The sequence below is a fragment of the Phytohabitans sp. LZ39 genome (assembly GCF_059359075.1).
In genome coordinates, this window is sequence record NZ_JCADBM010000042.1 from 1 (window position 1) to 44,388 (window position 44,388).

33 protein-coding genes are annotated in these 44,388 nt (G+C 73.4%); 16 read left to right on the plus strand and 17 right to left on the minus strand.

Going from position 1 to position 44,388, the window contains the following annotated elements; all coding sequences use genetic code 11:
* Positions 1–321: 321 nt before the first annotated feature.
* Positions 322–747, minus strand: a complete 426-nt coding sequence (locus AC5L36_RS43960; RefSeq protein WP_441224856.1) for a LysR family transcriptional regulator — start codon at positions 745–747, stop codon at positions 322–324.
* Between the two features lie 248 nt (positions 748–995).
* Between AC5L36_RS43960 and AC5L36_RS43965 the strand changes: the two genes are divergently transcribed.
* Positions 996–1,550: a dihydrofolate reductase family protein gene (locus AC5L36_RS43965; protein ID WP_441224858.1), complete on the plus strand. Its 555-nt coding sequence runs from the start codon at positions 996–998 to the stop codon at positions 1,548–1,550.
* Between the two features lie 651 nt (positions 1,551–2,201).
* Here the strand turns inward: AC5L36_RS43965 and AC5L36_RS43970 are convergent.
* From AC5L36_RS43970 to AC5L36_RS43985, 4 genes are all read right to left on the minus strand, one after another.
* Positions 2,202–3,311 (minus strand): endonuclease/exonuclease/phosphatase family protein, encoded by a 1,110-nt coding sequence (locus AC5L36_RS43970; protein WP_441224860.1) that lies wholly within the window; start codon positions 3,309–3,311, stop codon positions 2,202–2,204.
* 58 nt (positions 3,312–3,369) lie between these two features.
* Positions 3,370–4,689, minus strand: coding sequence for a vanadium-dependent haloperoxidase (locus tag AC5L36_RS43975; RefSeq protein WP_441224862.1), 1,320 nt, complete (start codon positions 4,687–4,689; stop codon positions 3,370–3,372).
* 152 nt (positions 4,690–4,841) lie between these two features.
* Positions 4,842–5,354 (minus strand): GyrI-like domain-containing protein, encoded by a 513-nt coding sequence (locus AC5L36_RS43980; protein ID WP_441224863.1) that lies wholly within the window; start codon positions 5,352–5,354, stop codon positions 4,842–4,844.
* Complete coding sequence (locus AC5L36_RS43985; protein WP_441224865.1) at positions 5,351–6,691, minus strand: GNAT family N-acetyltransferase; 1,341 nt, start codon at positions 6,689–6,691, stop codon at positions 5,351–5,353. The genes AC5L36_RS43980 and AC5L36_RS43985 overlap by 4 nt, the downstream gene beginning before the upstream one ends.
* Positions 6,692–6,955: 264 nt before the next feature.
* On the opposite strand from AC5L36_RS43985, the gene AC5L36_RS43990 reads away from it, so the two are divergent.
* Complete coding sequence (locus AC5L36_RS43990) at positions 6,956–8,203, plus strand: HNH endonuclease signature motif containing protein (protein ID WP_441224866.1); 1,248 nt, start codon at positions 6,956–6,958, stop codon at positions 8,201–8,203.
* Here AC5L36_RS43990 and AC5L36_RS43995 read toward each other — a convergent pair.
* From AC5L36_RS43995 to AC5L36_RS44005, 3 genes are all read right to left on the minus strand, one after another.
* Positions 8,193–8,594 (minus strand): NUDIX hydrolase, encoded by a 402-nt coding sequence (locus tag AC5L36_RS43995; protein WP_441224867.1) that lies wholly within the window; start codon positions 8,592–8,594, stop codon positions 8,193–8,195. The two genes, AC5L36_RS43990 and AC5L36_RS43995, sit on opposite strands and share 11 nt — an antisense overlap.
* 77 nt (positions 8,595–8,671) lie before the next feature.
* Positions 8,672–9,310 (minus strand): hypothetical protein, encoded by a 639-nt coding sequence (locus AC5L36_RS44000; RefSeq protein WP_441224869.1) that lies wholly within the window; start codon positions 9,308–9,310, stop codon positions 8,672–8,674.
* 206 nt (positions 9,311–9,516) lie between these two features.
* Positions 9,517–10,074 (minus strand): phosphatase PAP2 family protein, encoded by a 558-nt coding sequence (locus AC5L36_RS44005; protein WP_441224871.1) that lies wholly within the window; start codon positions 10,072–10,074, stop codon positions 9,517–9,519.
* 94 nt (positions 10,075–10,168) lie between these two features.
* Between AC5L36_RS44005 and AC5L36_RS44010 the strand changes: the two genes are divergently transcribed.
* Genes AC5L36_RS44010 through AC5L36_RS44025 form a run of 4 tightly spaced genes read left to right on the plus strand, consistent with a single transcriptional unit; the run spans position 10,169 to position 14,662 of the window.
* Positions 10,169–11,857, plus strand: a complete 1,689-nt coding sequence (locus AC5L36_RS44010; protein WP_441224873.1) for a LuxR C-terminal-related transcriptional regulator — start codon at positions 10,169–10,171, stop codon at positions 11,855–11,857.
* Positions 11,858–11,867: 10 nt separating this feature from the next.
* Positions 11,868–12,944: a flavin-containing monooxygenase gene (locus AC5L36_RS44015; protein WP_441224874.1), complete on the plus strand. Its 1,077-nt coding sequence runs from the start codon at positions 11,868–11,870 to the stop codon at positions 12,942–12,944.
* A 21-nt stretch (positions 12,945–12,965) separates the two neighbouring features.
* Complete coding sequence (locus AC5L36_RS44020; RefSeq protein ID WP_441224876.1) at positions 12,966–14,396, plus strand: MFS transporter; 1,431 nt, start codon at positions 12,966–12,968, stop codon at positions 14,394–14,396.
* Between the two features lie 53 nt (positions 14,397–14,449).
* Entirely contained in the window at positions 14,450–14,662 is a 213-nt protein-coding gene (locus AC5L36_RS44025) for a hypothetical protein (RefSeq protein WP_441224877.1), read from the plus strand.
* Positions 14,663–14,666: 4 nt separating this feature from the next.
* Here AC5L36_RS44025 and AC5L36_RS44030 read toward each other — a convergent pair whose 3' ends face one another.
* Positions 14,667–15,551 (minus strand): endo alpha-1,4 polygalactosaminidase, encoded by an 885-nt coding sequence (locus AC5L36_RS44030; protein ID WP_441224878.1) that lies wholly within the window; start codon positions 15,549–15,551, stop codon positions 14,667–14,669.
* 63 nt (positions 15,552–15,614) lie between these two features.
* Positions 15,615–17,120 (minus strand): MFS transporter, encoded by a 1,506-nt coding sequence (locus AC5L36_RS44035; RefSeq protein ID WP_441224879.1) that lies wholly within the window; start codon positions 17,118–17,120, stop codon positions 15,615–15,617.
* A gap of 248 nt (positions 17,121–17,368) precedes the next feature.
* Between AC5L36_RS44035 and AC5L36_RS44040 the strand changes: the two genes are divergently transcribed.
* Positions 17,369–17,614, plus strand: a complete 246-nt coding sequence (locus AC5L36_RS44040; RefSeq protein WP_441224880.1) for a hypothetical protein — start codon at positions 17,369–17,371, stop codon at positions 17,612–17,614.
* Here AC5L36_RS44040 and AC5L36_RS44045 read toward each other — a convergent pair.
* From AC5L36_RS44045 to AC5L36_RS44055, 3 genes are all read right to left on the minus strand, one after another.
* Positions 17,611–18,273, minus strand: coding sequence for an MOSC domain-containing protein (locus AC5L36_RS44045; protein ID WP_441224882.1), 663 nt, complete (start codon positions 18,271–18,273; stop codon positions 17,611–17,613). The two genes, AC5L36_RS44040 and AC5L36_RS44045, sit on opposite strands and share 4 nt — an antisense overlap.
* A gap of 67 nt (positions 18,274–18,340) precedes the next feature.
* Entirely contained in the window at positions 18,341–19,873 is a 1,533-nt protein-coding gene (locus tag AC5L36_RS44050; protein WP_441224883.1) for an MFS transporter, read from the minus strand.
* A gap of 50 nt (positions 19,874–19,923) precedes the next feature.
* A complete protein-coding gene (locus tag AC5L36_RS44055) occupies positions 19,924–21,111 on the minus strand; it encodes an RNA polymerase sigma factor (protein WP_441224902.1) in 1,188 nt (395 codons plus the stop codon).
* A gap of 77 nt (positions 21,112–21,188) precedes the next feature.
* On the opposite strand from AC5L36_RS44055, the gene AC5L36_RS44060 reads away from it, so the two are divergent.
* The 3 genes from AC5L36_RS44060 to AC5L36_RS44070 all read left to right on the plus strand — a co-directional run bounded on the left by AC5L36_RS44060 (position 21,189) and on the right by AC5L36_RS44070 (position 25,090).
* Positions 21,189–23,039: a translocation/assembly module TamB domain-containing protein gene (locus tag AC5L36_RS44060; RefSeq protein WP_441224885.1), complete on the plus strand. Its 1,851-nt coding sequence runs from the start codon at positions 21,189–21,191 to the stop codon at positions 23,037–23,039.
* A 56-nt stretch (positions 23,040–23,095) separates the two neighbouring features.
* Entirely contained in the window at positions 23,096–23,887 is a 792-nt protein-coding gene (locus tag AC5L36_RS44065; RefSeq protein WP_441224887.1) for a maleylpyruvate isomerase family mycothiol-dependent enzyme, read from the plus strand.
* 144 nt (positions 23,888–24,031) lie between these two features.
* On the plus strand, positions 24,032–25,090 hold the full coding sequence (locus tag AC5L36_RS44070; RefSeq protein WP_441224888.1) for a hypothetical protein: 1,059 nt from the start codon (positions 24,032–24,034) through the stop codon (positions 25,088–25,090).
* 20 nt (positions 25,091–25,110) lie between these two features.
* Here AC5L36_RS44070 and AC5L36_RS44075 read toward each other — a convergent pair whose 3' ends face one another.
* Both AC5L36_RS44075 and AC5L36_RS44080 read right to left on the minus strand, forming a co-directional pair.
* Positions 25,111–25,800 carry a response regulator gene (locus AC5L36_RS44075; protein WP_441224889.1) on the minus strand — a complete coding sequence of 230 codons (690 nt, stop codon included), beginning with the start codon at positions 25,798–25,800 and terminating at the stop codon, positions 25,111–25,113.
* An 8-nt stretch (positions 25,801–25,808) separates the two neighbouring features.
* Positions 25,809–26,453 carry an ion channel gene (locus AC5L36_RS44080; protein ID WP_441224890.1) on the minus strand — a complete coding sequence of 215 codons (645 nt, stop codon included), beginning with the start codon at positions 26,451–26,453 and terminating at the stop codon, positions 25,809–25,811.
* Positions 26,454–26,501: 48 nt separating this feature from the next.
* Between AC5L36_RS44080 and AC5L36_RS44085 the strand changes: the two genes are divergently transcribed.
* On the plus strand, positions 26,502–27,578 hold the full coding sequence (locus AC5L36_RS44085; protein ID WP_441224892.1) for an ATP-dependent DNA ligase: 1,077 nt from the start codon (positions 26,502–26,504) through the stop codon (positions 27,576–27,578).
* A 168-nt stretch (positions 27,579–27,746) separates the two neighbouring features.
* Here AC5L36_RS44085 and AC5L36_RS44090 read toward each other — a convergent pair whose 3' ends face one another.
* Entirely contained in the window at positions 27,747–28,565 is an 819-nt protein-coding gene (locus AC5L36_RS44090) for a universal stress protein (protein WP_441224893.1), read from the minus strand.
* Positions 28,566–28,956: 391 nt separating this feature from the next.
* Between AC5L36_RS44090 and AC5L36_RS44095 the strand changes: the two genes are divergently transcribed.
* Positions 28,957–31,836, plus strand: a complete 2,880-nt coding sequence (locus tag AC5L36_RS44095; RefSeq protein WP_441224895.1) for a M36 family metallopeptidase — start codon at positions 28,957–28,959, stop codon at positions 31,834–31,836.
* Between the two features lie 390 nt (positions 31,837–32,226).
* On the opposite strand, the gene AC5L36_RS44100 is transcribed toward AC5L36_RS44095, so the two are convergent.
* Positions 32,227–33,249 carry a Pecanex-like protein 1 gene (locus tag AC5L36_RS44100; RefSeq protein ID WP_441224896.1) on the minus strand — a complete coding sequence of 341 codons (1,023 nt, stop codon included), beginning with the start codon at positions 33,247–33,249 and terminating at the stop codon, positions 32,227–32,229.
* Positions 33,250–33,556: 307 nt separating this feature from the next.
* On the opposite strand from AC5L36_RS44100, the gene AC5L36_RS44105 reads away from it, so the two are divergent.
* From AC5L36_RS44105 to AC5L36_RS44120, 4 genes are all read left to right on the plus strand, one after another.
* On the plus strand, positions 33,557–34,936 hold the full coding sequence (locus AC5L36_RS44105; protein WP_441224898.1) for an AAA family ATPase: 1,380 nt from the start codon (positions 33,557–33,559) through the stop codon (positions 34,934–34,936).
* Between the two features lie 15 nt (positions 34,937–34,951).
* Positions 34,952–36,106 (plus strand): MFS transporter, encoded by a 1,155-nt coding sequence (locus AC5L36_RS44110; RefSeq protein WP_441224904.1) that lies wholly within the window; start codon positions 34,952–34,954, stop codon positions 36,104–36,106.
* A 25-nt stretch (positions 36,107–36,131) separates the two neighbouring features.
* Positions 36,132–41,156: an NACHT domain-containing protein gene (locus AC5L36_RS44115; RefSeq protein WP_441224900.1), complete on the plus strand. Its 5,025-nt coding sequence runs from the start codon at positions 36,132–36,134 to the stop codon at positions 41,154–41,156.
* A gap of 117 nt (positions 41,157–41,273) precedes the next feature.
* Entirely contained in the window at positions 41,274–43,562 is a 2,289-nt protein-coding gene (locus tag AC5L36_RS44120; protein ID WP_441224901.1) for a rhamnogalacturonan lyase, read from the plus strand.
* Positions 43,563–44,388: the final 826 nt, after the last annotated feature.

Sequence of the window (44,388 nt, forward strand, 5' to 3'; positions counted from 1 at the left end):
AAGACCCGAAGTCAGTCCGTCGTAGGGTCAGACCCCCGACGGGAGGTGCTCACAAACATCATCTCTGTCCGTCGTGGTCCGGACCGCTGCTCCCGCGGCCTCACCCGTCCGCCGTTGGTCGCGGTCACCCACCTGGGGAGTACCCGGCCGTCGAAGTTGTCGAGCTGAGCGCATCGATACGAAGGCCGGCGCGGCAGCGCCGGCACCGCTGCGCCGTACCGCCGCGGGTGTGCCGCAGCAGGCGGGTTCGCGACCAGGCCTCGGCTGGCTCGGGACAACTCGCGACACTGGGCCGCCCCCACCCGCGATGTGGAGTCATCCTCAGTATCGGTCCCTGAGCCGCTGTAGCTCCGGCGGCGGTTGCTCGCCCGAGGGGCGCGCCGTTCCGCGGCTACACGCTGGTCTGCTCGGCTTTGCGGCGGCCAGCACGAGCGCGGGCGTCAGCTTCTGCCCCACCACGTTGACGAACAACGGTGCTGTGCCCGCGCGCACCTCGCGCACGGTCTCGTCGTGCAGGGCGAGCAACTGGCGGGCGCGGGCCAGGAGCCGGACGCCGGCCGGGGTGAGCGTCACCTGCCTGGTGTCCCGGTCGGGCAGCCTCACGCCGAGCCGCTCCTCCAACCGCCGGATGTCGCGGCTGACTGCCTGCTGCGCGACGAACAGCCGCCGTGCCGCCCGGCTGAAGTGCAGCTCCTCCGCGACGACGACGAAGTACCGCAGCAGCCGGAACTCCAGCTCGTCCGCCATGGCCAGATCCTGCCAGACCCGGGAGGCGCCCACGGTCTACAACCAAACTGCGTGGATCTTCGTGTTTCAGGTGTTGGACCGGGCCCGGCACGCGGGGAGAGGGTGAAGTCGCCAAGAAGCTTGACAGTGTTAGGTCTGACAAGACCATGTGCTCGAGAGTGCCGGGGCACCGGTGGTCGTCCGAGGGTTCGGGATGTTTGTTCGGCGACCGTCGACCGGACGGGAACAAGATCGAGGAGAGATAGGTCATGCGAGACGTCATTCTGTACATGTCGATGTCGCTGGACGGGTTCGTTGACAGCGACCGTGAGCACCCCGGGGTCGCGATCCCCGAGGGCGCCGAGCTCAAGCAGTGGAAGCTCGATCGCATCAGCAAGGCCGGTGCCCACCTCATGGGCCGCGTCACGTACCAGCAGATGTCGTCGTACTGGCCGCAGTCGGACGACGAGTACGCGGCCCCGATGAACGACATCCCAAAGGTCGTGTTCTCCAAGACGCTCAGCGACGCCGAGGCGACCTGGCCGGTCACTCAGGTCGCGCGCGGTGACCTCGCGGCCGAGATTGCCGCGATCAAGGCCGAGCCTGGCCCGGACGTGATCGTGTGGGGCGGTGGACGGTTCGCCGGCGCTCTGGCTGCGGCGGACCTGATCGACGAGTACCGCCTCTTGGTCCAGCCGTTGGTGCTGGGCACAGGACGGGCATTGTTCGACCAGCTGCCGGACTCGCGGCACATGAGCCTCGTCGAAGCCGTGTCGTTTGCCAGCGGCATCGTGGTGCACGTCTACCGGCCGCAGCGCACCTGAGGAGGGAAGGCACCGTGGGCAAGGTGGTGGCGCAGGCGATCATGTCGCTCGACGGGTACGTCGCCAAGCAGGACAACACCATCGGCCGGTTGTTTCGACTGGCTGCAAAACGGCGAGATCGAGATCCCGACTCCCGCCGGCGACTTCGACGTCCACCTGACCCCGCCGAGCTCGGAGCACGGGCGGCGGTGGGTGTCCTCACTCGGCGCACCGGTTTGTGGCCGGACGCTGTTCGAGGTGGCGGAGGGCTGGCAGGGTCGCCACACACTGGACGTCCCCGTCGTCGTCGTGACGCACCGCGTCCCCATCGACTGGATCGATGCACAACCCGTCGGTCTGCGTTCAGATGGCGGAGGCAGGGGTCGGCGACCGCCGGCGAAAACCCCCTCGGGCTTGTCCCGCGGACCCGGCAGTGGACGGCCGGGGAATTCGGCTCGCCCTGGCGAGCCGCCGGCCGGGAGCGGTGCCCGCGGGAGCATACGGTCCGCAGCCGACGCGGACATGGGCAAATATGCCTCGAAGCAACGCCACGACGGTGCGGCGACCCTGACCCCGAAGGTCCCTGGAGACTGGTGGTGCCATCCCTTGGCGGTCGCTCTCGCCGGGGGTTGAGGGGGTAACCGGGACCGACGGCGGATGGGTGAAACCGCGCTAGAGGTCGATGTCGGCGTAGATGCAGGCGTGGTCGGAGCCGGCGTGTACCGCCTTGGTCATCGTGTCGTAGATGGGCCAGAGGACGCCGCGCTTGCCGCCCCAGACGCCCTTGCGGAAGATGCCGCCGCCGGTCGTGCGGGCCCACAGCGACGGGGAGAGCAGCACGTAGTCGATTTTGTTGCGGGCCGTGCAGTAGCCGTAGGTGCCCGGCCGGCCGCCGTCGTCGAAGGCCGGGTGGGTGGAGATGTCGCGCAGGTCGGTGCCCTGGAGCAGTGGCGCCAGCGGCTCGCTCTCCGGGGTGTCGTTGAGGTCGCCGACCACCGCCACGTCGGTGATGCCCTCGGCGAGCAGGTCGCGGTAGATGGCGGCGATGCGCGTGGCCTGGCGGCGGCGGGTGGCGTCGGAGGCCACCTTGCCGCCGTAGCCTTTGCTCTTCAGGTGGTTGACGAGCACGACCAGGCGGCCGCCGGCCGGGGTGGCGAAGTGGTACTCGGGGCAGTCGCGGCTGAAGATCCGCCCCACCTCGTCGGTGTCGTCGACGTGGCTGCGCTGGCCGACCAGGGGATAGGCGCCGGTCGCGAGCACGCCGACGTCGATGCCGCGCTCGTCGTTGCCGTCGACGACCATGACCTGCGGGTATCGGGGGGCGCCGCCGACCAGCAGGCCCGCGTCGGTGAAGCGCTTGAGCGCGATGCGGTTTTCCGCCTCGATCACGCCGAGGATGTCGGCGCCGACGTCGTGGATGACCCGCGCGGTGTTGAGCATGCCCTGCTCGTCGACGCGGTCGGTGGTCAGCTCGACCCAGCCGATCCAGTCGCCGCGGCCCTTCGCCACCACGAACACGCCGTCCTTGCGCGAGCGGCGGAGCAGGCGGCCGCGGTTTTGCCGCAGGCGGGCGAACTTCGCCGTGTCGCCGTTGAGCAGGTCGAGCTTGCGCAGCACGCGCAGGATGTCCGCCTGGATGTCCGGTGTGTACAGCGGCTCTTCGAGCAGCTCGCAGATCTGCTCGTACGCCTCGAGGGCCGGGCGCCCGGCCGACCAGGTGCGCTGGTCGAGGGCGCGGGCCCGGTTGAAGAGGTTTTCGACGTTGTAGGTGCCGATCCGCACGACCAGGAGCGTAGACGGCGGGAGGGCCGGACCGCGTGGCCCGGCCCTCCCGGTTTCTCTAGTAGTTCGGCCGGAAATAGCGGGGCACGATGTACGCCACCGTCGAGGTGCCGATCTTGACGCCTTGGACGTCGGCGGCGCGGAAGTGGACGCCGCCCCAGATCCGGGCCTCGACGACCTCCTTCAGGGCACCGGAGAAGCTGGTGAAGTAGCGGGTCGTGCCGGTGGCGGCGCTGGTGGCGCTGAAGGACATCCGGTCGGTCCCGTAGAAGTACGCCATCATGCCCATCGAGGCGGACGTGTAGCAGGTGTGTCCGGACGTGTACTCGGGGAACGGCGGCGTCACGAGCAGCGGCATCCAGGCCGGGTCGGGAGCCGTCTGCGGGTTGCCGTCGCTCGCCGCCTGCTGGATCGCCGTCACCGGGCGCCAGTAGTTCCACTTGTACTTCTCGTAGTAGCAGGCGATCAGCGAGTCCGTCTCGGCCATGTCGACCATCGCGAACATCCGCGCGGCCTGGAGGTTGGTCAGCCCGTTGTTGACCGCGAGCTGGCGCTTGATCTCCCACTCGGTCAGCTTGCGGTCGTGCCACCACCTGGCCGAGTCGGTCTGGTCGGCGGTGCGGGTAGTGCTGTTGACCGCGCCGATGGCCTTGACCTCGTTGAACTCCCGGGTGTACTGGGCGCTGGTCAGCTTCGGCGGGGCGGGGACGGGGAAGCTGGAGTTCTTGGGGATCAGGAACGGTTTGACGTCCATCGTCCAGGCCCCGTCCGAGCCGAACGTCGGCGGTGTCGGCCGCCACGCGCCGGGCGTGGTGCCGGTTACCCACTGGCGCGGGCCGAACGCGCCGTCGTTGGTGCGGGCCACGATCATCGCGGCCGCCGTCTTCTGGCCGATCGCCGCGCCGGCCGTCTTCGGCGTGCCGTTGGGGATGCCGGCCATGAAGTTGTCGTACTTCGCCTGGATCGCCGCCTGCTGGGCCGGGAAGAGCCACTCGAGTGTGCGGAACGCCGCGGTCGCCACGGCGGCGTCGACCGACTCGGTGCCCGTCGCCGCCGGGGCACCGAGATACGGCTGGTACGGCTTGCCCGCGATCGCGTTGACCGCGTCGTAGATGGCGCCGTGCACGATCGCGAAGCTGCGGCCCTGCGCGTTGGGCGGCTGCTGCGCGACGTCCCAGATGGACTCCTGGGCGAGGGCGTCCCAGGTGACGACGGCGTTGGGCGTGGGCGCCGCGTTGGTGGTGGGCGCGGCGTTGGTGGTGGGCCCGGCCACCGCCGGCGCGCCCGGTGAGCCGAGGAGGAGCGTCGACGCGAGCGCGACGGTCGCGGCGAGAGCCACTCGCAGCGCCGTGCGGCGCGTCCGACCTCTACGTGTCATGAGTTCTCCTTGCTGTGCCCGCATTGGTCATGGTCATTTTGCTCATGCGAGGGTCAGTGGAGATCGTCCTCAGGAAACGCACTCGCTGTCCGCCAAAAGCGACTCTCTGTGAGGCATGGCCGTTCGGCTGGGTGTTGCGCGCCGTACGGCGTTCAGGCCCGCCGTACCGGCTGGCGCAGCAACGTACGGGGCGCCGGGTCGTCGAAGGCGGTCAGGTACACCTCGTGGTGCGGGCCGTCGACGGTGAGGCCGTGCTCGGCCATGAACTCCTCCATCACCTTCAGCGACAGGTGTTCCTCGCTGAACGGCCCCTCGTGCAGCAGCTCCACGCACTCGCCCTCGGTGACGGTGGCCAGCCGCACCCGGTCGACGGCGCGGCACGCGGCGCGCGTGTTCGTCGCCGCGCGTTCGAGCGCACCCTCGTGCGGGGCGTCCGCCAGCGGGAGCAGCACGTGCCAGCGCCACTGGTCGCGGGGCACCTGGAGGCCTGGCCGCTCGTCCTCGACCCACCACTGGCCTTCCAGCGGGCCGGGCGTGACGCCGAGGGCGGCGGCCACCGTGTACAGGGCCTGGACGGCCGCGGCGTGCTCGCCGCCGCCCGGCTCGCCCAGCCCGGTGACGCTGAGGTACGTGGTGCGGCCGTAGGTCGTGACGGTCGGTGTCATGGTCGGTCCTCCAACGGGATCATCAGGTGGGTGACGAGCTGCTCTGGTGCGGTGACGGCGGGATCGGAGACGTAGACCTCACGGATCGGCCCGCGCAGGGGGTGCCCACGCTCGGCGCACCAGGCGAGGACGGCGTGGGCGGTGAGGGAGATCTGGTCGTACGGGCCGACGTGGGTGGCGGAGGCGAAGGTGCCGCCGGGGAGGGTTTCGCCCGCGTTCACGGCTAGCGCCGCGCGGACCTCGAAGCTGTCGGCAAGCTCGATCGGGAAGAGGCCGACCAGCCACGGCGGGCCGTCGAAGGGTGTGGTGGCGAGCAGGCGGGCGATCGCCGCCGAGGTGGCACGGGCGACGTCGGCCGGCCCGGCCGCGGTCTCCCGGACCATCACCACCGGCCTGGCCGGCTCGGTGACCACCCGCACCGGCGTGGCCGGCAAACCCTCGGCCATCACCCGCTCCAGCGCCGCGAGTGTGCGCCGCCGCCGCGCCAGCTCGGCGTCGAGCGTCTCGCGTACCCCTTCCAGCGCGCCCGTCGTGCCCGCGAGCACCTGGGCAACGACGGGCAGCGGTACGTCCAGCGAACGCAGCAACCCGATCGACAACGCCTCGCGGGCCTGGTCGCGCCGGTAGTAGCGGTAGCCGGAGTCGGCGTCCACGTGCGCCGGCACCAGCAGCCCGAGCTCGTCGTAGTGCCGCAGCTGCTTGACACTCAACCGGCTCAACCTGGCGAACTGCCCGATCGGCAGAAGATCTCCGTTCACGCGGCCAAGCATGGACCCTCCCACTGGGGAAGAGTCCAGGTTCGTGGGTCTCGCGCGCTCGTCGCAGGTTCGTTTACAGGTCTCGGCGCATGCAAACGCGGGGCCAGCGGTCCAGCCCGTGTGCGGCTTCGCGTCGACGGATGGCCCGCAGCCCGGGGTGAGGTCGCTGTCGTGCAGGGTGACGAAGCCGCACCTGGTGTAGTACGGCGCGTTCCACGGCACGTCGGCGAACGTGGTGAGGGTCAGGGCCGGCACGCCGGTGGCGGTGGCGTATGCGGCGAGGTGGTCGACGAGCCGTCGCCCGATGCCGCGGCGGGCGCGGCGGGGATGGACGGATACCTGTTCGATGTGGAGGTTGCCGTCGACGACGTCGGCGATGAGGTAGCCGACCGGAACGTCGGTGGGGTCGGTGGCGACCCAGGCCCGACCCGCCTGGTGGTAGGCGGCGAGCGTGGTGAGCGGTAGAGGGTCGTCGTCGGCTATCTGTGGCATGCCGATGTCGCGGAAGCCTTCCCCGGCGGCACGCTCGATGTCGCGCAGGAGAGGCAGCTCGGCCTGACGGACCGCTCGGATGCGCATCGCGCCATTGTGTCCGGCGGCGGACTCGGGTGTCCGGGTATTAAAGCGGGTCGCGGTGCGGGGGCCTAGGTGTCGCGTTCGCCGTGTCCGGCACGGCTCGCGGCGGTCTGGCGGCCGTCGCCGGCCCGGGACCGCGGAACGGGCGCGGCTTCGACCGGTGATCCGCTCAATTTATTAATGCCACGATATCGTGGCATTAATTGCTGTTGGCGGCGAGAGGACCTGGTGCTCTTGGTGGCGGGGCGCGACGATTAATGGGTGTTAGTGGATGCGTTAGCCCAGCTCGAAGGCCTCGCGGCTGAGTGCGCTGACGTATCGACGTGGTCGCTTTCCGATGCCGCGCTCGTCGATTGTTTGGACACCATTCACCGCGTCGCGCAGACTATCGCGGCGGCGCAGTTGCATGTGGTTCGGGAAATCGATGGTCGTGGTCTGCCCGTCGCTCAGCACGCGTCCAGCACCGCGGTGTGGTTGCGGGAGCATCTGCGGATCAGCGTCCATGCGGCCAAGCGGATGCTCGACCTGGCCGCGGAGCTGGAGCGGCGGCCGGCCCTCGACGCGGCGCTGGCCGCCGGTGCGGTCAACGTCGAGCAGGCCGCCGTCGTCGCGGCCGCGCTCCAGCAGCTGCCCGCCGACCTTGGTGCCGAGCTGGTCGACAAGGCCGAGGCGGTGTTGATCGGCCAGGCTGGGCAGTTCGAGCCGACGATCCTGGGTAAGGCCGGCCAGCGGATCCTCGCCCACGTGGCACCGGAGATCGCCGACGCGGCCGACGCCGCGGCGTTGCGGCGGATGGAAGAGCGGGCGCATCAGGGCCGCGCGTTTCACCTGACCCGGCAGGGTGATGGCCGGGTCCGGGTGACCGGGTGGCTGGACGAGGCCGGCGCCGCCACGGTCAACGCCGCCCTGGACCCGTTGTGCGCGCCCCGGCACGATCACGGCGAGCCGCGCACACCCGCGCAGCGGCGCGCGGACGCCCTGGTGGAGGTCTGCGGGCTGGCCATCCGGACCGAGCAGCTGCCGGACAGTGGCGGGCAGCGGCCGCACGTGGTGGTCACCGTGCCCTACGACGGGCTGCACGAAAAGCTCGGCATCGGCCTGTTGGACACCGGTGGCCGGCTCAGCGCCACCCAGGTCCGGCAGCTGGCCTGTGACGCGCAGCTGATCCCGGCCGTGCTGGGCAGCGACGGCCAGGTCTTAGACGTGGGGCGGGGGCGGCGGCTGTTCACCGGGGGGTTGCGGCAGGCGCTGGAGCTACGCGACCTCGGGTGTGCGTTCCCGGGTTGTGATCGGCCGCCGCGCTGGTGCGACGGGCACCACATCCGCCCCTGGGTGGACGGCTGGCCGACCAGCGTCGACAACGGCGTGCTGCTCTGCGGTCACCACCACCGCATCATCCACCGTGGACACTGGGTGGTGCGGCTCGGCGACGACGGGCTGCCGGAGTTCATCCCACCGGCCTATGTGGACCCACAGCGACAGCCCCGACGCAACCTCTACCACCTCAAGACGTGAGGCGGGCGGTGTCGCGCAGGTGGTCGAAGATGAGCTGGTCGACCGGAGATACGCGCGGGCGATCGCGGTGTGTCAGCCAGGCGATCTCCTCGATCTCGCTGCTCGCCCCCAGCACTCCGGCGTACTCGGCGGTGTAGCAGGTCATCCGCACGAGGGTGCCGGTGGCGTGTCCGTGTGCCTGGGCGTGGAAGGTGCCGAGGTGCTCGGAGCTCGAAACCGCGATGGCCACGTCGAGCTCCTCGCGGACCTCCCGGACCAGGGTGTCCATGTCGCTCTCGCCCGGCTCGCGTTTGCCGCCGGGCAGGTAGTACACGTCCTTGCCTTTCGAGCGGGTGCTCAGGACCGCGCCACCCGCCAGGTGGATCCACGCGATCTTGTCGATGACGGTCACGTGGACATCCTCGCGCCCCCGGGCGTCGGTCAGACCGGGGCCCCATGCCCCGAGCCGGGTCGACACCCGCGGACCTCTCACGTCATCGCGGTGGACAGCAGCGCTCCCGGGAGGATTACGCGGCTCGCTGGGAGGGGCGGCATGTCTCCGGGGTCGGCGGAGCCCGCGACCGCCCAAGCTCGCTCGACCGCCGCCACCAGCGGGCCGACCCGGTCGTAGGCGCGGGCACCGCGGGAGCGGCTCCGATCGAGGTCGTTGCGGCGCCAGGCGCCATCGGACGTGCGGCGTTCGGCGTTGGCGAGCGGGCGCAGCCGGCGTTGCAGGCCGTACTCCAGACCCAGCCCGACGTCCACTGGAGACATTTCGCCGATATCCGCGGCGGCGGGCAGCTCGGGCCAGGTCGTGACGACTACCCGATGCCACACCTCGGGTGGGAACGTGTTGGCCAGGTGGTGGCTGTCGCCGATCGGCAGGTCGTACAGCCTGCGTCTCGCGTCGAGAGTCTGGCCCAGGTAGACGAGGCCCCACTCCAGCCACACCCCGTACACGGCCGGTCCGGTCGCGGCGCCGGCGATCTCCCGGCCCAACCGGTGGCGGAAGGCGGACCTGGCGTAGCGCCACTCGCGGGCGGCGGCCTCGGTGCGGGTCAGGTGGATCAACGCCCGCCGCCATGCTTCGAAAGCCGTGCCGGCGTCGTGGGCGTCCGGTTGGTTCATGTGACGACCGTAGGCGGCGGCGCGTGGTCCCGCGCGGGCGCCCGGCGTGGCTCACGGGCCTCGATCAGCCCGGCCCAGCAGGGCGGTCAGTTGCTCGCGTTCGGCGCCGCTCCAGTCGGCAAGGACGCGGCCGTACAGGTTGGTGCGGGCGGTGGGCCCGGCGCACCCCGAAGAGGCGATCGGCGAGGCCCACTACGCCAACGAGACTAGGCGACCAGCACGTACACCGGTGGCGCCAGCACCACGCCCGCGATCGCGCCGGTGACCACCTGGGCGGGGGAGTGGTCGCCGAGGCGTACCCGGGACCAGGCGACCAGGGCGACCACGACGAACAGTGGCGTCATCCACTGGCCGAACGCGATCACCAGGGTCTCCGCCGACGCCGCCGCCACGGCCGCGTGGGCGCTGAGCCGCCAGGCTCGGTTGACGGCGGTGACCACCACGCCGGTCGTGAGGAGCACGACCACGACGGCGGTCAGCGGGCGAGGCGCGCCCAGCGCGGCCAGGGCGCCGATGCCGGCCAGGCAGGAGGCCAGGCCGAGCGGGAGGAAACCGCGGCCGCCGGCCCGGACGATCGCGTACGGCACGGCCGCGGTGAACAGTGCCGTGAGCAGCGCCCAGAGCACCCCGGCGCGCAGCGAGTCGGCGCTGCTCAGCGCGAAGCCCACCACCATCGCCGCCGCCAGCACGGCCGGCGCGAACGCCTCCGTGACCGTCCGCGCGAACCGGTGGTCCGCACCCACGGTGACGCCGTCCGCCGTCATGCCCGTACCTCCCGCACCCTAAAACGTTTCACCAGCACACCCCGTACGGATAGACGACACGTCGACACGGGGTCGACGGCATAGGCTCGACCACGTGGAGGTGTCCGCCGCGCTGGCCCGCGCCCGGGAGAGCCACCGCCGCCAGGCGTGGGCGGACACCTGCGCGCACTACGCCACTGCCGACGCCGGCGAGACCCTCGGCATCGACGACCTGGCCCGCTACGGCGAGGCCACCCAGCTGCTCGGCCGGGGCGAGGAGGCGGTGCGGCTGCTCCAGCGGGAGTACCGGGCGAGGGTCGAGGCGGGCGACGTCGCCGGCGCGCTGCGGTCGGTGTACTGGCTGCACGAGACGCTCGCGATGCGCGGCGAGTTCGCGTACGCGGGCGGCTGGCTCGCCCGCGCGACCCGCCTGGCCGACGGCGCGCCCGACTGTGCCCAGCGCGGCTACCTGCTGCTTCCCGAGGCCGAGGGGCGGCTGCGCGCGGGCGACCACGGCGGCGCGTTCGAGACCGCCACCGAGGTCCGCGAGCTGGCCGAGCGCTGCGGCGACCCCGACCTGCTCACCGCCGCCACCCACGTACAAGGGCTGGCCCGGGTGCGGCAGGAGCGGGTCGACGAGGGGCTGGCGCTGCTCGACGAGGCGATGGTGGCCGTCGCGTCCGGGGAGGTCAGCCCGCGGATCGCCGGGTCGATCTATTGCAGCTTCATCGCGATCTGCCATGACCTGCACGAGGTGCCGCGGGCGCGGGAGTGGACGATGGCGCTCAACGCCTGGGTCGACGGCAGCCCCCGCTTCACCGGCGGCTACTCGGGCATCTGCCTCATCCACCGTTCCGAGCTGCTCCAGCTCACCGGCGACTGGCCGGACGCGGCCCGCCAGGCGCGTACCGCCTGCGAGCGGCTCACCCAGGGCTTCGGCGAGATGCTGGCCGGCGCGGCGTTCTACCAGCTCGGTGAGATCCACCGGCTGCGGGGCGAGGTGGCCGCGGCCGAGGAGGCGTTCCGGCAGGCCAGCCGCTACGGCGCGGACGCGCAGCCCGGCCTCGCCCTGCTGCGGCTGGCCCAGGGCCGGCTCGACGCCGCCGCGGGCGCGATCCGCCGGGCGCTCGCCGAGACGCCCGACCGGTTGACGCGGGTGCGGCTGCTCCCGGCCGCCGTCGAGATCATGCTCGCTACCGGTGACGTGCCGGCGGCCCGCGAGTGCGCCGCCGAGCTCCACGAGATCGCCGAGGCGTTCGGGCGGCCGGCGCTGCACGCCCGTACCGGATGCGCCCGCGCGGCCGTCGCCCTCGCGGAGGGTGACGCGGAGACGGCGCTCGCGGCGGCCCGCCCGGCCTGGCGGATCTGGCGCGCCCTGGACGCGCCCTACGAGGCGGCCCGCGCCCGCGTGCTCGTCGCGCGGGCCTGCGGGGCGCTCGGCGACGACGACACCGCGGCGATGGAGCTGGAGGCGGCCCGCGAGGTGTTCGCGCGGCTCGGCGCCGAGCCGGACCGTGCCCGGGCGGCCGGGCGCCCGCACGCCGGGCTCAGCCCCCGCGAGATCGAGGTGCTCGGGCTCGTCGCCGCCGGCCTCAGCAACCACGCGATCGCGAGCGAGCTTGTGCTCAGCGAGAAGACCGTCGCCCGCCATATCAGCAACATCTTCACCAAGCTGGGCGTCGGCTCCCGCACGGCCGCCGCCGCGTACGCGTTCGCGCACGGGCTGGCGTACGCAGAAATACCCATGCCGGCCGCTCCCGGGTTGCGGAGTTCGCCCGAAGCGGGGGCGCCGCCGGCTCCATAGCGTTTCCGGTATGAACACCGAACGCATCGAAACCGTGATCATCGGGGGCGGCCAGGCGGGGCTGAGTACCGGCTACCACCTGGCGCGGCGGGGGCGGCCGTTCCTGATCCTCGACGGCAACGCCCGCGTCGGCGACAACTGGCGCGGCCACTGGGACTCGCTGCGCCTCTACAGCCCGGCCCGGTACGACGGCCTGCCCGGCATGCCGTTTCCCGCGCCGGCCTGGTCGTTCCCGACCAAGGACGAGGTGGCCGCCTACCTGGCCGCGTACGCCGCCGAGTTCGACCTGCCGGTGCGTACCGGCGTCCACGTCGACCGCCTGGTCCGCCACGGCGACCGCTACCTGGTGGTGGCCGGCGAGGAGCGGTACGAGGCGGACAACGTGGTCGTCGCGACCGGCACCTTCGGGCGGGCGCCGCGCGTGCCGGACTTCGCGGCCGGCCTCGCGCCGGAGATCCGCCAGCTGCATTCCAGCGAGTACCGCAACCCGGCCCAGCTCGCCGAGGGTCCGGTGCTCGTGGTGGGCGCCTCGCACTCGGGCGCGGACGTCGCCTACGAGGTCGCGGCCGCGCACCGCACGTACCTGTGCGGGCGGGACACCGGGCAGATCCCGTTCGCGATCGAGGGGCGGATGGCGCACGCGATCTTCCCGCTGCTGTGGCAGATGTGGACCCGCGTGCTCAACCTCCGCACCCCGGTCGGCCGCAAGATGCGCGGACACGTCCGCGCGCACGGCGGGCCGCTCCTGCGGGTCAAGCGCGCCGATCTCGCCGCCGCCGGCGTGGAGCGCGTCACCGATCGCATGACGGGGATACGGGACGGGAAGCCCGTCGTCGGTGACGGCCGGGTGCTCGACGTGGCGAACGTGGTGTGGTGCACCGGCTTCCGCCAGGACTTCAGCTGGATCGAGCTGCCGGTCGTGGGGGAGGACGGGTGGCCGCTCGACGAGCCGGGCGTGCCGGGCCTCTACTTCACCGGACTGGCGTTCCAGCGGGCGTTCAGCTCGATGCTGGTCGGTGGGGCGGGCCGGGACGCGGATCTCGTAGCGCGGAGTATCGCGGCCCGATCTGTGGTAGCCATGGTGTGATCCGTTCCCGGGGGAGGGCCCTTGACCCAGCCGCTGCCACACCGCTGGCGGGCCCTCTGGGTCACCCTCGTCGCCGGGTTCATGACGCTGCTCGACGTCAGCATCGTGGCGGTGGCGCTCCCCTCGATGCAGCGCGAGCTGGGCGCCTCACCCGCATCGGTGCAGTGGGTGGTCTCCGGGTACGCGCTCACCTTCGGTCTCACCCTCGTCGCGGCGGGGCGGCTCGGCGACGCGGTGGGGCGGCGGCGGATGTTCCTCGTCGCGCTCGCCGCGTTCATCCTGTGCAGCGCGGCCGCGGGAGCCGCGCCGTCGATCGAGCTGCTGGTGATCGCGCGGCTGGCGCAGGGCATCGCGTCGGGCAGCCTCGCCCCGCAGAACTCCGCGCTGATCCAGCAGATGTTCGGCGGCGCCGAGCGGGCCCGCGCGTTCGGCTTCTTCGGCGCCACCGTCGGCATCTCCACCGCCATCGGCCCAGTGGTCGGCGGCCTCATCCTGGCGGTGGCGAGCTGGCCGTGGATCTTCTTCGTCAACGTGCCGATCGGCCTGGCCGCGTTGATCCTCGCCGCCCGCCTGCTGCCCGGCTCCTCCCGCGCGGCCGCGGGGCGGGGGCATCTCGACCCGGTCGGCGTCCTGCTGCTCGGCGGCGGGGTGCTGGCCGCGATGCTGCCGCTGGTACAGGCCGAGGACGGCGGGCTGCGCACGCTCTGGTGGCTCTTCCCGGCCGCCGCGGCGCTGATCGCCTGCTTCGCGTGGTGGGAGGCCCGCGCGGTACGCCGCGGCCGCGAACCCCTGCTCGACCCGCGGCTGCTGACCGGCACGCCCGGGTACGCCGGCGGCATCGCGCTGGGCACGATGTACTTCGTCGGGTTCAGCGGCATCTGGCTGGTGCTCGCCCTCTACTTCCAGGAGGGGCTCGGCTGGTCACCGCTGCATTCCGGGCTGGCGGTGACCCCGTTCTCGGTCGGCTCGGCCGTGGCCGCGGTAGTCGCCGGCCGTCTTGTCGACCGCCTCGGGCGGCGGCTGACCGTTTTCGGACTCGTGACGGTAGCGGTAGGCCTCGTCGCCACGGCGTTCGTCCTCCGCTGGGCGCCCGCCTGGGCGGTCGCTCCCGCACTGCTCATCGGCGGCGTGGGCAGCGGCCTGGTCATCTCGCCCAACGTCACGATGACCCTCCGCAACGTGCCGGTGAGCATGGCCGGCGCCGCCGGTGGCGCCCTCCAGACCGGACAACGCGTGGGCGCCGCGGTCGGCACGGCGCTGCTGCCCGGCCTGTACTACGTCGTGCTCGCCGCCACCGGCGAGGACCACGTCGCGGTGATGGTCGCGGTGTGCGCGGCGGCCGGCGCCGTGATGGTGGCGCTGCTGATCGCGGGCGCGGAGTGGCGCGCCGACCACCGCCGCCCCGAGCCCGACACCCGCCCGGACACGCACGCCCACATCACGTCCGCCTGAGCGCCACAGGACGGACCGGACGAGGCGGGGCGGGGCGGCGATAGGCTGCGGGCGTGGAGAGGGTGACGGTCGACGGCCAGGACTTCGTCGTGCGGGCCCGCGCAGGCGAGCCGGGCGTCTACGACTTCGAGTGGCTGACCGGGCCGGCCGGATACGGCTTCACCGTGGCCAGCTCCGACCGCTCCGCCCTGGGCCTCCCGGAGGCGCGGGAGGCGATCCGCGACTTCCTCGCCCAGGTCGACCCCGCCACCGGCTACATCGAGTAGCGGGTCAGCAGTACTCGTAGTGGTAGGCGGCGTCGCCCGTCGGGGTGACGTCGCGGTCGCGCAGGATGACCGAGACGCGGGCGCCGTGGTCGGTGCAGGCCTCGCGGTAGGCGTCGGTGCCGTTGTCGGTGTACTCGATCTCGTAGAGCCGGTCGCCGTAGGCCGCGGTGTACGCGTCGCACTCGTCGTAGACGGCGCACTCCTCGGCGATCGCGAAGTCGAAGCCGATCCCGGCGTCGCCGAGCTCCGGGGTGTTCTTCTGCCCGATGGCCAGGCCGTGCGCGTGCGCCGCGCGGACCAGGAGGCGGGCGTAGGCCTCCGCGTCCGCCCGCGACAGCAGCCCGGCGGAGCGGGTCCAGGAGTCCAGGTTGTCCGGCTCGACGGCCTGGTATCCGCGGTCGGCGCAGTCGGCGAACCAGCCGCCCACGATCCCGGCCACCGCTTCGCGCCGCGCGGGGTCGGCGATGTCCAGCAGCCGCTCGCCGGGCCAGTCCGGGTCTTCGACGTGGCGGCCGCCCGCGTCCTTCAGCAGCAGCGTGGGATGGTGCGCCTGCCACCACGCGTTTTCGCCCGGCTGGGTCTGGAAGGCGTTCACGTAGCAGATGTTGTAGCGGCCGGGCACCGGCGCGGCCGCGCGGTCGCGGTCGACGACACCGACCGCGGCGGCGGGTGGGTACACGCCGCCGATCTGGTAGTCGAAGACCGCGTTGGCCGGCGGCGCCCGCCAGGCACCCGAAGACGGCAGCGCGGACGGGAGCGACGGCCGCACTGCCGCGGGCGACGGTTGCGCGGACGGGGCCGACGGGGACGGCGACGGAGCCGCGCCGGAGCAGCCGCCGAGCCCGCACATGGCCAGCACGGCGATCACTGGCACGCCGATCGGGCGCATGTCCTCACGCTAAACGAGGGGCGGGCCGAAGCCCGCCCACTCGCTCGTTTCGCTCGCTCGCGCTCAGCCCACGTGGACCGGGGCCAGCGCCGGCGCGTCGTCGGTGACGCCGTCCTTCGTCGTGTCATGCCGGGTGTTGCGGATCAGCAGGAACGTCACCAGCGTCGACGCCGCCAGCAGCACCGCGCTCACCGTGAACGCCACGTTGTAGCCGTGGACGGCGCCGAGCGCCGCGGACTCGGGGCCGTGGTCGGTGATGTAGCCGGTCACCGCGGTCGTGAAGACCGTGTTGAGCAGCGCCACACCGAGCGAGCCGCCGATCTGCTGGGTGGTGTTGACCATCGCGCTGGCCACGCCCGCGTCGTGGTTGTCGACGCCGGTGAGCGAGGTGTTGCCCAGCGGCACGAAGACCAGCGCCATGCCGACCGCCATGATGACCAGGGCGGGGAGCATCAGCGTCAGGTACGACGAGTCGATGCGCAGCTGGGTCAGCCAGATCATGCCGCCGGTGGCCAGCAGGCCGCCGACCGTCATCATCGCCCGCGGCCCCACTCTCGGCAGCAACGAGCTCGCCGCCATCGCGGTGACGATCAGTGCCAGCGAGAACGGCAGGTACGCGATGCCGCTGCGCACCGGCGAGTAGTGCAGGGTGCTCTGGAAGTAGTACGTCATGAACAGGAACATGCCCATCATGCCGGCGCCCAGGAGCACCGAGACAAGGAACGAGCCACCCCGGTTGCGGTGCAGCACCACGCGGAGCGGGAGCAGCGGGTTGCTCGTCCGCGACTCGAACACCACGAAGCCCACCAGCAGCACCGCGGCGATCGCGAAGAACACCAGCGTCACCGCCGACGACCAGCCGTCCTCGGCCGCCTTGGTGAACGCGTACACGAGTGCGACGAGGCCGCCGGTCGCCAGGATGGTGCCGGGGATGTCGTAGCGCGTGTTGCCGTGCGCCTTGCTCTCCCGCACGATCGGCACCGCCAGCGCGAACGCGATCAGCGCGATCGGGATGTTGACCAGCAGGGTCCAGCGCCAGCTCGTGTAGTCGGTGAGCACGCCGCCGAGGATCAGGCCGATGGTGGCGCCGACGCCGGAGATCGCGCCGAAGACGCCGAACGCCTTGGCCCGATCCTTCACGTCGGTGAACGTGACCGTGATCAGCGAGAGCGCCGCCGGTGCGAGCAGCGCGCCGAACACACCCTGGAGGGCGCGGGCGGCGAAGAGCGTGCCGGCGTTGGCGGCGATGCCGCCGAGTGCGGAGGCGCCGGCGAAGCCGATCAGGCCAATGAGGAAGATCTTGCGCCGGCCGACGTAGTCGGCGATCCGGCCGCCGAGCAGCAGCAGGCCGCCGAACGCCAGCGTGTAGGCGGTGACGATCCACTGCCGGTTGGCGTCGGAGATGCCGAGATCCGCCTGCGCCGACGGCATCGCGATGTTGACGATCGTGCCGTCGAGCACGACCATCAGCTGCGCGATGGCGATGACGAGCAGTGCGAGCCACCGCTTCGGATCGACCGCTTGGCCGCCGGCCGTTGCGTCCGCCCCCGTGGCGGTCTGTTGAGACATGTCGATACCCTTTCGGAGGGGTCGAGGCAGCGGTGTCGACTGCGTTTTCTGGGTGCCTTCGAGAGGCTAAAGATCGCCTCCGACAGATTCACTCCGTTTAGGCGCCAAAGGTGTTGACCATCACAGCGGCTGGCTCAGGGGAAACCCGGGGATGTAAGCCAAGGGATCGGTCTGGGAAAGCTCCGGATGTGCGTCAGCCGTGAACCACGGGAGTCTGTAACGCGTACCACAGAAAACATCCCGAGGCGGTGAGCACAGTGACCGAGAACATGCGGGCCGAGGCCCTGTTCGCCAGTGACCTCCAGCCCTCCGACCGGCCCACCGACGCCCAGGTGGCCCGGGCCATCCACACGAGCCTGCTGGTACGCGGCGGTGCGGCCGGATGCGCCGCGGCCATGGCCGCCGAGTACGGCGAGCACCCCGAGAGCGCGGCGCTGCGCATGCGGTGGGCGCTCACGGTGGCGTCGCGCGGCGCGCACGCGCTGGCCGCCTAGCCGGCCGCGGCCACCCGGCGCCGCGCCTTCGCGAGGACGCTCTCGGGGAGCGCGCCGGCGGCCAGGAGCCGCGGCAGCAGGTCCGGCTCCAGCGTCAGCGCCCGAAACGTCAGCCCGATCGTCACGTCGTGGTCCGGCCGCTCGACCACCTCGACCGGATCACCGGCCCGGATGTGGCCCGCCCGCAGCACCCGCAGGTAGGCACCCGGCGCCGCCCGCTCCGTGAACCGCTTGATCCAGCCGCGCTCGTCCATCCAGTGTGCGAACGTGTTGCACGGGATCCGCGGCAGTGACACCTCCAGCAGCACCTCCGGCCCGACCCGCCAGCGCTCGCCGATCAGCGCGCCGGTCACGTCGAGGCCGCGGGTGGTGAGGTTTTCCCCGAAGACGCCGCCGGCCAGCGCGCGGCCGAGTATGGCGCCCCACTCGTCGAGGTCTTCCCGGGCGTACGCGTAGAGCGCCTGGTCGTCGCCACCGTGGTGGCCGCCGTCGAGGATGCGGTCGCCGACCGCCCCACTGCCGAGCCCGGACCCCCTGGGCCCGGGCGCGCGCAGCTCCACCGGTCCGTCGACCGGACGCTTGTCGATCCCGGTCACGCCGATCCGCGTGGCCGGGCTCGACCGTGGGACACCGAGGTTGACCGAAAGCAGCTCCGCCACCCCCCGACTCTATGCGGAGCCGCCGCCGGCTTTATGCGTTGTACCGCCTGCGTCCCCACCACCGGCTTTATGCGTCGCCGCCAGCGGAGCCGCGCAGCCGCAGGGTGATCGCCGCCAGGACCAGGAAGACGACCGCGCCGGCCGCGCCCACGACGTTCACCCCGGAGGTGAACGCCACCTGCGCCGCGTGCAGCAGCTCGGCCGCGGGCACCGGGGGCAGGCCCGCCGCCACGCCGGCCGCGGCCGCCACGCTCTCGCGGGCCGTGTCGACCGCCTCGGCCGGTACGGCCGCCGGGGCGTGGAACCTGTCGCGGTAGACCGCGGTGCCGAGCGTGCCCAGCGTGGCGATGCCCATCGCGATGCCGAACTCGCCGCCGGTCTCCATGAGGGAGGCGGCCGAGCCGGCCTTCTCCGGCGGCGCCGAGCCGATGATCACGTTGGCCGCGAGGGCCATCGGCAGCGAGATGCCCAGCTGCGCGATCACCAGCCCGCCGATCAGCAGCGGGGTGCCGTCGCCCGGGTCGATCAGCAGGTGCAGCGAGAGGCCGAAGGCGGCGAACACGAGCCCGCCGGCCATCACGTAAGCGGGGCGGAAGCGGGCGCCCAGCCGCGGCGCGACGAGGAAGCCGGCGGCGATCGCCACGTTCTGCGGCACCAGCCACAGGCCGGCGTCCAATGCGGACAGTCCGAGCACCGCCTGGAGGTACATGCTGGACATCAGCGACACCGCGGCCATCACCACGCCGGTCAGCAGCATGACGCTCAGCGACGCGCGAAACGCGCGGTACCCGAACAGGCGCAGGTCGAGCAGCGGGTCGGCGAGGACGCGCTGGCGGCGCACGAAGGTGGCGCCGAAGGTGAGCCCGACCACGACGGCGCCGGCGGCGACCGGGTCCCACCCGCCGCGGGCCAGCTCCTTGAGCCCGTAGATCACGGGCAGGATCGCGGCCAGCGACAGGCCGACGCTGACCAGGTCGAGGCGGCCGGCGCCGGGCGTGCGGTACTCGGGCAGCAGGATCGGGCCGACCACCAGCAGCAGCGCCATGAACGGCACGCCGAGCAGGAACGCCGAACCCCACCAGAAGTGCTCCAGCAGCGCGCCGCCGACCAGCGGGCCGACCGCCATGCCGCCGACGAAGCAGGTGAACCAGACGCCGATCGCCGTGCCCATCTGCTGGGGATCGGGAAACATGTTGCGGATCAGCGCCATCGTCGACGGCATCAGCGTCGCGCCCGCCACGCCGAGCAGCGCGCGGGTGGCGATGAGCATCTCGGCGCTGGTCGAGTACGCGGCAACGACCGAGGCCACGCCGAACGCCGCCGCGCCGGCCAGCAGCAGCCGGCGCCGCCCGATCCGGTCGCCGAGCGTGCCCATCGTGACCAGGAAGCCGGCCAGCATGAACGAGTAGATGTCCAGGATCCACAGCTGCTGGGTGCCGTTCGCGCCGAGGTCGGCGGTGACCTGGGGGAGGGCGAGGTAGAGGACGCTCACGTCGAGCGAGAGCAGCAACGTGGGCAGGGCCAGCACGGCCAGCCCGATCCACTCGCGGCGCCCGGCGCGTGCCGGTGCCGGGGTCGAAGTGGCGGTCATGGTGTCCATCGGTGATGCTCCGTCCGTGTCGGGGTGCTCCTGACATCCCGACGGGCGGGTCACCGCGAATTCGACAGCTCGGCGAGACGAGTTTTGAGAAATTCGCGTTCGGCCTCGTTGTCGGCCAGCTCGAGGGCCGCCTCGTAGGCGACCGCCGCCTCGCCGGCGCGACCCAGGCGGCGCAGCAGGTCGGCCTTGGTGGCCGGCAGGTAGCGGTAGCCGGCCAGCCGCTCGTCGCCTTCCAGCGCGGCGAGGTCGGCGAGGGCGGCCTCCGGTCCCCGTACCATCGAGACCGCGATCGCCCGGTTGAGCGCGACGACGGGTGACGGCCAGGCGGCGAGCAGCGCGTCGTAGAGGGTGAGCACCTGCGGCCAGTCGGTCTCCGCGTAGCTCGGCGCGGTCGCGTGCAGCGCCGCGATCGCGGCCTGGAGCCCGAAGCGGCCGCCGCCCCCGCGCAGCGCCGCCACGACGAGGTGGTGGCCCTCCTCGATCGCGTCGCGGTCCCACCGCGAGCGGTCCTGGTCTTCCAGCCGCAGCAGCCGCCCCTCCGCGTCGACCCGGGTAGCCCGCCGCGCGTCGGTGACCAGCAGCAGCGCCAGCAGCCCCTTCACCTCGCGCTCGTCCGGCATCAGCGCGAGCAGCATGCGGCCCAGGTCGAGCGCGCGGGTGGCCAGGTCGGCGCGGGTGAGGCTCGCGCCGGTCGGCGCGGTGTGCGCGGTGGTGTAGAGCAGGTGGATCACCGTCAGCACCGCGTCCAGCCGCGCCGGCAGCTCGGCCGCCGCCGGTACCCGGTAAGGGATGGCCGCCGCGGCGATCTTCTTCTTCGCGCGGGTGATCCGCGCGGCCATCGTGGGCTCCGACACCAGGAACGCGCCGGCGATGTCCGGCGTGGCCACCCCGCACACCAGGCGCAGCGTGAGGGCCACCTGCGCCTCGCGGGCCAGCGCCGGGTGGCAGCAGGTGAAGACCAGGCGCAGGCGGTCGTCGGGGATCTCGCCGCCGGCCGGCTCGGCCTCCGTGCCTTCCGTGCCCTCCCTTTCGATCAAAAGCGGCATCTTGGTACGAAAGAGTTTGTCCCGCCGGAGCACATCCAGTGCCCGGTTTCGGGCGGCGGTGGTGAGCCAGGCACCGGGGTTGCGTGGGACTCCGTCCCGGCTCCACGTGTCGAGGGCGGTCACGTAGGCGTCCTGCACGCACTCCTCGGCGACGTCGAGGTCGCGGGTGACCCGCACCGTCGCCGCGAGCACGAACGCCCACTCCCGCCGGTGCGCCTCCGCGACGGCCCGCTCGGCTGCCTCTCGACCCACACCGCACAATGTAGGGCGTGCCGCCGCCCCCGGATCTCACCGACGTCGAGAAGGCCCTGTGGGACGGGTTCGCCACGGGCACGCTGGTCGATGCCGCCGGCGCCTCGGTGCGCGCCTCGGTCGTCGCCGACCTGCTGCGCGAGGAGGCGCCCGGCCGGGCCGCCGCCGTACACCTGCGCGGCGGTCGGGTCACCGGCCGGCTGCGGCTGGCGTTCGCCGAGGTCACCCACCCGCTGCTGCTCGAAGACTGCGACTTCGACGACGTGCCCGACCTGTACTGGGCGCGCATGTCGCACACCAGCTTCGCCGGGTCGCGGATGCCCGGGTTCCTCGGCTCCAACGTGCGCGTCGACGGGCACCTCCAGATGAGCCGCTGCACGGTGAGCGACGGGGTGCGGCTGCCCGGCGCGCAGATCACCGGCGGCCTGCTCGTCGCCGACGCGGTGCTGGGCGGCAGCGCCTCGGAGTGGGCGCTGTACGCCCGCCGCGCCACCATCGGCGGTGACCTCGTGCTGACCGGCACCAAGCTCGACGGCGGCCTGGCGCTCACCAACGCCCGGCTGGGCGGCACCGCCGACCTCGACCGCGTGCGCATCACCGCCGCGCCCGCCGCGCACGCCATGGACGCCGACAACCTCGCCGTCGAGGCCGCCTTCTACTGCCGGTGGGCCGAGATCCAGGGCGAGGTGACGCTGCGCCACGCGCGGGTGGCGGCCGCGCTCTCGTTCAGCCGCACGGTGCTGCGCAACCCCGGCGGTGTCGCCCTGCGGGCCAGCCGCGCGACCCTCGAGGGCGGCCTCTACCTGCACGACGGGTTCACCGCCGAGGGCCAGGTGCGGGTGCTGAGCGCCCGCGTCGTCCGCACGCTGCGGCTCGACGGCGCGTCGCTGCGCCACCCCGGCGGGATCGCGCTGCACGCCGACTTCGCCACGATCGAGGGCATGCTCGACGGCCGCGGCGGCCTCACGATCGACGGCGAGACGAGCCTGCTCGACGCCACCGTCACCGGGCCGGTCCACATGGAAGGCGCCCACCTGCGCAACCCCGGCGGCGCCGCGCTCACCGCGCACGGTGTGACGGTCGGCGCGCTGTTCAACCTCTGCCACGGCTTCGTGGCCGAGGGCCGGGTACGCCTCGCCGGCGCCAAGGTCGGCAGCCGCGTCTGCTTCGACGACGCGACCGTCCGCGCGCCGGGCGAGATCGCCGTCTCCTGCTGGCGGCTCGAGACGCCCGAGCTGGCCCTGCGCTGGGCCACCGCGCCGGAGGGCACGGTCGACCTGCGGTACGCGACGGTCGGCATCCTCCGCGACGACCCGCGGACCTGGTCGTCCACGATGGACCTCGACGGCCTGCGCTACGACGTGCTCGAACCGTCCGGCGACGACTCCCGCCTGCCCTGGCTGGCCCGCGGACCGAGCGGCTTCCGCCCCCAGCCGTACGAGCAGCTGGCCGCCGTCTACCAGGCCCTCGGCGACGGCCCGCGGGCCCGCACCGTGCTGCTGGCCAAGCAACGCCGGCAGAGCGCGGTCGGCGCCTGGTACGCCCGCGCGTGGGGCACCCTCCAGGACGTCACCGTCGGCTACGGCTACCGCCCCCTGCGCGCGGCCGGGTGGCTGCTCGCGCTGCTCGTGGTGGGCACGGTCCTGCACGCGAGCTTCCGCCCCGAGCCGGTGGAGGATCCCGCACCCTCCTTCCAGCCGGTGATCTACACGCTCGACCTGCTGCTGCCCATCGTCGACCTGGGCCAGGAGCGCGCCTTCCAGCCGTCGGGAGGCCAGCAGTGGCTCGCGTACCTGCTGATCGCCGCCGGCTGGTTGCTGGCCACCACCATCGCCGCGGGCCTGACCCGCTCGCTGCGCCGGGCGTAGACCCCGCTCGTCGACCCTCGCGCGCAAGCCCGCGCGTCAACCCTTTGGAGGAGAGCTTGAGCAACGCCGACACCGTCATCGCCGCACTCCGTACCGGCCACGACAGCCTCGCCGCGTTCACGTCCGGGCTGAGCGACGACGACCTGGCCGGTCCGTCGGGCGCCGCCGAGTGGGACGTCTCCGGAGTGCTCAGCCACCTCGGCAGCGGCGCGGAGATCGCCCTGGCCGTCCTCGAGGCCGCCCTGGCCGGCCGGCCAAGCCCCGGCGGCGACTTCAACCAGTCGGTCTGGGACCGCTGGAACGCGATGACCCGCCGCGAACGCGCGGACGGGTTCCTGCGCTCGAACGACGCCCTGACCGCCCGCTTCGAGTCGCTGGACGCCCGGACCCGCGAAGACCTCCGGATCGACTTCGGCTTTCTGCCCGCCCCGGCCGACGTCGCCACGGCGGCGCGGATGCGCCTCAACGAGGTGGCCCTGCACTCGTGGGACGTGCGGGTCGGCTTCGACGAGCACGCCGCGGTGGCGCCGGAGGCCACCGCGGTGCTGCTGCACGCGGCCCCCGAAACGCTCGCCTGGGCCAGCCGGCCGGAGGTGCTCGACGGCCACAAAGCCGTCCTGCGGGTGACGACGACGGAGCCCACGTCCGTCTTCGCGCTCCACCTGGTGGCGCCGATCAGCGTGGACCTCACCGCACCGGACTCACCCGACGGCGAGATCACCCTGCCCGCGGAGTCGTGGCTGCGCCTGGTCGCCGGCCGGCTCGCACCCGAGCACACCCCGGCCAGCGTCACCACCTCCGGCGCAGCCGACCTCGACCTGCTGCGCCGGCTGTTCCGCGGCTACTAGCCGATCGCCTTCCCGCGGCGCGGCCGACAGGCGTGAAGCCGTTACCAGCTGATCGCCGTTCCCGGGGCGCGGCCGACACGCGTGAACGGGAACATATCGGGCAACGCCCGACCGGAGCGCCCGCGGCGGTGTAGAAACCTAGGGGTGAGTTCTCCGTGGTGTGGCGCGTGTGACCCGCACTCGCGCATCGACCCGGAGGGGCAGCCCTGCGCCGCCTGCCACCCGTCCGCCGCCGTCTCGGTGGAGGAAGCGCGGCGGTGGTGTGGTGAGTGCCATCGCCGCACCCGGCTCACCGCCGATGGGCGGAGGTGCCAGCGGTGCAACCCGCTCGCCGGGCGCGACGACGACCCGTACCGCCGGCGCGCCTGGTGCGGGCGGTGTGACAAGCGCGACCGGATGGTGCGCGACACCGACGGCGTGCGCAAGTGCCGGGCCTGCCACCCGCTCGGCCGCCCGCCCGCGCAGTGGCCGATGCACGACGTCCCGGATGGGTACACCGAGCAGCTCATGGCCTGCGAGTGGCTCTGCTACGTCTCGCCGACGCTGCGCCGCGCGGGCAGCGACCGGCTGCGGGTGTTGCTCCAGCTGTGGTTCGAGGCGGGCTGGACGCCGCGCGACGTGCTCTACGCCCTCGACCACCTGCCGACCGGCGAGACGCAGCCGGGCGAGATCCCCACGGCGGCGGCCGACCCGAGGACGACCGAGGCGTACGTGAAGCGCCGGCTGCGCGGCTGGCTCGACGGTGACGACGGGCCGCTGCCGCCGGTCAACAGGCAGATCGCCGACAACAGGCGCAAGGTGGTCGCGGCGCAGGAGGCCGCCCGCGAGGAGTGGCTGCGGCGCAGCCGGGTGGCGGTGCCGCCCACCCTGTCCCGGGGCGCGGCGCAGGCGCGGCAGGTGGCCCGCGACGCGGCCGAGCGCAACAGGCGCCGCCGCCGCGCGGCCGACGACCGGGAGCTGCTGCGGCGGGGCGAGGAGCTGGCCGCGGGGCAGGAGGTGTCGGCGCGCTGGCGGGAGCTGCTGGCCCGCGAGGCGCAGCCGCACGTCGAGGAGCCGCCGCCGGGCGTGGTGCCACCCGCGCCGCCGGCCGGAAACGACCGGTTACGGGCCGCGCTCTCGGCGCCCACCCAGATGATCAGCCTCTCCACGCTCGGGGAGTCGCTGCGCGGGCGCCGTCCCAGCCCCAGCCCCCGCCCGCGATAACCCCGGCTGTCGCCCGCGGCTCAGGCGCCGGGCAGCAGGCGGTAGCCCATGCCGGGCTCGGTGAGCAGGTGCCGCGGGTGCGCGGGGTCGTCCTCCAGCTTGCGACGCAGCTGCGCCATGTACTGGCGCAGGTAGTTGGTCTCCCGCGTGTAGGTGGGACCCCAGACGCGTTCCAGCAGAAGTCGCTGGCTGACCAGCTTGCCGGGGTTGGCGGCGAGGATCTCGATCAGGTGCCACTCGGTCGGCGTGAGGCGGACCGGGCTGCCGTCCGCGGCGTTGACCACCCGGTCGGCCAGGTTGACCGTGTGCTGTCCGATGTGGACGGTGGGTGACCCGCCGCCGCCCGCGCCGACCCGGCGGGTGACCGCCCGGATGCGGGCCAGCAGCTCGTCGACGCCGAACGGCTTGGTGACGTAGTCGTCGGCGCCGGCGTCGAGCGCGGCCACCTTGTCGGTGCTGCCGGCGCGGCCGGAGAGCACGATGATCGGCGCCTCGGTCCAGCCGCGCAGGCCGCGGATCACCTCGACGCCCTCCATGTCGGGCAGGCCGAGGTCGAGCACGACGAGGTCGGGGTGGCGGCTGGCGGCGGCGTGCAGCGCGCTCGCCCCGTCGGCGGCGGTGTCCACCTCGTACTCCCGGGCGCGCAGGTTGATCCGCAGCGCGCGCACGATCTGCGGCTCGTCGTCGACGACCAGGATCCGGATGGGCACGCACCCCATCATGCCGGGGTGCGGGGCGTCCAGCGGGCCACCACGGCCGCGACGACCGACACGAGGTACAGCTGGCCGGTCAGCGCCTCGGCGACGACGACGGCGCGGGCGGCGTTCGAGGCGGGCACGATGTCGCCGAAGCCGACCGTGGTGAGCGTGACCACGCTGAAGTAGAGGAACGCCGAGGCGTCGTCGACCCGGTCCACACCGGTCAGGTAGGGGCCGCCGAGGATCGCGGCGACCATCTGGTGGAGGCTGGAGAAGAGCAGCGCGAGCAGCAGGTACGTGGCGAGCGCCCCGGCCACCGCCTGGATGTCGACGCGCCGGCGGCCGGCGACGGTGCGGGCCGTGGCGGCGATCGTCGCGCACACGAGCAGGAAGGTGGCGGCGCTGCTGAGGCCGGTGGCCAGCCGGGTGCCGCCGGCGGCGACCGCGACCGCGCTGACCGCGACCGCGCCGACCGCGCCGGCCAGCGCCGCCCGGGCCCAGCGCCGCGGGCCGGCCAGGCGCACCGCCAGCATCAGCGCCGCGCCGAGGACGAGGACCCGCAGGGGTACCGCCGCGGAGCTCCGCCCCACCGCGATGACCAGGATGTAGAGCAGGACGATCGCGGCCAGCAGTGCGCCGAAGCGGGGCGTCGCGGGACGATCCACGAGCAAAAGGGTACGGACCCGGGCCCGCGGACAGGCCAGAATGGGGTCATGCGACTCCCGATCATGCCGCCGGTCCCGCCGATGCTGGCCAAGGCGGTCAAGGGCCTGCCCGAGGGCGCGATGAGCTTCGAGCCGAAATGGGACGGCTTCCGTTCGATCATCTTCCGTGACGGCGCCGAGGTCGAGGTCGGCAGCCGCAACGAAAAGCCGATGACGCGTTACTTCCCGGAGCTCGTCGAGGCCGTGCTGGCCAACTTCCCGGAGCGCGCGGTCATCGACGGCGAGATCATCCTGGTCGGCGAGTCCGGCGACCGCCTCGACTTCGAGATGCTCCAGCAGCGCATCCACCCCGCCGCCAGCCGGGTCAAGATGCTCTCCGAGACCGTGCCGGTCCGCTTCGTCGCGTTCGACCTGCTCGCGCTCGGCGACACCGACTGGACGGGGCGCCCCTTCGCCGAGCGGCGGGCCGCGCTGGAGGAGGCGCTCGCGCCGGCCAAGTCGCCCATCCACACCACGCCGGTCACGACCGACCGCGAGGTGGCGGAGCGCTGGTTCCACCAGTTCGAGGGCGCGGGGCTCGACGGGGTGGTGGCCAAGCCGCTCGACGGGCTGTACGAGCCGGACAAGCGCGTCATGTTCAAGGTCAAGCACGAGCGCACGGCCGACTGCGTGGTGGCCGGCTACCGCCTGCACAAGAGCGGCCCGGACCGCATCGGCTCGCTGCTGCTCGGCCTCTACAACGACGACGGCGTCCTGGCCAGCGTGGGCGTGATCGGCGCGTTTCCGCTGGCCCGGCGGGCGGAGCTGTTCGAGGAGCTCCAGCCGCTGGTGACGACGTTCGACAACCACCCGTGGGACTGGGCGCGGCAGATGGAGGGCCACCGCACCCCGCGCAACTCCGAGGGCAGCCGGTGGGCCGCGGGCAAGGACCTGTCGTTCGTGCCGCTGCGGCCCGAGCGTGTGGTCGAGGTGCGGTACGAGCACATGGAGGGCGTCCGCTTCCGCCACACCGCCCAGTTCGTCCGCTGGCGCCCCGACCGCGAACCGCGGTCGTGCACCTACGAGCAGCTCGAAGAGCCGGTCAACTTCGACCTCGAAGACGTCCTGCGCGAGGGACGGGCATAAGCGACCGTTCGGAGTTAGGGCCGCCGCGGCCGCGAAGCCTTGGTTCAAAATCAGACTTGAGCTACCGCGGTGTCCCCGCGCGAGCTATGCGTGGGCAGGGGCGCCTACGCGGGCCGACGGCGGCGGCCCGCGATGCGGCCTGGGCGGGCGCGAAGCTCTCTGGGCGAGCTACGTCAGGGCCGGGCCTAGGCGGGCTGACGGGCGGCGGCCTGAGATGCGGGCCTGGGCGGGCACGTGCCGCTTGCGGGCCACCAGCACCGGGCAGTCCGCGTGCCGCAGCACCGCCTGGGTGACCGGGCCGAGCGGTGTCGGGCGGTCGCCCTGCGCGCCGACCACGACGAGCTGGGCGCCGCCGGAGGCTTCGATCAATGCCTGGCCGGCCGGGCCTTCGACGCGGCGGTGCTCGACCTTCAGGTCACTCGCGGTGAGGGTCTCCGCGCACGCGGTGCCCTCGGCGTGCAGCACCACCAGCCCGGCGTCGCGGCGCCGCGCCTCCTCGACGGCGGTCGCCAGGCCGACGGACGCGTCCGGTGAGCCGTCGACGCCGACCACCACCGGGCCGGAGGCCGTGTCGGAGCCGCGGGCGCAGAGCACCGGCCCGACGGCCCGCGCCGCCACCTGGAACGACACCGACTCGCTCGGGTCGGCCGGGCCGCCCGGGTCGTCGCTGCCGAGGACGAGCATCGAGGCGCGGGCCGCGGCGCGCAGCAGCACCTCGATCGTCTCGCCGTCGACCACCTCGGACGACACGACCAGCTCGCGGTGCCAGTCGCGGGCCTGCGCGGCCGCGTCGGCCACGATCCGCTCCGCCTGCTCGCGTTCCTCGCCGCTGCCGCCCGGGGGCAGCTCCAGCGGCCACATGAACGCGTGTACGACGTGTAACGGGCGGCCGGTGGCCGCCGCCTCCGAGGCGGCCATGCGCACGGCGGCCGCGTCCGTCACAAGATCTTTGACACCAACCGCAACAGGCGCATCTGTGCTCGCCATGGCCGCCACCTCCGCATTGAGGCTCGATCGCCCAAGAGTTCGGTTACCGAAGAAAATCCCGTAGGGAAAGCAGGTTCATACCCCTCTGCCTGCTCACCTAACCGCATGTGACGTCCCGGCGACAGGCTTGAGCGCGGATCGGGAGTTTTCCCACACATCATCCGAAGACTCGAACCCGATCAGGACGTGGGACGTTGCGGTCGCACCGGGACGAACACCGTTAAAGCCGGCGCCATCCATACCGCTTGATCTATACCACTCCGGGTGGCGCCGTCCTGACCTGCGTGAACGAGCCATCGAAAGGAGTATATGCGACGGCCTGCCCTTGCTCGGTCGCAGGTGGGCGAGTATCCACACATGCAAAGACTTGCATCGACCAAGGGGGGCCGTCGTGCGCAAAGTGGCCGCGGCATGGATCGCCGCCGTCGTCGTCATCGCTGGCACACCGACCTTTTCGACCGCGGCGACCGCGGCTCCCGCGGCACCCGCCGACCTCAGCCTGCCCGGGGAGAAGCACGTCTCCCGCGACCTCGACAACCGCGGCGGCGCGGTGGCACCGAACGCCGCGCAGCGCGCCCGCGCCAGATCGGTGGGCGCGGTCAGGTTCAACGCCCTGGGTACACCGAGCGCGCTCGGCAACGGCGCGAAGCCGCTCGCGACCGGCCTGCCCGCCGACGCGGAGGCGGCCGCCCGCGCGTACCTGGCCGGCAACAGCGACCTCTTCGGCCTGGACGACGCGGCCGTCGCGGCGCTGGAGCCGCTGCTGGTCCGCCCGATCGGCAGCGGCACCGTGGTTACCCTGCGGCAGCGCTTCGGCGACCTGCCCGCCGGCCACGACGGCCTGGTGACCGTGCTGGTCAGCGGCGGCAAGGCGGTGCGCGTGACGTCGTCGCTCTCCCGCGACACCAGCGCGCCCGAGCCGGCCACGCTCAGCGAGGCGGAGGCGGTCGCCGTCGCCCGCGCGGACGCCGGCCTGGGCGCGGGCGTCGGCACGAGCGCGGTCAAGCGGGTCGCGGTGCCCACCCCCGCCGACGGGCCGCGCGACGCGTACGCGGTGACGCTCACCGCCGCGGCCGGTGTCGCCGACCCGCTCGCCGTCACCACCTATGTGGACGGTCGCACCGGCGGGGTGCTGGTCCGCGAGGACCTTGTCGACTTCGACTCGGACAACCCGCGCTGGGCCGTATTCCAGACCACGCCGCCGGCCAGCGTCGTCGCCGGCCGCGACCCGCGCGTGCTGTGGTGCCTCCAGCCGTCGAGCCGGTGCGTGCGGGAGGTCCGCGACCCGAACACCGGCCAGGCCTGGGACGTCGACGTCGCCACCGGCCTGCCGACCTTCACCTCGCGCGGCAACGCCGCCGACAACACGCTCAGCCTCGGCGCCGGCACCCCGGCCGTACCGGCGACGCCGAGCCCGAACCGGGAGTACATCTACCCGTTCACCGACCAGTGGCGGCAGGCCCGCTGCAACCCGACGGTCTTCACCTCCGCGCAGCGCAACGACGCCGACGCGGCCATCGCCAACCTCTTCGCGATGCACAACCGGATGCACGACTTCGCGTTCCACCTCGGCTTCACCGAGTCGGCCTGGAACATGCAGCTGGTGAACGTCTCCGGCGAGGGCCTCGGCGCCGACCCGGAAACCGGCCGCGCCCAGTCGAACGCGCTCGGCGGCAGCCGCAACAACGCCAACCAGAACACCGGCCGCGACGGCCTCCCGCCGGTGACCAACATGTTCCTCTGGCAGCCGCAGGCCGGCGGCGCGTACCCGCCGTGCGTCGACGGCGACTACGACATGACGGTGATCGGCCACGAGTACACCCACGCGATCACCAACCGCATGATCGCCGGCCCGGACACCGGCATCGGCTCGGCGCAGGGTGGCGCGATGGGCGAGTCGTGGAGCGACCTGATCGCCGCCGAGTACCTGTACGAGTACGGCCTGCGCGCGCCCGGCGACAGCCCCTTCATCACCGGCGCGTACGTCACCGGCAACACCACCACCGGCATCCGCAACTACGACTCCACCCGCAGCCCGCTCAACTACTCCGACGTCGGGTACGACCTGGTCGGCCAGCAGGTGCACGCGGACGGCGAGATCTGGAGCGCCACCCAGGTGCGCCTGCGCGCGGCGCTGCTCGCCAAGTACGGCAACGGCACGCCGTCGCTCCAGGCCCGCTGCGCCGACGGCCTCGTCGAGGTCAGCTCCTGCCCGGGCAACCGGCGGTGGGCGCAGCTGCTGTTCGACTCGTTCCTGCTCCAGGCCGGCAGCCAGTTCAGCATGCTGGACATGCGCGACAACATGCTCGCCGCCGACCTGGTCCGCTTCGGCGGGGCCAACCAGGAGCTGATGTGGAACGCGTTCGCGCAGGCCGGCATGGGCCGGGACGCCACCAGCGGCCCGAGCGACGCCGACCCGGTGCCGAGCTTCGCCTCCCCGTACGCGGACAACGCCACCGTCACGCTCCGCCCGCTCGGCGACTCCGACGGTGCGCCGATCCGGCTGTACGTGGGCGACTACGAGGCGCGGGTGACCCCGGTCGCCGACACCGACCCGGAGACCGCCCTGCCCGACACGTTCGAGATCCTCGGCGGCAAGCAGTTCAACCTCGTCGCCGCCGGCCCCGGGTACGGCCACCGCAAGTTCACGACGCTCTTCCTGCCCGGCCGCGCCCAGGAGCTCAAGGTCAACCTGCCGCGCAACCTGGCCTCCGCGGCCGGCGGCGCCACGGTGAGCGGACCGGGCGTCAACGTGGACAAGCTGATCGACGAGACCGAGGGCACCAACTGGGCCTCGCTCGACGGCGTGGCCGGCCGCACCCTCACCGTCGACCTGACCGGTGACCTGCCGCAGAAGGTCAGCGTGGTCAACGTGAGCGCGCTGCTGCGCCCGCCGATCACCGGCGACGTCGACCCCAACGTGCAGAACAGGTTCTCCGCGCTCCGCTCGTTCGCGGTGTGGGCCTGCGACGCCACGACGGCCGACTGCGCCACGGACGCCGGCTGGCGGCGGGTGTACCGCAGCGAGACCAACGCGTTCCCGTCGTTCAGCTTCCGGCCGACCGCGCCGACGCTCAACCTGCGGCAGTTCCGCTTCGCCCCGACCCCCGCCACCCACCTGCGCCTCGAGGTGGTGGCCAGCCAGTGCACCGGCAACCCGTCCTACGCCGGCGAACAGGACGCCGACCCGACGGCGGCGACCGACTGCGCGACGGCCAGCCCGTTCGCCACCCAGGTACGCGTGTCCGAGTTCCAAGCCTTCACGCGGTAGCCGCGCCATCGGTCCGGGGCGTGGGCTCGCGCTCACGCCCCGCGCCACCGACGCGAGGGCTCGGTGAGCTACCGCGACGCCCGTCGTGGTCCAGACGCAAGCCACTCACGCACGGCGGCGGCGGTTACTCAGGGAGACGAAGGCCTGTTTCGGTCTCTCGCCGCCTGTTCGGCAACAGGCATTGTGGACAAACACCCCTGCACCGCGGGCCGCATATCCGCCGGGCAAAGGGGTGACCGTGACCAGCGGCGGACGGGCGAGGCCGCGGGAGCAGCGGTCTGGACCACGACGGGCGTCGCGGCAGCTCAAATCTCCTTGTTCGAACGCGCCGATCAAGGAGAGGCCCGACGTGGCATCCCGATCGCGCCGGCCGCTTGTGGCGGCCGGGGGTCAGCGGACCTCGACGCGTACCGAGTCGAGGGCGGGGATCTGGTTGGCGCGCTGCATCATCGGGACGCGGTGGGAGGCGTCGCCGGCCCAGGCGGAGCACTGGAAGGTGCCCTCCTGCGGCAGGCCAGGTACCCGGATCTCGATGATGTCCGGCTCGGTGCCGCCGCGGCTGTCCTCGGTCGCGACGAAGAACGCCGGCGCGGGCGCGGGCTCGGGTGCCACCCGGGTGCTGGTGAGCACGCGGCAGGCGGTGTGGAAGTGGCCGCGCACCAGGCCTCGCTCGTTGAGGATCGACATGTCCACGTAGTACCCGCCGCGCCCGGCCGGCAGGAAGCGGTCGCGGACGAGGTTGCGGGTGCTGACCCGGATCGTGAAGGGCTGGTTGACGCCGACCCGCTCGGGTGCGTCGGTGATGAGCAGCGACGGGTTGTTCGCGGCGTCGGCGAGCTCGCCCATCTCGGTGTCCACGCACCGGCCGCCGTTCTGGAAGCCGTCGTGCCGCGGCAGGTCGTTTCCCTCCGCGCACTCGTCCGGCCCGAAGTCCAGGCCGGGTGGCGCGGACGTGGTCGGCGGCGGGGGCGGGGGCGCGGTGGTCGGGGGCTGCGGCGGGCCAGTGGTGACCGGTGGCCGGGTGGTCGGGTGGGTGCCGTCTCCGCGTCCGGGCTGGGGTGGGCCGGTGGTGACCGGCGGGCGGGTCGTCCGGGTGTTCGCGGCCGGCGGCCGCGGTGCCCGGGGCGCGTCGGTCTGGTCGGACTCGCCGGTCTCCTCGGTGCGCGGGGCCGGCTGCCGGGCCGGACGCCGGGTGGCCGGGCTCGTCGCCGGCGGCTTGTCGCGCGCCGCGGGCGTGGTCGGATCGGGTGCCGGGGTCGACTCCGAGTACTCGTTGGGCGCTCCGAGATCGCCGGCGGCCTGCGGTTCGTTCAGGACCTCCTGCTCGCCGGGCTGGCCCGCGCAGCCGGCCAGCGCGGTGGCGAACACGGTGAGCGTCGCGAGTGCCAAACGGATCCGGACGTGGTGTGCCATGAGCGGGACTCCAGGGTGCGGAGAGCGGGGGTACCGAGCAGCGGCGGTGACAACGTCAGCCCAGCGGGCGGAGCGTACTCCCGGCGCGTCGAGGCACGTCAAACGCGCGAAACCCTTTGTTTAAGCCGGTTTTGAGGAAGCATGGCGGTGGATTGCGCCACTTTGCGGCGGATCGCACCCCACCGGCGCCGGATCAACCGGAAGCAAACCTTAAGGTGCGGCTAACCGCCGGAAAAGCTTGCTCCGGGCGGCCTTGCCCAAAGGCACGCACGCCGTGGATCGTGGGTTCAACGGGGGAGGTTGGTCGATGCCAAACGATGCGGATCTGGCCGAGTTCGGCCGGCTGTTCCAGCGGTTTCTCCAGCTGGTGCTGGAGCGGGCCGGTGACCGGCCCTCCGAGCTGATCGCGATGATCACCGGTCACCTGGGCGTGGAGCCGACGGGGCTGCCGGTGGTCGCGGAGTCCTACCAGACCTTCGACCACGCCAACGTGCAGGTGGCGCTCGAGGCATACCTCGCCGGCGAGGGCCGCTCCGCCGAGCTGATCGGGGTCGCCGGCCAGGGCATGCGCGACATGCACAGCCTCGCCGAGGTGGTCGAGCTGTCCGCGCGGCACCACATGTTCTCGCCCGGCGGGGTCGACTACGCGACCGCGCCGGCCGGGGTCGGCGTGGAGCGCCGGGTCGTCAACTTCGGCATCTTCCTGGTCTCCGACGGGCCGGCGCGGCTCGTCGCCCTGCTGCGCGGCAGCTCCGCGCGGCACGGCCGGCCCGCCGTGCAGCTGGAGGTGCTGTCCGCCGACCCCGCGGCCGCGCAGGGCATGCTCGCCGAGGTGCGGCGGCTGATGGTCACGCACAACGTCTTCCGCGGCCAGGTCGTCTCCTTCGAGACGGACGAGGTCGCTTTCGGCCACGGCGGTGTCGGGCCGCTGCGCTTCCACGCGCGGCCGGCGCTCGACGCGCACGACGTGGTGCTGCCGCCGGGCACGCTCGACTCCGTCGACCGCCAGATCGTCGGGATGGCCCGCCACCGCGAGCTGTTGCGCGCCGCCGGCCACCCGCTCAAGCGGGGCGTGCTGCTCTTCGGCCCACCGGGCACAGGCAAGACCCACACCGTCCGATATCTGATGTCGCGGCTGCCGGACTTCACGGTGGTACTGCTGCCGGGGATGGCGCAGCAGTTCATCCAGCACGCGTGCGGGCTGGCCCGCCTGCTCCAGCCGGCCCTGGTGGTGATGGAGGACGTCGACCTCGTCGCCGAGTCGCGTAACATGCGGCACGGCATGGACAACCCGCTGCTGTTCCAGGTGCTCAACGAGATGGACGGGCTCTCCGGCGACGCCGACGTGGCGTTCCTGCTCACCACCAACCGGGCCGACCTGCTGGAGGCGGCCCTGGCCCAGCGGCCCGGCCGGGTCGACCTGGCCGTCGAGCTGCCGCTGCCCGACGAGGCCGGACGCGCGGCGCTGCTGCGCCTGTACGGGCGCGGGCTGTCGCTGACCGAGCCGCAGGTGGCGGAGATCGTCACGGCGACCGCCGGGATGACCGCGTCGTTCTTCGCCGAGCTGGCCCGGCGTGCGACGCTGCTGGCGGCGATCGACGGAGGCGCCGCGGCCTCGTTCGACCACGTGCGCGCGGCGCTGGTCGAGCTGGAGGAGAGCCGGCGCCTCGTGTCGCGCCAGCCGTGACGGGGGAGGACCGCACTGTTTCGCACGCTGCTCGCGGCCCGCTTCCTGTCCAGCGCGGGCGACGCGCTCAGCCTCGTCGCGCTCATGGTGCACGTCGCCGACTCGACCGGCCAGGCGCTCGCCGTCTCGGTGCTGCTGCTGGTCGGCGACTTCGCGCCGTCGCTGTTCGGGCCGCTGACCGGGGCGATCAGCGACCGCTTCGACCTGCGCCGCGTCATGATCGGGTGCGAGCTGGCACAGGGCGCGCTGCTCGTGCTGATCGCCCTCTCGCTCGACAACCTGCCGCTGTTGCTCGTCCTGGTCGGCCTCCGCGCGCTGGCCGGCCAGATCTTCCTACCGGCCTCCCGGGCCGCCGTGCCGGCCCTCGTCGCCGACCGCGACCTGCCCGGCGCGAACTCCACATTGGGCCTCGGCACCAACGGGGCCGAGGCCGTCGGCCCCTTGCTCGCCGCCGCGCTCCTTCCCTTCGCCGGGGTACGCGGGGCGCTGCTCGTCGACGCCGCCACGTTCGCCATTTCGGCCGTGCTGCTCGCCACGCTCCGCCCGATCCCGCCCGCCACGGCGGCGCCCGCGCTGCTCGCCGGTGCCCGGGAGGGGCTGCGCTACATGTGGGCCACCCCCGCGGTACGGGTCGTCGCGCTCGGCTTCTGCGGCGTGGTGGCGTTCACCGGCATCGACGACGTGGCGCTGGTCGTGCTCGCCAAGGACACGTTCCGGGCCGGTGACGCGGCGGTCGGCGTCCTGCTCGCCGGCGTCGGGATCGGCCTGCTCGCCGGGTACGCGCTGCTGACCCGGTACGCCGGCCGGTTCGCGATGGCCGGGCTGCTGGTGGCCGGGTTCGCGGTGAGCAGCGTCGGCAACCTGCTCACCGGGCTGGCCTGGGCGGTGGCGGCCGCGTTCGCGCTCCAGACGGTGCGCGGGCTGGGCATCGCCGCGATGGACGTCGCCAGCAACACCCTCGTGCAGCGGCTCGTGCCGGTCGGGCTCATGGGCCGCGTCTTCGGCACCCTGTACGGCGCCGTCGGCGCCGCCGCCGCGCTGTCCTATGTGGCCGGCGGCGTGCTGCTGGATGCGACGTCGGCGCCGGTCACGTTCGTGCTCGCCGGAGCGGGCGGCACACTGGTGACGCTTGTGGCGGGCATCCGACTCCGGCGGGCCCTCCACGGGTAGCCCAGCGGTCGTACGCTCCCGTGACATGGCCCTGGAGGAGTGGATCGCGCTCGGCGGGCTGGTCGTCGCCGTGGCGGGCGTCGTCGTGGCCGTGCTCCAGTGGCGGTCCGGCCGTCCGGCACCGCCGCCGCGGCCAGCCGCCCGGCCGCCGGTGCTGCCGGCGCTGCTGCGGGCCCAGCGGGCGTACGCCGGGGCGCTGCCCTACCTCGCCGCCCTGGGCGGTGCCGCGCCCGAGCTCGCCGCGGTGTACGTGACGCTCCGCGCCGGCCGGATCGAGCGGGCGGCGGCCGTCGCCGGCCCACCCGACCAGGGCAAACCACCCGCCGAGCCGCGGGTCACCGAGGTCGACCTGGCCGAGGTGGTCTCCGCGCCGGGCGGGGCGGTGCTGGTCGGCGGCGCCGGTTCGGGCAAGTCCACAGTGGTCTCGCGGGTGGTGGCCGAGGCCGCCGAGCGGTGGCTGGCCGCCGGGGAGGGCACGCCCGGCCCGGCCGGTCTCCCGCTCGTCGTGCCGGCGCGGCTGCTCGGCCCCTCGGCGGACCTGCACCGGGCGGTCGCCGCCGGGCTGGCCCGCACCGCCCGCCTCGCCGAGGACGACCTGTCCGCCCTGCTCGCCGCGGCGCCGCCCGGCGGCGGTCACTGGCTCGTGGTCGTCGACGGGCTGGACGAGGTCGTCGACGCGGGAGAGCGCCGCGACGTGGTGCGGCGGCTCGCGATGTGGCTGGCCGACCCCGGCGCGCCGCACCGGATCGTCGTCACGACCCGGCCGCCGCGCGAGGGCGAGCTGGCCCCGCTGCGCGCGGCCGGTGCGACCGAGTTCCACTTGCGACCGTTCGATGTGGACGGCCTGGCCGTGTTCGCGCGCCGCTGGTTCGCCGCGGTACACCCGAACGGTGGCGACCTGGCCGGCCGCTTCCTCGCCCGGGTCGCCGCCGACCGGCTGGGCGGGCTGGTCCGCACGCCGCTGCTCGCCACGATCGCGGCGGTCGTCTTCGGGCGCTCGCTCGACCAGCCGCTGCCCGCCGGCCGGGCCAGCCTGTACGAGGCGTACGTCGACCTCTCGCTCCGGCGCCGCCGCAGCCCCCGCGACGTGGCCGAGAGTGACCCGGACGACCCGCGCGCACGGGTGTGGCGCGGCGACCCGAGCGGCCAGGCGTTGCTGTGGGAGCTGTTCCTGCACACCGAAGACCTGCTCCGCCACCTCGCCGACCGGCGGTTGGCCGGCGACCCGGCCCCGCTGGCCGGCATCGCCACCACGTGGGTCACCGACGTGCTGGGGGACGGCGACCGGGCCCGCCGGCTCGTCGCCGCAGACCCCGCGTGGGCGCATCTGGTGCCCGCGCTGCTGGCCGAGACCGGGCTGGTCGGTCCGGCCGGCGCTGACGCGGAGTTCACCCACCCGAGCTTCACCGAGTACCTGGCGGCCCGGCACCGCGCCCTCGGCATGCCGGAGAGCCTCGCGGCGGTGGACGACGGCGCCACCCGCGGCTTCGGCCTCTTCGCGGTGGCGGCGGCGGTCCGCCGCGAGCCGGCCGCCGCGGCCACGGTGGAGGCGCTGCTCGACGGCGACCATGTCGACCTGCGCACGCTCGCCGAGATCCTCGCCGACGGGGTGCCGCTCGACCCGGCGTTCCAGCGCCGTGCCGCCGCCGACATCGTCGCCCGGTGCCGCGAGGCCGGCCGGCGGTACGGCAGCTTCCGGCACGAGGAGACGGTCGCGGCCGTGGCCGCCCACCCGTTCGCGGCCGACCGCCTCGCCGCGGTCGCCGGCAGCGCGGACGAGCCGGCCGGTTTCCGGGGCACCGCCGCCCGCCTGCTCGCCGCCGCGGGCCGGCCGGAGGCGGTCGAGGCGCTGCTGCCGGCGCTCGACGACACCGACCTGACGGCCGCCGAGCGGGCCACCCTCGCCGAGGTCACCGCCGGGCTCGGCACCGGGCCGGTGGCCGCCCGCGGGCTCGACACGCTGCGCGCCCTGGCCGGCGGCGACCAGGAGGATTGGGCCGCCCACGACGCCGCGGTCGCCCTAGCCGAGCACGGCACGCACGCCGACCGCGCGGGCCTGCTCGCGCGGGCCACCGAGGAGGGGTCCAGCTACTGGCGCGTGCTGGTCGCGGCCGCGCTGGCCCGGCACGGCGACGCGGCACAGCGGACCGGCGCCGTGCACGTGCTCGACGGCCTGCTCACCGACGACATCCTCGCCGTCGCACCCTTCGCCGAGTACGGCGGGCCGGACGCCCGGCGGCGCCTCGCCGCCGTCGCCGCCGACCGCGCGGTGGCGCCCGGCATCCGCCGCGCCGCCGTCGGCGGCATGCTGCGCTTCGCCGGTCCGGACGAGCGCGAGTCCATCGTGGACACCGTCCGCGGCCTGCTGAACCGCGCGGAGGAGTCCGATCGCGGACCGATCCTGGTCGACCTCGTCGCGCACGGGCCCGGCGCCGACCAGGCCGCGGCGTTCGCTCGCGACCCTTCGGTGGGCACGGGTCCGCGTGGCATGGTCGCGGTTGCGCTACTACGCGACGGCGCGGCCGCCGATCGGGGTGTCGGCTTCGACGTGCTGCGGGCGATCGCGAGGGACGCCAACGTGAGGGCGTACGAGCGCGAAGAAGCCCTGCGCGCGCTCGCCACGTACGGGGGACCGCCCGGCCTCGCCGCGGTGGCCGAAGCCGTCGGCGCGGCGGACCCGCCGGACGTGCGGCTCGCCGCCGCCCGCGGCCTCGCGCTGCACGGCGACCCCGTGGAGCGCGCCACCGGGCGGCGGTCGCTGACCGCTCTGGTGGAGGCGGGCCGGCCGCCCGAGGCGGACCCGTGGGACATCGTGCCGGGGCACGCCGCGGTCGATCTCGCCGAGTACGGCACCGCGGCCGACCGGGCCTGGCTCGCCCAGCTGGGCGCGGACGCCGGGACGACCGGGCGCCTGCGCGGCCAGGTGCTCGACGGGCTGTTCCGCTTCGGCACCGGCGGCGAGCGGGCCGCCGCCCGGACGCTGATGGAGCGGCTGGTGCGCGACGCCGGCGACGACTGGGTCGAGCGCGGGCTCGTGGCGAAGACGCTCGTGCAGTCCGGCGGCCCGCCCGAGCGGCGCACGCTCCGGCGGTGGGCGGCCGACGGCGGCCTGGCCAGCGGCACCCGCTACCGCGCCGCCGAGGCCCTCGCCGACGACGGCGGGCCCGCCGACCTCGCGGGCGCGCTGCGCGCCTTCGCCGAGCTCCTCGACGACCCCGCCGCCGACCCGGTGGTGCGCCACTTCGCCGCCCGCGACCTGTACCAGCACGGCGGCGCGGCGGAGCGCGCCGACCTGGAGCGGCGGGCACAGGACCGGTCGGCCGACCCGCGGGCCCGGGTCGTCGCCGCGGCCGGCGTCATGCGGAGCCGCGAGGGTGCCGCCGCCCGCCTGGCCGCCGGGGTCCTCGCCAGCCTCGCCGCGGACCCGGACCTCGACGTGGAGATGCGGCTGGAGGCGGCCCAGCAGCTCGTCGAGCACGGCGACCGCGAGGCGCACGACGCCGCGATCCACCTCGCCGGCGACCCGGTGCTGCGACTGGGGGTCGCGCAGGCGTTCCTGACCACGATGCGCCCGGTCACCGCCGCGCACGAGGCGGCGGCCGCCGGGCATCTCGCCGCCCTGCTGCGCGAGTCCACGATGCGGGCGGACGACAGCCAGTTCATGGCGGACCTGCTGGTGCGCGCGGCCAAGGCGGTGGACACCGCGCTGGAGCTGTCGCGCGACCCCGCGGTCCCCGAGGACAACCGGCTGTCCGCCGCGTACGCCCTCTACTCGGCCGACCACTACGACGCGCTCGTCCGCCTCGCCGGCGACGGCGCGCTGGCGCCGGCGGTGCGCATCCCGGTCGCGCGGTGGCTGGCCGGCGAGGACGAGGGTCCGCGCCGGGCGGCGGGCCTGGCGGCGCTGGAGTCGATCGTCACCGACCGCGCGACGACCGGCGACGGCCGCGAGCTCGCCGTCGGTGCGCTGCGCCGCCACTTCGACAACGCCGCCGAGGTCCTGACCCGCCTGGCAACCGCCCCCGCGGCACCGGTGGACACCCGCTGCGCCGCGGCCGCCGCGCTCGCCGAGCACGGCACGGACGGCCTGGCCCGGCACGGCGCCGAGGTGCTCGCCGACCTCGCGGCGAACGGCCCGACCTGGTGGGTCCGCCTGCACGCGGTGCTCGGCATCCAGCTGTACGCCACCGGCGTGCCGGTCCCCACCGGCGCCGGCACGCACCCGGTCGTCCGCGCCTTCGCCGCGCGGCACGTAGCCAACGAGGGCGATCCGGAAGGCCTGGCGGTGCTACGCGCCATGCTCGGCGACCCGGCGGCGCCGGACGAGGCCCGCGCGCTCGCGGTGGCGATGCTCGTCGCCGCGGGAGAGCCGGCCGTAGGCGTCGAGGCGATGTCCGCGCCGGACACGACCGCGCTGGTCCGTGCGGCGGCCGCGACCGCGCTGGCCGAAGACGACTCCACAGCGGACGAGGGCGCGCTCGAGACGCTCGCCCGGCTGGCGGTGGACCGGTCCGCACCGGACGACGTGCGCGCCGCGGCCGTCACCTTTCTCAGCCGCCGCGACCGGCTCGCGGCGGCCATGCGGATCGCCCCCGACCCGGACGCCTCCGGCCTGCCCCGGCTCGCGGCGGCCACCGCGCTCCTCGCCGCCGGCGTCCCCGGCGCGGCCGAGTTGGTGCACCCCGAGGAGCCGGGCGGTCGCCTGTGGCTGTGGGCGCTGGCCGCGCTCAACCAGTACGGCGACGAGGCCGACCGCGACGTCGACCTGGTCGCCGCCATCCGGTACTTCGCCGACGAGGTGGGCCCCGGCGACCCGCTGGTGCGGCACCTCACGACCACCGGGTGGTACGACTACGACGACCCGCCGCTCGACTGCCTGCGCCAGGAGCTCGTCGGCGTCCTGATGACGATCGACGGCGATCCCGAGCTGTGGCGGGAGAGCGCCCGCGAGGTCACCCGCCACGGCGACGGCTACGAGCGCCTGCTGGCCCGCGCCGTGCTTCGCGAGACAGATCCGGCGGCAGCGGTCGAGCTGGACAAAACGGCCTAACGATCGCGCAGGCCAGAGCCTTGACAAGCGCTTTCCTGAATCCATAGCCTTCTACTTTGTTTAAACGTTTCATCACTGTGCCCGTCGATACCCAGCCGCCCACCAACGGAGGCGCTGATGCATACCCGGACCCGCGCGCTGCTCGCGAGCGCCTGCACGATCGCCCTCATGACCCTCGGCGCCGTCCCGGCCTCGGCCGGCGGTCACGGCCGCACCGGCCCCCGCCTCGAACGCCTCGACCGCGGCCTCGTCGCGGCCACCACCGACGGCGGGATCTTCCTCAGCTGGCGGCTGCTCGGCCACGAGGCCACCGGCCACTCCGCCACCGGCCTGACCGGCGCCGACTTCCGGGTGTACCGGGACGGCCGGCCGATCGCCACCGTCACCGACAGCACCAACTACCTCGACGCGGCCGGCACCGCCACGTCGCGGTACCGGATCGGCACGCTGGTCCGCGGCCGCGAGGTGGCCCGGAGCGCGGCGGTGACCCCCTGGTCCGGCGCCTCCCGCGACATCCCGCTGCGCAAGCCCGCCGACGGCGTGACCCCGCGCGGCGAGGCGTACACCTACTCCGCCAACGACCTCAGCGTCGGCGACGTGGACGGCGACGGCCAGTACGAGTACGTGGTCAAGTGGGACCCCTCCAACTCCAAGGACGTGTCCCAGGTCGGCTACACCGGCCCGGTCTACATCGACACCTACGAGGCGGACGGCACGCTCCTGTACCGCGTGGACCTCGGCGTCAACGTCCGCGCCGGCGCGCACTACACCCAGTTCCTCGTGTACGACTTCGACGGCGACGGCCGCTCGGAGATGATGTTCAAGACCGCGCCGGGCACCCGGGTGACCCGGTACAAGCGGGACGGCACGGCGGGCGAGACCCGTTACGTCACGATGCCCAGGCGGGACATCCGCGCCGGGTACTCGCACGCCGACGACTACCGGCTGAGCGCCGCGGACTACCGCGAGCGCCTCGTCGGCGTCTTCCAGGGCTGGGACAGGCACCCCGAGGTGGTCGCCGGCCGGTGGCCGTCCACACTGGAGGCCGCGCTCGGCATCCCGCCGGCGTACGCCTACCCGCTGTCGCGTGTGGACGCCGAGGCGCTGGTCGACCACTTCATCGACGTGTACGCACCGGCCCGCAGCGCCCGCAACGTCCTGCGCAACTTCGAAGGCTTCATCGTGGACGGTCCGGAGTACCTGACCGTCTTCGACGGCGCCACCGGCCGCGAGCTCCAGACGGTCGACTACAAGCCGGGCCGCCACGACGACGGGCTCATGTGGGGCGACTACGCGATGTCCCGCATCGAGCCCGGCAACCGCGTCGACCGCTTCCTCGCCGGCGTGGCCTACCTCGACGGCAAGCGCCCCTCGGCGGTCTTCGCCCGCGGCTACTACACCCGGTCCACATTGGTCGCCTACGACTGGGACGGCCGGCGCCTGCGCGAGCGGTGGTACGTCGACAGCGGCTGGACGCCGATGACCAACCCGTTCAACGACAGCCCGCACGGCCGCGACGGCACCGACCCCGAGTTCAAGACGCTCACCACGCAGGGGTACCACTCGCTCAGCGCGTCCGATGTGGACGGTGACGGCAAGCAGGAGATCGTGTACGGCGCGGCCACCATCGACCACGACGGCACCCTGCTGTACAGCTCGTTCGCGGTGGGCCCACCGGCGAGCGCGGTCGCCGGCCAGAACGTGCGCCTCGGCCACGGCGACGCGATGCACGTGACCGACATCGACCCGGCCCGCCCCGGCCTGGAGATCTACACCTGCCACGAGGGCGGCACGTTCGCACCGTACGGCCACGCCATGCGCGACGCGGCCACCGGCGAGGTCCTGTTCGGCGACTACACCGGCCGCGACACCGGACGCGCGATGGTCGGCGACGTCGAGCCGGCCGTGCCCGGCCTGGAGGCCTGGCCGGCCATGCCGCCGAACGCGGCCGACCTCGGCATCGGCCTCTTCTCCGCGGACGGCGACCTGCTCGCGCCCACCACGCCCGGCACCAACATGAGCATCCGCTGGGCGGCCGACCTGACCACCCAGATCGTCAACGGCCAGGCGCCCGCCGACACGACCGTCGACGACTGGAAACGCGGCCGGCTGCTCACCGCCACCGGCACCACCACCAACAACGGCACCAAGGGCAACCCGGGCCTGGTCGCCGACGTGCTGGGTGACTGGCGCGAGGAGCTGCTGGTGCGCACGCTCGACAGCACCGCGATCCGGGTCTTCCTGAGCACGGAGGTCACCGGCCACAAGCTCTACACGCTGATGCACGACCCGCAGTACCGCGCCGAGGTCGCGAGGCAGCAGACCACCTACAACCAGCCGTCGTACACCAGCTTCTACCTGGCCTCCGACACCGACTGGTCCAAGGTCCCGCTGCCGCGCACCTGACCCGGGAGCGAGCCCCCTGGGCCGCACCTTGTCGGACCGGTGCCGCGGCCCGGCCCGGCTGTCGCCGCACCGCATGTGACGCGGCGTTACCGGCCTGGAGGGGGCTTCCGGATCTAGAACGGTTAGGGCTGATCTGCCGACCTAACCGTTCTAGATCTCGAAGCTCGCGCCGTGGATGCCGTCTTGGTGGCTACTGGCGGCGACGAAGGCCGCTCGACGCCATCGCCGCCGACTGGGGGACGTCTGTGGACAGCGCCCTGATCCCTACCCCGAAAGGTCTCTAGACCTTTCGGAGTCAGGGTGTCTGCCCTTTCTGGATTTGCCCGCGCTCACTGTCAGTTGTAGACCGTGTGCTCCCGCGGGCACCGCTGCCGGCTGGCGGCTCGCGGAGCGAGCCGAAACCGCCGGCCGTCCACTGCCGGGTCCGCGGTGCAAGCCCCTCGGGTCCGTTCGCGGACAGCCGTATGCCTCTACCCCTCCGACATCCTGACGTAGCGTTACCAGCGTCCGGGGTCGGGCTTTGAGATCTAGGAGACTTAGGGTTGAAATGGCGCCCTAACTCTCCAAGATCTGGCATCGGACCCTGTTTCACGCCGCTGTGGCGGTTACTCGTGGTGACGGCGTGTCTGTCCGGCCCTGGCGCCCGTCGCTTCGGTGGGGCATTGTGGACAAACGGGCCGTGCGCGGCGCCATCCGGGGTGAGCGTGACCAGCGGTGGACGGGTGAGGCCGCGGGAGCAGCGGTCTGGACCACGACGGACAGAGATGATGTTTGTGAGCACCTCCCGTCGGGGGTCTGACCCTACGACGGACTGACTTCGGGTCTT

Coding starts and splice junctions, on each gene's coding strand:
- AC5L36_RS43960 (WP_441224856.1), bottom strand. CDS start 747: ATGGCGGACGAGCTGGAGTTCCGGCTGCTGCGGTACTTCGTCGTCGTC.
- AC5L36_RS43965 (WP_441224858.1), top strand. CDS start 996: ATGCGAGACGTCATTCTGTACATGTCGATGTCGCTGGACGGGTTCGTT.
- AC5L36_RS43975 (WP_441224862.1), bottom strand. CDS start 4,689: ATGACACGTAGAGGTCGGACGCGCCGCACGGCGCTGCGAGTGGCTCTC.
- AC5L36_RS43980 (WP_441224863.1), bottom strand. CDS start 5,354: ATGACACCGACCGTCACGACCTACGGCCGCACCACGTACCTCAGCGTC.
- AC5L36_RS43985 (WP_441224865.1), bottom strand. CDS start 6,691: ATGCGCATCCGAGCGGTCCGTCAGGCCGAGCTGCCTCTCCTGCGCGAC.
- AC5L36_RS44000 (WP_441224869.1), bottom strand. CDS start 9,310: ATGAACCAACCGGACGCCCACGACGCCGGCACGGCTTTCGAAGCATGG.
- AC5L36_RS44005 (WP_441224871.1), bottom strand. CDS start 10,074: ATGACGGCGGACGGCGTCACCGTGGGTGCGGACCACCGGTTCGCGCGG.
- AC5L36_RS44015 (WP_441224874.1), top strand. CDS start 11,868: ATGAACACCGAACGCATCGAAACCGTGATCATCGGGGGCGGCCAGGCG.
- AC5L36_RS44030 (WP_441224878.1), bottom strand. CDS start 15,551: ATGCGCCCGATCGGCGTGCCAGTGATCGCCGTGCTGGCCATGTGCGGG.
- AC5L36_RS44035 (WP_441224879.1), bottom strand. CDS start 17,120: ATGTCTCAACAGACCGCCACGGGGGCGGACGCAACGGCCGGCGGCCAA.
- AC5L36_RS44050 (WP_441224883.1), bottom strand. CDS start 19,873: ATGGACACCATGACCGCCACTTCGACCCCGGCACCGGCACGCGCCGGG.
- AC5L36_RS44085 (WP_441224892.1), top strand. CDS start 26,502: ATGCGACTCCCGATCATGCCGCCGGTCCCGCCGATGCTGGCCAAGGCG.
- AC5L36_RS44090 (WP_441224893.1), bottom strand. CDS start 28,565: ATGGCGAGCACAGATGCGCCTGTTGCGGTTGGTGTCAAAGATCTTGTG.
- AC5L36_RS44100 (WP_441224896.1), bottom strand. CDS start 33,249: ATGGCACACCACGTCCGGATCCGTTTGGCACTCGCGACGCTCACCGTG.
- AC5L36_RS44105 (WP_441224898.1), top strand. CDS start 33,557: ATGCCAAACGATGCGGATCTGGCCGAGTTCGGCCGGCTGTTCCAGCGG.
- AC5L36_RS44115 (WP_441224900.1), top strand. CDS start 36,132: ATGGCCCTGGAGGAGTGGATCGCGCTCGGCGGGCTGGTCGTCGCCGTG.
- AC5L36_RS44120 (WP_441224901.1), top strand. CDS start 41,274: ATGCATACCCGGACCCGCGCGCTGCTCGCGAGCGCCTGCACGATCGCC.